Source organism: Pseudomonas sp. 2 (assembly GCF_056627435.1).
Map to the genome: position 1 here is coordinate 1 of NZ_JBWXNG010000015.1, position 57,671 is coordinate 57,671.

Below are 57,671 nucleotides of genomic sequence, written 5' to 3' on the forward strand. Positions count from 1 at the left end.
CCAGCTTGCCGGCGATCTGGCGCGAAGCGGCAGTAAACCCAGCACGTGCGGTATGACTGATTCGGCCAAGGCGAATGATTTCACTGCCGCTGCGCGCCAGATCGCTGGCAAGCCGAGCTCCCACGCCCTCCGGGCAGAATCGTGAGCCAAGAGCACGACCCATTTCGGTGCGCGAACCAATCGAGCGCACCAACAACGATCTTTCAGATATCGGTGCACCACTCCTCTACGCACTATTTGTAGGCAATTTCCGTCATCCCGCTCTGTTGGCAAGCCCCTTGCTCAAGGCTTTGCATCGCACATTGCTGGAAGTTTTCCGATGCTGGTGATTCACACACGAATCGAACCCCAGGCCGAATGGGCCGCCGAGCTGCATTTGAATTTCGAGGCGCGCAGCAAGAGCCGCCTGCGCTGTTTCAGTGCCGAAGGCGAAGACGTCGGCCTGTTTCTGGAACGCGGCCAGCCGCCGCTGCGTGACGGCGACTTTCTCAAGGCCGAAGACGGCCGCATCGTGCGGGTCTGCGCGCGCCCCGAACAACTGCTGCACGTCACCTGCGAAAGCGCCTTCGAACTGACCCGTGCCGCCTATCACCTCGGTAACCGCCACGTCGCGCTGCAAGTGGGCGACGGCTGGTTGCGCCTGCTCGACGACTACGTGCTCAAGGCCATGCTCGACCAGTTGGGCGCCACCTGCGAATCCATCGAAGCGCCGTTCCAGCCGGAACACGGCGCCTACGGCGGCGGCCATCATCATTCGCGCGCCGGAGAAGAAGACTTCAACTACGCACCGCGCATTCATCAGTTCGGCGTGCGCAAATGAGTACACGGCCATGAACAAGGCCTGGGCGCTGCTGCGTCTGGCCAGCCCGCAATTGCCGATCGGCGGGTACAGCTATTCCCAGGGGCTGGAGATGGCGGTGGAAAACGCTGTGGTTAATGATCCGCAAAGCGCGGCGCGCTGGATCAGCGATCAGTTGCTGCTCAACCTGGCGCGCTTCGAGGCGCCATTGCTGCTGGCCCATTGCACGGCTGCGGCGCATCAGGACTGGGCGCGCTTGCGCCAACTGAGCGAAGAACACCGCGCCAGCCGGGAAACCCGCGAACTGCATCTGGAAAGCCGGCAGATGGGCTATTCGCTGCAGCAATTGCTCAACGGTTTGCCAGAACTGGATCAGCCTGCGCGGGAGTTTCTTCAGCATACCGAGGAACCGCATCTTGCGCTGGGCTGGGCGCTGGCCGCTCGCGCCTGGCAGATCGAACCGCAGGACGCCCTGGCCGCCTGGCTCTGGAGCTGGCTGGAAAACCAGCTGGCGGTGCTGATGAAAACCCTGCCACTGGGCCAGCAGGCCGCGCAACGCCTGACCAGCGAACTCACGCCCTTGTTGCAACAGGCTCAGCAGCACGCATCCACACTCGATCCCGAACACATCGGCAGCGCCCCGTTCGGCCTGGCGCTGGCCAGCATGGCCCACGAGCGTCAGTACAGCCGCCTGTTCCGGTCGTGAAATCAACGAAACCAAGAAGATCAACGGAGAGCATTTGATGAACAGCCAACCCTTGCGAGTCGGCATCGGCGGCCCGGTCGGATCCGGCAAGACCGCCCTGACCCTGGCCCTCTGCCTGGCCCTGCGCGAGCGCTACAACCTCGCCGTGGTCACCAACGACATCTACACCCGCGAAGACGCCGACTTCCTGGTGCGCAACGAGGCCCTGGCGCCGGAGCGCATCATCGGCGTGGAAACCGGCGGCTGCCCGCACACGGCCATCCGCGAAGACGCCTCGATCAACCTGGAAGCAGTGGATCAGCTTAACCGTCGCTTCGAAGGCCTGGATTTGATCATCGTCGAGTCCGGCGGCGACAACCTCTCGGCGACCTTCAGCCCCGAGCTTTCTGACCTGACCATTTACGTGATCGACGTCTCGGCCGGCGACAAGCTGCCGCGCAAGGGCGGGCCCGGTATCTGCAAATCGGATCTGTTGGTGATCAACAAGATCGACCTGGCTCCGATGGTCGGCGCGTCGCTGGAGATGATGGACCGCGACACCAAGAAAATGCGCGGCGACAAGCCGTTCGTGTTCAGCAACCAGAAAACCGGCCATGGCCTGGACGACATCATCGCTTTCATCGAGCGCCAGGGCCTGCTGGCCGCTGCCTGATTTCTTTCACTCAAGGACACGATTCATATGAACTGCAGAAAAGTTTTCGGCGCCCTGGCGCTGCTGCTCGCCCCGGCCCTGGCCTTCGCCCACCCCGGCCACGATGAAAGCGGCCTGATGGCCGGCATCGGCCACCCGTTGGGCGGCCTGGATCACCTGCTGGCGATGGTCGCGGTGGGCCTGTGGGCCGCGCAACAGAAAGGCGCCGCGCGCTGGGCACTGCCGTGCACATTCGTCGGCACCATGCTGATCGGCGGCCTGCTGGGTTTCGAAGGGCTGGAGTTGCCTGCGCTGGAAAGCGGCATCGCGGCGTCGGTGTTCGCGCTGGGCCTGGCGGTGGCGCTGGCGGTACGTCCGCCGCTGTTCATGGCCGTGGGCGCGACGGCGCTGTTTGCACTGTTTCATGGCGTGGCGCATGGGCTGGAGCTGCCTGAGATGTCCAGCCCGTGGGGTTACGCGATTGGTTTCGTTGGTGCGACTGCGGCGCTGCATGCTGCAGGTTATGCCGTGGTGCGTTTCCTGCCAGCGGCGGCTGCGCCGGTTGTGCGCATCGCCGGAGCATTGTCAGCAGCAACCGGCATCTGGTTGTTCGCCGGCTGACGGCGATTGACGATCTGTAGTAGCAAATTCATTCGCGAAGCGGTGTGTCAGCCACCCACGGTGTCAGCTGTACCGCCTCATCGCGAATGAATTCGGGCCTACAGGTGGCGTGCACTGATCCCTCACTTGCTCAACCGTTTGCCCCGCCCCGCACGCCCCAGCAACCACGTCACGCAAACTGCCCAACGCCATCACGCCAGTAGTCCGAGAGCCTGTGTAATGACGGACATGGCATTGCATAAGACCGGGCGAACTAACGCCGTTATATTCCATAGTCCATGACACAAGTATCGAAGTAAATTCCACCATCGCTCCACAACTCAACCTTTACCATAGGCTCACCGGAACTAACAAGTCTAAACTGACCAGGTGCAGTCAGAGTATGTTCAGCGACCACTTGGTCATTTGAATCCAACCCTCGCGCCCGCACGGTCTCAACAATAAAAAACTGCGCATACATAAATGTAAAAGAACGAGCCGAATGCTTAAGCAGCAGGTCCACTTGCTTACGCATCATTCTCGTCCCCTCTTGCCACGTGAACATATAAAGATTCGTCATATTCTCCCTTGAGACACGTTGCACTAACATGTGGCTCACAGCCGAGACCAAGGTCAGCGCCGGATAATCTAAAGGCACACCGGGTGGAATTATAGTCCCAGTGTAAGGATACTTCTCGAAGGCTTCTATAGTGGGCGGCAAAGCCTGTTTAATCACCGTCCATGACGTGGAACGAATATCCGTTTCTACATCACGCGCGGTCAATACGTTTTGCCCGACAGAAAGACGTGGCATCGTATAACTCCAAGCGCCGCTCTCTGACGTTGTGACAGTCCCCAAATGCTCATTACCACTATAGATCGCCACCTGCCTAGGCGCGGCCATGGCGGCTTTTTCGGTGTTGGCTGACATGCTGAACTCCTTTTCTCGATTATTCTGCGTCGACGTTCCTATATTGCGAGACAGTTAAAGCACCACGCTTATTTAGCAAACCTATTCTCGCAAGCCTTTCAGAAACAGTTTTTAGCATACCCATATACTTAAAACTTGATTATCTGGCGATTCTACTCAAAGTCTTCAGTTCTGGGCAGCACAAGCACGAGCACTCACCACGCTGCTGAAATGATCGGCGTATCAACTACCCTGACATTGAACCATATTGACCATCATCCAGACTATTCACAACCCCACTCCATGTCCCATCCTCTGACACCCGAACAACTCCTAAAGAAATTCCATTATCAAACACCTCCACCAGCGTCATCGCTGCGGCGGGGTTAACTTGTTTTAAATCGGACATTTCAAGGCTCCCCTTGTTACACGGGCCGGATCAGCAGTGTTATTACTTATGACCTTGCAAAACGGACACCCCATCATGTTTACCAAGGTCTTTATCCAGCATAGCCTCGTTGAAAAGCGTCAGTTAGATCCATTCGCAATTGCAGTTATCGCGAAAATGCCTTTATAGGCGACTGACGCATATACCCATCGCTTGAACTGCGGTACTGAGCGCGTGGGCAAGACTTAAGTTGATGAGCTGAACAGTAGATCGCAGGTGACCGGCACACCGCTTCGCGAATGAATTCGCTCCTACAGCGTTCTGCGCACATTCAGCTCAGCGTTTCCCCCGCCCCGCCCGCCTCCTGCTACCATATCGCGCAATTTGCCCCCTGCCGTGACGCCATCCCATGCCTGACGCTTGCCACCCCGCCGCCAAGTCTGAACTGTCCGCCGTGTTTCAGGCCGCGCAGCAACACTTCATGCAGACCATCGTGCCGCTGTGGGTGGGCCCTGGGTGGAATGCCGAGATGGCGCTGCCTTTTGAGGCGCTGGATGCCGCGCATCAACCGTTACCGCCCCAGCGTTATCGCGCCATGGCCTGTGCGCGGCAATTGTTCCTGTTTTCCAGCCTGATCGGCCATCCTGACGTACCAGGCGCCGAGGCTCGCGCTGCGGCGCTGTTCCGCTCGTTACAGCGGCATTTCCACGACGCCGAGCATGGCGGCTGGTTCTACAGCATCGACCCGCAGGGCAAGCCGCTGGATCGGCGCAAGGATCTCTACACCCACGCCTTCGTGATCTTTGCCTGCGCGCACTATTGGGCCAAAGTGCGCGAGCCGCTGGTGGAGTCGGTGCTCAATGCCGCGCTGCAAGTGGTGGCCGAGCAGTTCGCCGATGGCGACGGCCTGTATGAAGCGGTGCTGGCTGAAGACTGGTCGTCGCTGGACGCAGGCCCACTGCAGAACCCGCTGATGCACCTGGCCGAGGCGTTTCTGGCCACGCTTCAGGCCCGGGAAGACGCCGATACCCTGGCGGCGCTGGAAGCGCTGGCAGACGGCATGCAACGGCGCTTCGTCGATGTGGAACACGGCGTGATGCTGGAGAAGCCGCTGGGGGCTGTGGATAACTGGTCCGAGCCCGGGCACCAGTTCGAGTGGTTCTATCTGCTGGAATCGTCCGAACACCTGCGCGGCACGCCGTTGCACGGCTCGCTGACCACGGCTTTCGCCCACGCCCAGGCGCAAGGCGTCGATCAACAGACCGGCGCAGTGGCGGCGATGCTGGATGTGGAGGGTGCGATCAAGGACGGCACCCAGCGCATCTGGGCACAGGCCGAGTACCTGCGTGCGCTGACCTTGCGGCCGGACAGCCAGGCACTGCTGCAGCGCCAGTTGCAGGCGTTACAGCAGAACTTCCTGAGCCCGGCGGGCTGGAACGAGTGCCTGGACAGCCAGGGCCAGCTCAGCCGCAGCGACATGCCGTCGACCACGCCGTATCACCTGGCGACCTGCTATATCGGCCTGGCTGAGTATTTCTCGCTCGGAAGGTGAATGCCTCACGTAGCAGCACGGCTTGCCGGCGGGACGATCTCAAGGACGCTCCCGCCGGCAAGCCGTGCTGCTACGGATGGTATGGCGCTTACTTCGTTTCGCCGCGCGTACGATCAATCGCAAACCCTGCCCAGGTCTGGCTCACCGGCATCAGCTCCAGGTTGTTCACGTTGACGTGGGCCGGGGTGTTCATGATCCAGAAGATGGTGTCGGCGATGTCTTGCGGCTGGATCGGCTCGGCGCCAGCATAGGTCGCGTCGTACTTGGCCTGGTCGCCGCCGAAGCGCACCAGCGAGAATTCGCTTTCACACAGGCCCGGTTCCAGATTGGTCACGCGCACGCCGGTGCCGATCAGGTCGTTGCGCAGGTTCAGCGAGAACTGGCCGACGAAAGCCTTCGAGCCGCCATACACGTTACCGCCCGGATACGGATAGTTGCCCGCCACCGAGCCCAGATTGACGATGCTGGCGCCACGGCCGTAGGCGATCAGGCGCGACAGCAGCAGGCGCGTGGTGTAGACCAGCCCTTTGACGTTGGTGTCGATCATGGTGTCCCAGTCGTCCAGGTCGCACTTGGGCGCCGGGTCGATGCCCAGGGCCAGACCGGCATTGTTGATAAGTCCACGAATCTTCGCGAACTCGGCGGGCAGGCCGTCGATGGCCTGCTCCATGGCCGCGCGGTCACGCACGTCCAGCGTCAGGGTGTGAACCTTGGTCTTTGTGGACAACTCGGCCTTGAGCGCCTGCAGGCGGTCTTCGCGGCGGCCGGTCAGCACCAGCGACCAGCCCGCGTCGGCAAAGCGTCGTGCGCAGGCTTCGCCGAATCCGGAAGTGGCGCCGGTGATGAAGACGGTAGAAGTCATGTGGTTCTCCTGACGGGGTTTGCGGCCTTGTGGGACAAGCCTTGTGAGTAAGCGCAACCCAAGGTTGCGCGCAGGTAAGCCTCGGAGCATGCCCGCCCGGACCGCTCTGGATCAAGCCCGCAGGCAACAATCGTCGTACAACTTCATGAAAGGCCAGCGCTGTACAAAAAACGCACAACTCGCGCAAAGCCTTGTGCCATATGGCCTGCACAGTGTTTTGCCCATCTTATCCACAGTCACACGCACAATCTCTGGGGGCAACTTCAGATGAGCAAAGCCCCGCCACGCGCGGGCTGTGGGCAAGTCGAAGGTGATTTTCAGTTGACTCGCTGAAACGTATCTGCAAGCAAACCGCAAGCAAAACTGCACATTCGGTCAGCCTTGTGCGCCAGAGCCTAGAGATTGCGCTACCTGCGGCGCTATTTCCAACGGTTTCGCACAGACTTATCCACAGGCTTATCAACCTCGTAAACTGTATAAAAAACCAGTCAAAGCAGCGTTGACAAATCCCTCTAAAATACCTGCCTAAACCGCTGATCAAATATTGATCACAACGCTACAAGCCACGTAAAACAAGGCCTTCAGCCAGCTACCACCAACTTATTCACAGCCGCCTCCACAGTAAAACTGGACAAGTCAAAAGCATGACAAAACAAGCGTTTACAGCGGCTATATGTCGCGGTTTGGCGGGTGACGAAAATTGTTTTCCACAATCGGGTTGCACAGCATTGACTGTCCCGTGGCAGCACGGCTTGCCGGCGGATCGTCCTTGAGATCGCCCCGCCGGCAAGCCGTGCTGCTACGGGCCTGGAAAAACAAAAACGCCCCGGGTGATTTCCACACGGGGCGTCTGACTTGCGGGAGGCTTACAGGATCAATGCCCGCCCAGATACGCGTTCCTGACTTCTTCGTTGGTCAGCAGCTCCTTGCCGGTACCTGTCAGACGAATCTCGCCGTTGACCATCACGTAGGCACGGTCTGACAGCTTCAGGGCGTGGTTGGCGTTCTGCTCGACCAGGAAGATGGTCATGCCGGTTTGCGCCAGCTCACGCAGGGTGGCGAAGATCTGCTTCACGATGATCGGCGCCAGGCCCAGGCTCGGCTCGTCCAGCAGCAACAGCTTGGGGCGGCTCATCAGCGCGCGGGCGATGGCGAGCATCTGCTGCTCGCCGCCGGACATGGTCATGGCCCGCTGATTGCGCCGCTCCTTGAGGCGCGGGAACAGGTCGAACATGCGCTGCATGTCTTCGCTGGCGTACTTGTCGCCAATCGGGATGGTGCCCATCATCAGGTTCTCTTCCACCGACATGTCGGGAAACACCCGGCGGCCTTCCGGCGACTGGGCAATGCCGTTGGACGCGATGTAGTGCGACGACTTGTGAGTGATGTCGGTGCCCTGATAGATGATCTGCCCGCTGGCCGCACGCGGCTGGCCGAAGATCGACATCAGCAGCGTGGACTTGCCCGCGCCATTGGAGCCGATCAGGCTGACGGTTTCGCCTTCATCAATGTGCATCGAGACTTTTTTCAGGGCCTGGATCGGCCCGTAGTACACGTCGATCTCTTTCAGTTCGAGGATCGGCTTGCTCATACCAATTCCTCTTCATCAGCACCCAGGTACGCGGCGATCACTTTCGGATCGTTGCGGATCTGTTCTGGCTTGCCCTTGGCGATCACGTTGCCGTGGTCGAGGACCACGATGTCGTCGGAAATCCCCATGACCATGCCCATGTCGTGCTCGATCAGCACGATGGTCATGTCGTGGTCGTCGCGCAGGTGGCGAATCATGCCGCTCAGCGCTTCGGTTTCCTGCGGGTTGAGGCCTGCGGCCGGTTCGTCCAGGCAGATGACCTGCGGACGGGTGCACATGGCCCGGGCGATCTCCAGACGGCGCTGCTGGCCGTAGGAAAGCTCACCGGCCAGGCGGTTGGCGCAGTCCACGAGGTCAACCACTTCCAGCCAATAGAACGCCGTGTTCATGGCGTCTTCTTCGGCCTTGCGATAGCCCTTGGTGTTGAGGATGCCCGCGATCATGTTGCGGTTGACCCACATGTGCTGGGCCACCAGCAGGTTCTCGACCACCGACATTTCCTTGAACAGGCGAATGTTCTGGAAGGTACGGGCCAGACCCGCGCGGTTCACCAGATGCGTGCCGCCGAACATCTTGTAGAACAGGCGGCTGCCGAAGCGCTTGGGCGAGGCAAAGTCGCTGGCGCGGAATTGCTCGCCGAGCAACTGGATGACGTTGGTCTTCTTGCCCCGCGCATTGAGTTCGATCTTGCCGCCAGTGGCCTTGTAGAAGCCGGTCAGGCAGTTGAACACGGTGGTCTTGCCGGCGCCGTTGGGGCCGATCAGGGCGAAGATCGAGTTGCGACGCACCTCAAGGCTCACGTCGCTCAGGGCCTTGATGCCGCCGAAGTGCATCATCAGGTTCTCGACGGACAGAACGATTTCGTCGCTCATCACGCGCCCTCCACTTTGGCCAGCACGCCTTTGCGTGGGCGTACGCCGGTACGGCTGATGCGGATCAGGCCGCGTGGGCGCCAGATCATCATCACCACCATCAGAATGCCGAACAGCAGCACGCGGTACTCGGCGAAGCTGCGCAGCATTTCAGGTGCCACGGTCAGCACGAACGCTGCGATCACCACGCCCACAGTCGAGCCCATGCCGCCGAGGACGACGATGGCGAGGATCAGCGCCGACTCGAAGAAGGTGAACGAGGTCGGGTTGACGAAGCCCTGATAGCTGGCGAAGAACACCCCGGCCAGACCTGCGGTCGACGCACCGATGGTGAACGCCGAGAGCTTGACCAGCACGTGGTTCAGGCCCATGGAGCGGCAGGCGATTTCATCCTCACGCAGCGCTTCCCAGGCGCGGCCGACCGGCATGCGGGTCAGGCGGTGCTTGATGTACAGCACGGCCAGCACGACGAGGAACAGCACCGCGTAGATGAAGATGAATTTCAGGTCCGGGTTGTATTCGAAGCCGAAATACTCGTGGATCGGAATGCCGCCGTCCTTCGCGCGCCGGCCGAATTCCAGGCCGAAGAAGGTCGGTGAGGGCACCGGCACGCCGTTCGGGCCGCCGGTGAACGACAGCCAGTTGTTGAGCACCAGACGAATGATCTCGCCGAAGCCCAGGGTTACGATGGCCAGGTAGTCGCCGTGCATGCGTAGCACCGGAAAACCCAGGATGCAGCCAGCGAAGGCCGCCGCGATGGCTGCCAGCGGCAGCGCCGACCAGAAGCCCAGGCCCAGGTACTGATAACCCAGCGCCAGGCCGTAGGCGCCGATGGCGTAGAACGCCACGTAACCCAGGTCGAGCAGGCCGGCCAGGCCGACCACGATGTTCAGGCCCAGGCCCAGCAATACGTAGATCAGGCCGAGGATGACCACGGTCAGCACGTATTTGTCGGCGAACACCGGGAAGATCACCGCGATGATGATCATGATCGGGATGATGAAGCGCAGGCGCGTCTTGTAGCCCGGCGGCAGCACATGCACGCCTGAGCCGGGGCTTTCGAAGCTCTGCTGAATCGCCATGCCCTTGGGGGTTTGCAGGAACAGGCTCATCAGGAAGCGGCCGATCACCACCACGCCGACCAGCATGGCGACCCGGTGCGGTTCCATGTTGAAGCCATAGCCGTCGAGCACCACGCCGACGATGGGGCCGAACACGATCAGCGCGAGCAACCCGGCGAGCACCGCGTCGATCAGGCTTTGTTTGATATCGATAGGTTTGACTGGAGCAGACATGGTTTACACCTTCGCCACGAGTGGGCGACCCAGCAGGCCTTGAGGACGGAAGATCAGGATCAATACCAGCAGGCCGAAACTGAACACGTCTTTGTAATCGGAGTTGATCAGCCCCGAGAATTGCGACTCGGCAACCCCCAGGATCAACCCGCCCAGCATGGCGCCCGGCAGCGAGCCGATGCCGCCCAGTACCGCGGCGGTGAACGCCTTGATACCGATGACGAACCCGGCGAAGAAGTCGAAGGTGCCGTAGTTCAGGGTGATCAGCACACCGGCCAGCGCCGCCATGGCTGCACCGATGACGAACACGTAAGAGATGATGCGGTCGGTGTTGATGCCCAGGATCGAGGCCATCTTGCGATCCTGCTGCGTGGCGCGGCACATCCGGCCCAGCTTGGTGTACTTGATGATGTAGGTCAGCACGCCCATGCCGATGAACGCGGCCACCAGAATGAAGATCTTGGTGTAGGTGATCTGCACGAAGCCTGTGCCTACGTCAAAACGCATGGCGCCTTCGAGCAGCGTCGGTACGCCTTGCTGGCGCGGGCCCTGGGCGATCTGCGCGTAGTTCTGCAGGATCAGGGAAATACCGATGGCGCTGATCAGCGGTGCCAGGCGGGTCGAGTTGCGCAGCGGTTTGTACGCCACACGCTCGATCACGAAGCCATACACACCGGTCACCACGATGGTGAAGATCAGCGTGCCGAGAATCAGGAAGGGAAACGACTGGATACCGAAGAAAGACAGCACGGCCAGGCCGATGGCTGCGAGGTAGGCGGAGATCATGTACACGTCGCCGTGGGCGAAGTTGATCATGCCGATGATGCCGTAAACCATCGTGTAACCGATGGCGATCAGGCCGTAGACCGAACCCAGAGTCAGGCCGTTGACCATTTGCTGCAGGAAAATACCATCCATCACGCACGCTCACGAACTTGAAAGGCCAGCCCGGCGCGCACCGGTCATCTCCTCGTGAGAGATTGCGGGACGTGCTCGGTGGCAACAGAAGAAATCCGGCGCCGCGCGGGGCGGCACCGATTACCGGAGCGGGCCGTCTGCAGGCGTTGTGCCCGGCAAACGGCCGCGTCCGACTAAGCGCTCAACTCACTTCTGCTTTTCGAGCTGGTGATATTTGCCGTCCTTGTCCCACTGATAGACCACGTAGTCGGAGATCTTCAGGTCGCCCTTGCTGTCCCAGGCCTTCTCGCCCATGACGGTTTTTACAGGGTGGGATTTGAGGAACTTGGCAGCGTCTTCGCCCTTGTTGGACTTGGCGCCGTTGAAGCCGGCGGCCAGTGCCTGCACCGACGCGTAGGCGTACAGGGTGTAGCCTTCAGGCTCGTAACCGGCCTTGCGGAACTGATCCACGACCGCCTTGCTGTCTGGCAGCAGGCGCGGGTCGGCGCCGAAGGTCATGTACACGCCGTCGACGTATTGTGCGCCGCCTGCGGTGGTGACCAGTTCGTCGGTCACGACGCCGTCGTCGGACATGAACTTGACGTCTTTGAGACCCTGCTCACGCAGTTGGCGAACCAGAGGACCGGCTTCCGGGTGCAGGCCGCCGAAGTAGACGACGTCGGCACCGGCGCCACGGATCTTGGTGACCAGGGCGCTGAAGTCTTTCTCGCCACGGGTCAGACCTTCTTCGAGCACCGGCTTCACGCCACGGGCAGTCAGCTGCTTGGCGGTGGCGTCGGCCAGGCCCTTGCCGTAGGTGTCCTTGTCGTTGATGACCGCGACTTTCTTGCCCTTGAGCACGTCGACGATGTAGTCGCCTGCCACGACGCCCTGCTGGTCGTCGCGACCGCACATGCGGAACATGGCGGAGAGGCCGCGTTCGGTCACTTGCGGGTTGGTGGAGCCTGGGGTGATCGCGATGATGCCGGCTTCGTCATAGACTTCCGAGGCCGGAATGGTGGAGGACGAGCAGAAGTGACCGACCACGCCAGCGACTTTCTCTTGCGACATCTTGTTGGCAACCGCCACGGCCTGTTTCGGCTCGCAGGCGTCGTCGCCCTGAACCAGCACGATTTTCTCCCCGTTGACGCCGCCAGCGGCGTTGATGGCGTCCGCCGCGGCCTGGGCGCCTTTCATGTACTGCAAACCGAAGGACGCGTTGGCGCCTGTCATCGGGCCTGCAACGCCGATCTTGACGTCAGCCTGCACAAAACCAGCCGCACCCATTGCAGTAGCCACTGCGAGTGCCAGAAAGCCTTTCCTGTAAAACGTCTGCGACATGAGTTGGTGCTCCTAGGTTTTTTTAATTAGCACTGCGACCACACAGATGCTCTGAGCAAGTGGCGTGCCATCGGTTTTTTATTCTGAAAAAAGTCGTCGTCTTGTTGTTATTCGACTGATTCGGGCCCATTTTTTATTGGGCGTGCAACCGTCTAAACCGCACAAGGTGCAACCCTGCGCCTGATAAAGAGCAACCCTCCTGAACAAATCGCGCAACCACGCCACCCTGACCTGTACAACCCTGTTGTTACAGGGTGCGTCACCGAACTGCACACCGCAGGTGCGGTGACGCTACGGGACGCACCATTTCAGGTTAGTGGATGCGCGAAAAAGCGTCGTTTGATGTAGGAAATTTCGTGTCAGATCACGATCCTGAGGCACTGACCTGCGTGGTATAGCGAAAAGCCAGCTTCATATAAAGAGCTGCGCAGGCCTATACCGGAAAGTGGCCGCATCGGCGTGAAGGGGATTGGCAACACATCGGCGTTGCCCCCGCACAAGTAATCGGCGAACGCCTTGCCCACCACCGTCCCCGTGGTGTTGCCGCGGCCGTTGTAACCGGTCACGGCGACCAGTCCTGGTGCAGGTTCGAACATGCGTAACAGGTGATCGGGCGTGAAGGCGATGCAACCGGTCCAGGTGCATTCCCACTCGACCTTTTTCAGGTACGGGAAATAGTGCTGCTGCACCCGGTCGGCCCAGGCCTTGAGGAACCACACAGGTTTCTGGTTGCCATTGCCCAGGCTGCCCAGCAACAGGCGACCATCGGCGTCACGGCGAATGCTGCTGAGCACCTGACGGGTGTCCCAGGAACCCTGCCCGCCCGGCAGGATCTGTTGCGCGGCCTCTTCAGTCAGCGGCGCGGACGCCACCTGATAGTAATAACCGGGAAAGAAACTGCGGCGCAGCTCGGTCCACTCGCCCTCGGTGTAGGCGTTGGAGGCGATGACCACCTGATTGGCCAGCACCGAGCCGTTTTCAGTGATCACGCACCACTTTTGCCCCTGACGTTCCAGGCGCTTGACCGGCGAGTGATCGAAACGCTGACCACCGAGTTGGCTGACCGCCGCCGCCAGGCCGCTGGTGTAGGCCATCGGGTTGATGGTGCCAGCACGATGATCGAGCAGGGCTGCGGTAATTTCTTTGGTGCCGGTGGCTTCCTGACAGGCCTTGCCCGTGAGCAATTCGATAGGCGCGCCACGACACTGCCATTGTTCTTCGCGGCTGCGCAGGTCCAGTTCGCCCTTGGCGTTGTGGGCCATGTGCAGCGTCCCCTTGCGCTGGGCCTGGCAATCGATGCCGTATTTTTCGATCAGGCTGAATACCAATGACGGCGCGTTGCCGAGCATGGAGTTGAGCTGGCTGCCGATCTTCTCACCGAAACCCTGCTCGATCTCGTCAGGCGGAATCCACAACCCGGCGTTGACCAGCCCCACGTTGCGCCCCGAACCGCCCTGGCCAGTGCGATGGGCTTCGACGATGGCCACCGTCTTGCCCTGTTCAAGCAGATGAATCGCCGCCGACAGGCCGGTAATCCCTGCGCCGATCACGCAGACATCGGCCTTGGCCTCCCCCTTCAACGCTGGCGCCTGGGGCCTTTGCGGCGTCAGCGTTTCCCACAGACATTCTTCGCGTAGCGGCATCGCAAAACCTCGGAAAGGACAAACGATGATTCATATTCAATAGTGTTCGGCCCACCCTCTTCGCGAGCAAGCTCGCTCCCACAGAACGAATGCGTTAGAAAGGCATACACCATCCTGTGGGAGCGAGCTTGCTCGCGAATGAGGGCAATGCGGTGTAACAGCTACACCGCATCACAAGCATCAATCGAAGGTAATCCCCTGCGCCAGCGGCAGCTCGCGGGAGTAGTTCACGGTCGCGGTCTGGCGACGCATGTAACCTTTCCAGGCATCGGAACCGGACTCACGACCGCCACCGGTCTCCTTCTCGCCGCCGAACGCGCCGCCAATCTCTGCACCACTCGGGCCAATGTTGACGTTGGCGATGCCGCAGTCGCTGCCCAGCGCCGAAACGAACTGCTCGGCTTCACGGACGTCGGTGGTGAAAATGCACGACGACAGGCCTTGCGGTACATCGTTGTTCAGGCGCACGGCGTCGGTGAACTCGTCGTAGCCGATCACGTAGAGAATCGGTGCGAAGGTTTCGTGACGCACCACGTCGCTCTGCTCCGGCATTTCGACGATCGCAGGCGAGACGTAGTAGGCGTTCGGGAAAGCGTCCTGCAACTGACGCTTGCCGCCAAAGACCTTGCCGCCCTCGCTCAGAGCCTGCTCCAGCGACTCCTGCATGTTCTCGAAGCTTTGCTTGTCGATCAGCGGGCCGATCAGGTTGCCTTCCAGCGGATGACCGATGCGCACCTTGGCGTAAGCGGCTTTCAGGCGCTCGACGAATTCGGCCTTGACCGAGTTGTGGGCGATCAGGCGGCGCAGGGTGGTGCAACGCTGGCCGGCGGTGCCCACGGCGCTGAACAGCACGGCGCGCACGGCCAGGTCCAGATCGGCGCTCGGGGTCAGGATCATCGCATTGTTGCCGCCCAGTTCCAGGATGCTGCGGGCGAAACGCGCAGCGACTTTCGGCGCCACTTCGCGGCCCATGCGGGTGCTGCCGGTGGCGCTGATCAGCGCAACGCGAGTGTCATCCACCAGCGCTTCGCCAGCGTCACGGCCGCCGATCACGCATTGGGTCAGGTACTGCGGCGCGTCGTGGAATTCAGCAGCGACGCGGTCGAACAGCGCCTGACAGGCCAGCGCGGTCAGCGGGGTCTTTTCCGACGGTTTCCAGATCACCGAGTTGCCGCAGACCAGTGCCAGCGCGGTGTTCCACGACCAGACCGCGACCGGGAAGTTGAAGGCACTGATCACGCCGACGACGCCCAGCGGATGCCAGGTTTCGCGCATGTGGTGGCCCGGGCGCTCGGAGGCGATGGTCAGGCCGTAGATCTGCCGGGACAGGCCGACAGCGAAATCGCAGATGTCGATCATTTCCTGCACTTCACCCAGGCCTTCCTGAGTGATCTTGCCGGCTTCCCAGGACACCAGCTCGCCCAGATCCGCCTTGTGTTTGCGCAGGGCTTCGCCGTACAGACGCACCAGCTCGCCACGACGCGGCGCAGGCACTTTGCGCCAGGCCTGGAAAGCGTGCTCGGCGCGGGTGATGCGCTGCTCGACTTCGGCCGCGCCTTCCCAGGCCACTGTCGCCACCTGGCTGCCATCGACCGGCGTGTGAACAGGTTTGTCGCCCTTCTGATAGAGAGCAGGGTCGACACCAAGACGGGTGAGCAGGTCGTTGAGCATGGTTTCTCCTGAATACGGCTGAGCCGTAAGACGCGAATGCGGAATGCAAGAACGCGGGTAAATTTTCAGCCTCTAGTAATAGCTGGCCTTTCGCACGCCAACAAACGACGATTAAGCGAGATATCATTCCGTTTTTTCATGCTGACCCGAGCACGCCTGAATATGCTGAACAAACGCCACTTGCCGTCCGTCACTGCGCTGCAATGTTTTGAAGCGGTGACCCGCCACCTGAGCTTCACCCGCGCCGCCGAGGAGTTGAACCTGACCCAGAGCGCGGTCAGCAAGCAGGTCGCGCAGCTCGAAGAACTGGTCCAGCACCTGTTGTTCCGACGCGTGCGCCGGCGCCTGCAACTGACGCCTGCTGGCGCGCTGTACCTGGGCGAAGTGCGCAAGGTGCTGACGCAGATGGAAATGTCGACGCACTTTCTGCGCTCCTACGGCGGCGAAACCGAAGTGCTGCGCGTGTCCACGCCCTCGACCTTCGGCGCCCGCTGGCTGGTGCCACGGCTCAAGGGCTGGCGCCTGCGCCATCCGCATATCCATCTGGACCTGGTCGACGAACAGGACAGCGACGATCTGGCGCAGAACCGCTGCGACGCCTCGTTCTACTTCGGCCAGGGCGCCCGCCCCGGCGCGGAGAGCGTGCGGCTGTTCGGCGAAGAACTGGTGCCGGTCTGCGCCCCGGCCAGCCTGCCGGACAAGCCCTTTACCGACCCCACGCAATTGGCCGACCTGGTGCTGCTGCAAAACGCCCACCGTCCCCAGGCCTGGCACGAGTGGTTCGAGGATCAGGGCTACCAGACCGAACACAGCTACCACGGCCCGCGCTTCGAGACTTTCTACATGTGCATCCGTGCCGCGCAGGTGGGTTGCGGCGTGGCCCTGCTGCCCAAGTTTCTGGTGGAGGAAGAACTGCAGGACGGCAAGCTGATCATCCCCTGGGACCACCCGATGCCCAGCCGCGACGCCTATTACCTGGCCTACCCCGAGCACACGGCGGACGTGCCGAAGATTCGGGTGTTTGTGGAGTGGATGTTGGAGCAGTTGGACAAACCTACCCCGCAGTAGGTGTAACGCCCCACCCGGCCTGATGAAGGCCCATCCATTGTGGGAGTGAGCTTGCTCACGAAGACTGAGTCTCAGACGCTATAGATGCATTGGATGGTCGAGCCGCTTCGTGAGCAAGCTCACTCCCACAGGGATCTCTGACGTGTTCGGGCTGAAACATTTCTGCCCCAACCCGCCCGTGACTGGCATTATGTCCGTCATCGTCAATAACAGGCTGGACGTAGTGCTCCAACGCCATCACCGGGCACCGCCGCAAGGCCGTACACGACTTGAATTCCATGGCCGCGCCTTTTGCGGCCACTGCTGGCTGGAGCGACACAATGAGTCAGAGCGCTTTCGCAGATCGCGTCGTGCAGAACCTGCTCGACACCGACCTCTACAAGCTGAGCATGATGCAGGCTGTGCTGCACAACTACCCCAACGTCGAAGTCGAGTGGGAGTTTCGCTGCCGCAACAAGGAAGACCTGCGCCCTTACCTGCCCGAAATTCGCAAGCAGATCGAACAACTTTGCGACCTGTCCCTGAGCCTTGAAGAAACCGGCTTTCTGGAACGCATCAACTTCATGAAGCCGGATTTCCTGCGCTTCCTCGGCCTGTTCCGCTTCAACCTGCGCTACGTGCAGACCAGCATCGAAAACGACGAACTGTGCATTCGCCTGGCCGGCCCGTGGCTGCATGTGATCCTGTTCGAAGTGCCGGTGCTGGCCATCGTCAGCGAAGTGCGCAACCGTCATCGCACCCCCGACACGCTGCTGATTCAGGCGCGCGATCAGCTGTATCGCAAGTTCGACTGGCTGACCGCCTCGGCCACGCCCGATGAACTGGCTGAGTTGAAAGTCGCCGATTTCGGCACCCGCCGGCGGTTTTCCTATGCCGTGCAGGAAGATGTCGTACGCGTTCTGAAGAACGATTTCCCCGGCCAGTTCGTCGGCACCAGCAACGTGCACCTGGCGCGCAAATTCGATCTCAAGCCGCTGGGGACCATGGCCCACGAATGGATCATGGCGCACCAGCAACTGGGCCCGCGCCTGATCGACAGCCAGATCGCCGCGCTGGACTGCTGGGTCCGCGAATACCGCGGCCTGCTGGGCATCGCGCTGACCGACTGCATCACCACCGATGCCTTCCTCAATGATTTCGACCTGTTCTTCGCCAAGCTCTTCGACGGCCTGCGCCACGACTCGGGCGACCCGGTGCAGTGGGCCGAAAAATGCATCTGCCATTATCAGAAGCTGGGCATCGACCCGATGACCAAGACCCTGGTGTTTTCCGATGGCCTGAACCTGCCCAAGGCGCTGGAAATATTCCGCGCGCTGCGGGGTCGGATCAACGTCAGCTTCGGCATCGGTACCAACCTGACCGCCGACGTGCCGGGCGTGCAGCCCATGAGCATCGTGTTGAAAATGACAGCCTGTGCCGGCCAGCCCGTCGCCAAGATTTCCGACGAGCCCGGCAAGACGCAGTGCAAGGACCCGGAATTCGTGTCCTACCTGCGCCACGTATTCAAGGTGCCAGCCTGACTCGAGCACCGATGACCCTTCTTTGAATGCCTAATTTTTCCCTTTCTGCATAAGGAGTGAATCATGCAAGCCGTACAGCTCGAGATCGCCCGCGAACTCAAGGTTCAGGCGCCCTTCGCGGGCCCCGCAGAGCTCGACGCCGAAGTCGCCCGCCGCGTCCAGTTCATCAAGGATTGCCTGCACAACGCCCGCCTGAAAGTGCTGGTGCTGGGCATCAGCGGCGGCGTCGACTCGCTGACCGCAGGCCTGCTGGCCCAGCGCGCCGTGCGTGAACTGCGCGAAAGCACTGGCGACAACGGCTACCAGTTCATCGCCGTGCGCCTGCCGTACCACATTCAGCACGACGAGCACGAAGCCACCGCCTCAGTCGACTTCATCAACCCTGACGAACGCCACACCGTCGACATCGCGCCCTCGGTCAAGGCGCTGGTCGAGCAGGTCAAGGCGTTCGAAGGTCAGTCCGATGCGGCGGTGGATTTTGTCAAAGGCAACGTGAAGGCACGCACTCGCATGGTGGCGCAGTACACCATCGCCGGCGCACGTGCAGGCTTGGTGATCGGTACTGACCACGCGGCGGAAGCGGTGATGGGGTTCTTCACCAAGTTCGGTGACGGCGCGTGCGATCTGGCACCGCTGAGCGGACTGGTGAAAAATCAGGTGCGCGCCATCGCCCGCAGCTTCGGTGCGCCGGAGTATCTGGTGGAGAAAGTGCCGACGGCCGACCTGGAAGATCTGGTACCGGGCAAGCCGGACGAAGCGTCACACGGCGTGACCTACGTCGAGATCGACGCCTTCCTGCATGGCCAGCCGGTGCGTCAGGAGGCGTTCGACATCATCGTCAACACCTACCGCAAGACCCAGCACAAGCGGGATTTGCCGTACGCGCCCTGACGCTCAGTCGCCACCTAATCCGTGGGAGCCGGCTTGCTGGCGAATGCGGCGTTTCATTCACCAAATTGGTGTCTGGCCTGACGCATTCGCCAGCAAGCCGGCTCCTACAGGATCGTGAAGGGTAGATGGCTCGGTGGTTACTTCAGGACAACGTCGCCCTTCATCATGCTGATGTGCCCCGGGAACGAGCAGAAGAAGCCGTACTTCTCATTCGGGTCGAGCTTGGAGACGTCGATCTTCAGCGAATCGGTTTCACCGGCGCCAATGACCTTGGTGTGGGCGATCACGCGGGCATCACCCTCTTTCAGATAATCCTTGTCGATGCCGACGCTCAAGCCGTCGGTGGCGATCGGCTGCATGTCGGCCGCTTTGCTGATCACCAGGTTATGGCCCATGACGTTCTTGGGCAGGCTGCCGGAGTGTTTCAGGTTGACGGTGAATTCCTTGCAGCTCTTGTCGATTTCGATGGTCTTGGTGGTGAAGGACATCTGGTCGGTGGAGTCGACATCCACCGAGCATTCAGCGGCGAGCAGATGGCCGCTGGCCAGGGTCAGCAGGGAGGCAGCAACGAGTTTGCGAATCATGATCGAGTCTCCTGAATGGGGTTGCTCTTGTCTTTTTGTATACAAAGAGTGCCTGAACTTTAAACAATTTATCAACCACAGATTATGAAACCTGTCTGGGTCGCGTCTATCACGGCCATCGAGACAATCAAACAACGCACGACACAGTGCCCTCCTAAGATGAGCTTGTCACTCATCCATCAGGACGATCTTCATGCAACTTAATAGTCTGTTTCGCAGCCTGCTCGCCGCTTACGCCTGCGGCGCCAGTGGTCACGACGCCAGCGGCATCACCGTTACCCGCACTTCCGGGTCGTGATTGCCACCGCCCAGAATCACCCCGCGCAGCGGCGAAACATCGGAAAAATCACGCCCCCAGGCCAGGCTGATGTGTTCCAGTGAGGGCTGGATGTTGTTGGTCGGGTCGAAATCCACCCAGCCAAGCTTCGGGCAGAAAACCGACACCCAGGCGTGGGAAGCGTCTGCGCCAATTAGCCGCGGCTGACCGGGCGGTGGTTGGGTCAGCAGATAGCCACTGACGTAACGCGCCGCCAGCCCCCGTGAGCGCAGGCAGGCGAGCATCAGGTGGGCGAAGTCCTGGCAGACGCCGCGCCGGGTCTCCAGCACTTGCACCAGCGGCGTCGCGACCTGTGTGGCCTCGCCGTCGAAGGTGAACTCGTCGAAAATCTTTTCCATCAGCGCCTGAGCGCAGAGCAGCAGCGGCTTGCCCGGCGCGAAGCAGCCGGCGGAAAACTCGACGAAGGACTGCTTCAAGTGCACATAGGGCGACTCGAAGCGATAGCGACAGGCTTCGAGGATGTCCGGCGACATCTTCACCGCGCTGTAAGTGAGCGTGTTGCGTGTCTCGTCCCAGGGCGCGGACTGCTGAAAATCCAGCGCCGGCCGCTCCAGCACTTCGATGCGCAGCCGTGCATTGACCTGCAACTCGTCATGGGGCCGCTCGAACGCCAGGCGGGTGACCGGATTGCCGAACACATCCAGCTCATCGCGCCGCGTAGTGGGCGCCGGATGAATCTCCAGCTGCTGTTCCAGGCAGCGCTGCCACGGGCTGCTGCGCGGCCACAGGTGCGCCAGCTGCTGGGCCAGCGACACCGGGCTGTCGTACTTGTAGTGGGTATCGTGAAGGATCTGGTAATGGGCGCTGTTCATCAGACGGACACCGTACGCTGGCTGACATCATCGACATGGGCGAAATGGCGCAAGGCCAGGCGATCGGAAATCTGCCCGCTGATATCGCCGATACCCTGCAGCAGATCGGCCAGGCCATCGAGGGCGGACCTGACGCTGCTCTCGCCGAACAGGCCGTTCTCCAGGCAACCCAGATCGAACCGCGCCAGGCGCTGAATCCAGATGTTCAGGCTGTTGTCCTGCGGCATGCCGAAATCCTCGTTCAGGCGCTTGAGCGAACTGGCCACCAGTTTGAGCTGAAAGCGCACCGCGTGAGGGTTCTGGCCATCGAGCAGCAACAGGTCGAGCACCGGGATCAGTTGCGGCAACGCCAGATAACGCGAGCGATAGGTGATGCTGCTGTTGCCCAGTTCCAGCAGCCAGTCCAGCGCGTCCTGATCGAACACTGCATCGCTGCGCAGAAAACCGGCGAGGCTGGAGCTGAGGAACTGCAAGCGCTCGATGCGCCGGCCGATCATCAAAAAGCGCCAGCCCTCGTCGCGGGTCATGTCGTCCAGCGCGAAGCCGGACAACGCCGCCAGCGACATCACCAACCTGTTGAGAAAATCCAGCAGCTCGCCGAAGTCAGGGTCGTCGGTCTCAAGGTTCGCCGCTTCGCGTTGCAGTTCGACCAGCGCCTGCCAGTTCTCCCGGCTCAGCTTGCCGCGCACCTGCGAGGCCGCCCACTGCAAGCGCTGCAGGTTGGAGCGCAGGCTGAACGGCCAGTCGTCACCGAGCAGGGCGGTGATCAGGCGTTCGTGCAGCGTGCTGCCGTCTTCCTCGTCTTCTCTGGGCAGCAGGTTCAAGCGCTCGCCCAACTCGACCGCTGCCTGCAAGGCCAGCGGGTCATCGCCATCGACGTAACGCCCCAGCACGATGCGCAGCAGGCGCGCGCTGTCGTCGCAACGTTCGCAGTAACGGCCGAACCAGAACAGGTTTTCCACCACCCGCGACGGCAGATACGGGTCGCGACGAATCAGGTCGTGCACGCCTAGCGTGCGCCGCGCTTTCCACGGCTCGCTGCCCAGGGTGCGCTCACCGAGAATCCAGGTGTCCTTGCTCGCACCGCCACGCTGCATCGACACCACGTCGGCATCGGCGTCAGCCGCCACACGGGTCAGCCCGCCCGGCAGGATGCGATAGCCATCCTCGGCAGCGACGGCGTAGACGCGCATGCCGATGGCGCGGGGTTGCAGTTGCTCGGCTTCGCCCTGCCAGACCGGCGCCTGGGACAATTGCGCGATTTCCTGCGCCACATAAGCGTAGGGCCGCGCCTGCATGCGCGCGGCCAGGGCCTGGCGCTGTTTGTCGTCCAGATCCCGACCGAACACCGGGGCAAAACTCTGGGACGGAAACGCCGGTTTGATCAGCAGTTCCGGCATCTTTTCCAGCGCCTGGGCCAGCACCGGCGGCTCGCCGCACCACCAGGTCGCCACCGACGGCAGAATCAGTTCTTCGCCGAACAGGTGCTCGTTGATCTTCGGCAGAAAACCCAGCAGGCCCGGCGACTCCAGCACGCCGCTGCCCAGCGCGTTGGCGACGATCACCCGGCCCTGACGTACCGCTTCCAGCAGCCCCGGCACGCCGAGGGCCGAATCAGTGCGCAGCTCCAGCGGGTCGCAGAAGTCGTCATCCAGCCTGCGCATGATCGCGTGCACGCGGCGCAGGCCGCTGAGGGTTTTCAGGTACACCGTGGCGTCGCGCACGGTCAGGTCGCTGCCCTCGACCAGTGGATAACCCAACTGCCCGGCCAGATAGAGGTGCTCGAAATAACTCTCGTTGAATCGCCCCGGCGTGAGCATCACCACCAGCGGCGCTTCGTTATCGCTCGGCGCCTGGCGCACCAGGGTTTCCTGCAGCGAGCGGAAGAAGCCCGACAAGTGCTGCACGTCCAGATCGCGATACAACTCGGGAAAGGCCCGGGAGACGATCACCCGGTTTTCCAGGGCATACCCCGCGCCGGAGGGCGCCTGGGTGCGATCAGCGGTGACCCACCAGCGGCCATCAGGCGTGCGCGCCAGGTCCACGGCATACACGTGCAGGAAGGTGCCTTCCGGCGGCTTCACGCCTTGGCATGGCCAGAGAAAATTGTTGTGCCCGAACACCAGTTCAGCTGGCAGCAAGCCATCGGCGATCAACTGCTGCGGGCCGTACAGATCGGCCAGCACCGCGTTGAGCAGCCGCGCGCGCTGGGCGATGCCGGCCGCCACCTGCTGCCATTCCTCGACCGGAATCAGGTGCGGCAGCAGGTCCAGTTCCCACGGCCGGTCCGCGCCCTTGGGGTCGGCGTAGACGTTGTAGGTGACGCCGTTTTCCTGAATCTGCCGCGCCAGCAACGCCTGGCGCTGAATCAACTGTGCGGGGGTGCTGCGTTGCAAATGCTCGTAGAAACGCAGCCAGTGCGGCCTGACTGCGCCGCTGGCGTCGAGCATCTCGTGGTAACTCCCCGCGTGCAGCGGATATCGGTCAAGCAGGTCAGGCATGGAAGACTCGGCAGACAGCAGAAAAGGGGCCAACGCAGCAGGGCTTAGAGTAGCGCAGCCCACGTGACAATGGCTCGCGGCCTGATGTCACGCGGGTAGTGCCTGATTTGTTATCGATGCAGACGCAAGTCCAGGGTCATCGGCATCTCGTCGTTGATAGTCAGGCTCGGCACCTTCTGTTTGCCGGGTGTGTGGCCGATGCGGAAAAACCGCGCCAGACGCCGGCTTTCCGCCTCGTTGGCGTTGACCGGAAGGGTTTCGTAATTGCGCCCGCCGGGGTGCGCCACGTGGTATTCGCAGCCGCCCAGCGAGCGCTGCATCCAGGTGTCGAGCACGTCGAACACCAGCGGCGCGTGCACCGGGATGGTCGGCTGCAAGGCGTTGAACGGCTGCCATGCGCGATAACGCACCCCGGCCACGAACTCGCCGACGCGCCCGGTCGGCTGCAGCGGCACCGGTACGCCGTTGCACGTCAGCACGTAGCGCTGTGGCGGCAAACCGCTGACCTTGACCTGCAAACGCTCCAGCGACGAGTCCACATAGCGCACCGCGCCGCCCGCAGAGCCTTCCTCGCCGAGCACATGCCAGGGCTCCAGCGCCTGACGCAGTTCCAGTTCGATGCCGTTGACCGCGTAGTCACCCACCTTGGGAAAGCGAAACTCCAGATGCGCCGCGAACCACTCGGCCCGCACCGCGTAACCTGCGGCATTGAGCTCGTTGATGACGTCGGCGAAATCCTGCTCGATGAAATGCGGCAGCATGAAGCGGTCGTGCAGCTCGTTGCCCCAACGCGCCAGCTTCGCCGGGGCATAGGGCTCACGCCAGAACCGCGCCACCAACGCGCGCAGCAACAGTTGCTGGGCCAGGCTCATCTGCGCATGGGGCGGCATTTCAAAGGCGCGCAATTCCAGCAGGCCGAGGCGCCCGGTGGCGCCATCCGGCGAGTAGAGCTTGTCGATGCAGAACTCGGCGCGATGAGTGTTGCCAGTGACGTCGATCAACAGGTTGCGCAGCAGCCGGTCGACCAGCCATGGCGGGCATTCCTCGCCCGGCTTGGGCATCTGTGAAAACGCGATTTCCAGCTCGTACAGCGAATCGTTGCGCGCCTCGTCGACCCGCGGCGCCTGGGAGGTCGGGCCGATGAACAGCCCGGAAAACAGGTACGACAGCGACGGATGGTTGTGCCAGTAACTGAGCAGGCTGCGCAGCAGGTCCGGCCGGCGCAGGAACGGCGAATCGCCCGGCGTCGCGCCACCCAGCACGAAGTGGTTGCCGCCGCCGGTGCCGGTATGGCGCCCGTCGATCATGAATTTCTCGGTGGTCAGCCGGGTCAGGCGCGCCTGTTCGTAGAGAAACTCGGTGCGCTCGACCAGTTCGTCCCAGCTCGACGACGGCTGCACGTTGACCTCGATCACGCCAGGGTCGGGGGTGATGCGGAAATTGGCCAGACGCGGGTCGCTCGGCGGCTCATAGCCTTCCAGCAGCACCGGGCAATGCAGCTCTTCGGCGGTGGCCTCGATGGCCGCGACCAGTTCCAGATAGGCTTCCAGCGTCTGCAAGGGCGGCATGAACAGATACAAACGCCCGCCACGCACTTCGGCGCTCAACGCGGTGCGGGTCAGCCAGTCTGCGGACTGGTCGATGACTGGCGCCCGGTCGGTTTCCTGCGGTTCGGTCTGGCGCTCGAGTGCGGCCTCGATCGCATCGCGGTCCGGCAGCTCGGCAAAGTCATGATTGTGATCGGTCGGGTGGATGTAAGGGTACTCGGCCGCCTTGACCCAGGGCTGGGACGCCAGCGGCAGGCGATAGCCCAGCGGCGAATCCCCCGGCACCAGCCGGCAGTGCTCGCCGCGCAGGTACCAGCGCCCGCTCTGCCAACGCTTATCGTCTGCGGTGCGTGCCAGGGGCAAGACGTGGCCGATGACCTGGTCCAGCCCCTGGGAAAACACCTTCGCCAGCCGCGCCCGCTCCATCTCGTCGCCCAGGCGCGGATCTTCGGCGCTGACGTTCGCAGGCAGCGCGTTCTCGCGCCAGAGGTAGTAGAAGTTGTCTTCGTAGGCCGGGAACACATAACGCGCAGGCAATTTCAAGCGCTCGGCAACGCTGCACAAGAAGCGCCCGGCCATCTCGCTGTCGGTGCCGTAATCCTCGGTTTCGTCGGCGATCAGCGCATTGTTGCGCCACACCGGCTCGCCGTCGCGCCGCCAGAAACAGTTGAGCGACCAGCGCGGCAACTGCTCGCCGGGGTACCACTTGCCCTGGCCGAAATGCACGATGCCCTGCGGCGCGTAATGCTTGCGCATGCGCTGAAACAGCTCGGCGGACAGACCGCGTTTTTTCGGGCCCAGCGCGGCGGTGTTCCACTCGTTGCCGTCGCGATCGTCGATGGAGACGAACGTCGGCTCGCCGCCCATGGTCAGGCGCACATCGTCGGCGATCAGGTCGGCATCGATCTGGCGGCCCAGCGCCTGGATGCTGCGCCACTGTTCGTCGGTGTAAGGCTTGGTGACCCTTGGCGCCTCCCAAATGCGCTCCACCGACATATCATGGCTGAACTCGGTTTCGCACGGCTCGACCAGCCCGCTGATGGGCGCGGCCGACGACGGATCGGGACTGCACGCCAGCGGAATATGCCCTTCCCCCGCGAACAGGCCGGAGGTCGCGTCCAGACCGACCCAGCCTGCGCCCGGCAGATACACCTCGCACCAGGCGTGCAGGTCGGTGAAATCCACATCGGTGCCGGACGGCCCGTCCAGCGCTTCGACGTCGGCCTTGAGTTGAATGAGGTAGCCCGACACAAAGCGCGCCGCCAGACCCAGATGACGCAGCAACTGCACCAGCAGCCAGGCCGAATCGCGGCACGAGCCCGACGCACTGTCGAGGGTGAACTCCGGCGTCTGGATGCCGGGCTCCATGCGAATCAGGTAATTGATGTCGCGGGCCAGCCGCTGATTGAGGCTGACCAGAAAATCGATGGCCGGCACCGGGGTGCGCTCGATGCTGTCCAGATACGCCTGGAACCTGGGCGTCAGTGGCAGTTTTTCCAGGTACGGCAGCAACTCGTGGTGCTCTTCCTTGGCGTACTGGAACGGGATCTTTTCCGCGTAGGGTTCGAGGAAAAAATCGAACGGGTTGAACACCGCCATCTCGGCGACCAGATCGACCTCGATGCGCAGCTCGTCAGTCTTTTCGGGGAACACCAGCCGCGCCAGGTAATTGCCCTGCGGGTCCTGCTGCCAGTTGATGAAATGATTGTCCGGCAGCACCTTCAACGAATATGACAACACCCGCGTGCGGCTGTGCGCCGCCGGGCGCAGACGCACGATCTGCGGCCCCAGCTCGACCGCCCGTTCATAGCGATAATGCGTGACGTGATGCAAGGCAATGTGAATCGACACGGCGTGCCTCCTGCGAGCCTGGAAGGTTAAGCAAACGCGCAAGACTTATGCCATCCGGGCAAGCCTTGCGCCATCGGCGTGGAAGGTACGTGCACAGCTAAGCACAGCACCAAGATCGTGCCAGCCTGAGTGGCGGGTGCAAGGGTTGCACGCAAATGTGGCGGACTGACATGAAAGACCGAGAATAGGCGCCTTTTGCCGCCGCACCTGTAGGATTTTTTTGATTCTTTTGTGTGATCGTTCCTGATCTGCTTCTGGTGCCTTGCGCCGCTGACGCCTCTGAGAAAAGGTGCACGCCGACAATTCGTCGATCATCGTTTTTCGCAAGGAGTGTTCATGGCTATCGACATGTTTTTGAAGCTGGGCGATATCAAGGGTGAGTCAAAGGACAGCGCGCACAAGGAAGAGATCGACATCTACAGCTTTCAATGGGGCATGCAGCAATCAGGCTCCATGCACCAAGGTGGAGGCGGCGGTGCAGGCAAGGTCAGCATCGGCAATCTAAGCCTGAGCAAGCCACTGGATAAAGCCTCGCCCAACCTGATGATGGCCTGCTCAAGCGGCAAGCATTATCCCGAAGCCACATTGACCATCCGCAAGGCCGGTGGCGCCTCGCCCATCGAATACACGGTCATCACGCTCAAGGAAGTGATGATCGCTTCCTATGACACCAATGCTGGCACCAGCGATGAAATCATCAAGGAACACATCGCCCTGAATTTCGGCCAGGTCGAGGTCAGCTATCAGCCGCAGAACGCGGACGGCAGCAAGGAAGGTGGCGTGATCAAGTACGGCTGGAACATCCGCGAAAACGTGAAGCTCTGACAAACAAAAACGCCAGCTCGAAAGCTGGCGTTTTCATTGGGCGTCTCCGATTAGCGCGGGAACACCGGCTGACGGGATGGCTTCTTCTTGCCGCCCTTCCCGCCCTTGCTCGCTTCGGCGCGATCCTTGGCGGCCTGTTTATTGCGCGCGGCAGCTGCGGCCTTGGCCTCTTCGCGCTTGTCCCACGGCTTGCTGCCATCACTGGCACGCGGCGGCAGGCCGGTGTGCTGGGTGAGGATTTTCGTGGTCTTGGCGACCTTGTGGCTGCCCGCCGGCGTCGAATTCTTGCGACGGGCGCTCTGGTAGCTGTCGGTGTCCGGCTGGTGCAGCGGAATCAGCTGGTGCTTGCCCGGGCCGATCAGGTCGGCACGGCCCATGCGTTCCAGTGCTTCACGCAGCATCGGCCAGCCTTTGGGGTCGTGATAACGCAGGAAGGCCTTGTGCAAACGGCGCTGTTCTTCGCTCTTGACGATGGTGACCGGGTCGCTCTTGTAGGTGACCTTGCGCAGCGGGTTCTTGCCCGAGTGATACATCGCGGTGGCGCTGGCCATCGGCGAGGGGTAGAACGCCTGCACCTGGTCGGCGCGGAAACCGTTGCCCTTGAGCCACAGCGCCAGGTTCATCATGTCTTCGTCGGTGGTGCCCGGGTGGGCCGCGATGAAGTACGGGATCAGGTACTGTTCCTTGCCCGCCTCTTTCGAGAACTTCTCGAACATGCGCTTGAACTTGTCGTAGCTGCCGATGCCCGGCTTCATCATCTGATTGAGCGGACCTTCCTCGGTGTGCTCCGGCGCGATCTTCAGGTAGCCGCCCACGTGGTGGGTGACCAGCTCCTTGACGTACTCCGGCGACTCGACGGCCAGGTCGTAACGCAGGCCCGAGGCGATCAGGATCTTCTTCACACCCGGCAGTTCGCGGGCGCTGCGGTACAGCTGAATCAGCGACGAATGGTCGGTGTTCAGGTTCGGGCAGATGCCTGGAAACACGCAGGAAGGCTTGCGGCAGGCGGACTCGATTTCCGGGCTCTTGCAGGCGATGCGATACATGTTCGCGGTCGGCCCGCCAAGGTCGGAAATCACCCCGGTGAAGCCTGGCACCTTGTCGCGAATCTCTTCGATCTCACGAATGATCGAATCGTGAGAGCGGTTCTGGATGATGCGGCCTTCGTGCTCGGTGATCGAGCAGAAGGTGCAGCCGCCGAAGCAGCCACGCATGATGTTCACCGAGAAACGGATCATGTCGTAGGCCGGAATCTTCTCCTTGCCGTACGCTGGATGCGGAATACGTGCGTAAGGCATGCCGAACACGTAGTCCATTTCTTCGGTGGTCATGGGAATCGGTGGCGGGTTGAACCAGACATCGACTTCGCCGTGCTTCTGCACCAGCGCGCGGGCGTTGCCCGGGTTAGTTTCAAGGTGCAGCACGCGGTTGGCGTGGGCATAGAGCACAGGGTCGTTGCGCACTTTTTCCATGGACGGCAGGCGGATGACCGTCTTGTCGCGGGTCATGCGCGGGCTCGCCAGAATCTGCACGACCTTGGCTTCGTTCGGGTCTTCGACCTCGCCCTTTTCCTGCTCGATGGCGCAGGCGGCGGTGTCCTGGGTGTTGACGTACGGGTTGATGATCTTGTCGACCTTGCCCGGGCGGTCAATGCGCGTGGAGTCGACTTCGTACCAGCCTTCCGGCGTGTCGCGACGAATGAACGCGGTGCCGCGCACGTCGGTGATGTTCTCGATCTTCTCGCCGTAGGACAGGCGGTTGGCCACCTCGACGATCGCGCGTTCGGCGTTGCCGTACAGCAGGATGTCGGCGCTGGCGTCGATCAGGATCGAGTTGCGCACCTTGTCCTGCCAGTAGTCATAGTGGGCGATGCGGCGCAGCGAAGCCTCGATGCCGCCGAGGATGATCGGCACATGCTTGTAGGCTTCCTTGCAGCGCTGGCTGTAGACCAGGCTGGCGCGGTCCGGCCGCTTGCCCGCCATGCCGCCGGGCGTGTAGGCGTCGTCGGAACGGATTTTCTTGTCGGCGGTGTAGCGGTTGATCATCGAGTCCATGTTGCCCGCAGCAACGCCGAAGAACAGGTTCGGCTCGCCCAGCTTCATGAAGTCGTCTTTGTTACGCCAGTCCGGCTGGGCAATGATCCCGACGCGGAAGCCCTGGGACTCCAGCAGCCGGCCGATGATCGCCATGCCGAACGACGGGTGGTCGACGTACGCATCACCGGTGACGATGATGATGTCGCAGGAATCCCAGCCGAGCTGATCCATCTCTTCCCGGCTCATGGGCAGGAAAGGCGCCGGCCCGAAACACTCGGCCCAGTACTTCGGATAGTCAAATAACGGCTTGGCTGCTTGCATGTCGATGACCAGTGTTCGTAATCAGGAAGGCGAATCCGCTACGGAAAATCGCGGGCGCGGAGAATAGCACAAATTTTGATCAAATCCGATCAGAACAGTCAGTCTTGCGGATAGATTTGCGACTGGATGCACTGTCATTTCTGACAGTATCCCCGGCGCGGCACAGGAGTTAGATTGCCGGTACAGCGATGATCACTGCTGGACGCAGGCATCATGACCGACTCGATGCATCGAAACACCCCTTCGCTCACGGTTTACGACAGCCGGGGCCTGGCGGTGCGGCAGACGGAATACTACCGGGCACAGGTCGATGCCGACGCCCAGGCCTGCGTCAATGCCCAGGTCTATGACAGCCAGGGGCGTGCCGTTGCGGTGTGGGACCCGCGCCTGTTCGAGTTACGCTCAGCACAGCCTAATCTGCCACCCACTTTCGCCAATGTGTACAGCCTGTCAGGGGCTGTCCTGTCGAGTCATAGCGTCGACGCCGGTGAAACCCTCTGCCTGTTTGCGCAATCGGGCGCCGCCGTTGAGAGGTGGGACGCACGCGGCACTCATTGGCAGACAGAACACGACGAATTCATGCGCCCCGTGGCGATTCATGAGCAGACCCTGGGCCTGACTCAACGGACCTGCGAACGGTTTATGTACGCGGGCAGCGACGCAGAATCAGCCTCGCGCAACCAGTGCGGGCAACGGGTCCGGATCGACGACAGTGCCGGCACCCAGGCAATCAGCGCTTATAGCCTCACGGGCGGGGTGCTGATGGAGGAGCGTCGAATGCTCCAGTCAATCCAGCTCCCCGACTGGCCGTCAGCGGTCGATGAGCGGGACCCGCTTCTGGAACCCGGCACGGGCGCCATCACGCATAGACGCTTCGACGCCAGCGGCACCCCATTCAGCACGACAGATGCGCGCGGCAACCTGCAAATCATGACGCTGAACGTCGCCGGTCAACTGGCCGGAATAACGCTCACCCTCATGGACGCGGAGCCACAAGTGTTATTGCGCGATGTGCATTACAACGCCTGCGAGCAAATCGAATCCCAGACTGCCGGTAACGGCGTGAGCAGCCACTACCGTTACCACGAAAGCAACGGGCGCCTGCTCACACTGCACACCACCCGCGCAGCCAACGATCCATTGCAGTTGCTGGCGTATGGTTATGACCCGGTCGGCAATGTGACGAGTATCACCGATGACGCCCAGGCTGTACGGCACTTCGCCAACCAGCGGATCGAGCCGATCAACCGCTACACCTATGACAGTTTCTATCAGTTGATCGAAGCCCAAGGGCGGGAGACCGCCGCGGTCTCCAACGGCCCGCAACTGCCAGACATGCAGCCACTGCCGATCGACAGCAGCCAGTGGCTCAATTTTACCGAGCGCTATCGCTACGACTTGGCTGGCAACCTGATTCAATTGCGGCATGAAGGCAGCCAGCCCTATACCCGAGACTTCGAGATAGATCAGACCAGCAATCGTTCTTTGATCAAGCCGCAAGGCAGTGCGCCGCCGGATTTTGCCAACGGATTCGACCCTTGCGGCAACCTGCAGCACCTCCAGCCTGGCCAGCTCATGTCATGGGACGGGAGCAATCGCCTGTCGAGGATCACTGCTGTTTCCCGCCAGGACGCTGAGGACGACGTGGAACAGTATGTCTACGACCACAGCGGGCAAAGGCTGCGCAAGATCACAACAGCCTCGACCCGAGCCACCCTGCACTCGCTGGAAGTCCGTTACCTGCCCGGCCTGGAACTGCGCAGCGACAGCGCCACCACTGAACAACTGGAAGTCATCGTGATTCAGGCGGGGCGTTGTGCGGTGCGTTGCCTGCACTGGTTGAGCGGACGCCCCTCCGGCATAGAAAACGATCAATTGCGTTATTCGATCGACGACCATCTGGGCTCCAGTGCCCTGGAACTGGACGACAGTGCGCGACTGATCAGTCAGGAAGGCTACTATCCGTTCGGCGGCACGGCCTGGTGGGCTGCCCGATCGGTGATCGAGGCCAAGTACAAGGTGGTGCGCTTTTCGGGGAAGGAGCGAGATGCCAGCGGGCTGTATTACTACGGATTGAGGTACTACGCACCGTGGTTGATGCGTTGGGTCAGTGCGGATCCTGGTGGTTCGGTGGATGGGCTCAATCTCTTCCGGATGACCTGCAACAATCCCACCTCACTCATTGATTCAAATGGCCGCAACAGTGTCGACCCCGTCACGACATTATTCATTGCTGTTGCCGTGCTCCTCGCGTTTGCGGGCGGCATTTTTTTCAATCAATGGCGAGAAAAGCAAGCCATGACACCGCCTGCCACCCAGACGGAAAAACATCTGCTTTCACCGCTGATCGACAACTTCGGATTGATTTCCAGAGAGGTTTCGATATTGAACGAATTCCGCATGACCGAAGGCGCTCAAATTCAGCACATAAAGCTGAAGGAGCTGAATTCCGGTGAGATCTACGCCTATCACCTGAAGACCGCCAGACAACGCGAGTACTTCAACACGAACTATGAAGTACGCGACTTCCACGACAGAGCTACGGCCATGAACATTCCATCCGTCCTTTTGAGGCGTGAGGATCAAAGCGAGATAAACGAACTGGACCAAAGAAGAGGCAGCAGGCTGAGCATCACAAGCAGCTACTCCGTCGGCGAAATGAGTGAAACAGTGGCAGCGTCTGGTAACCGGCGAGTTAAAGCGACTGGATCGCCAGCGCTTGAAAGCTCCGCCCTTCCCCTCGGAACAACCGTCGCGCGCCCCCCACAAACGGACGTTTTCAAAGTCGAATCATCAGAATTTCTAGAGGATCCGAATATCCGAGGGTGGCTCAAGAAAAACAAACATCTAGAGAAGGGGTTAGCGGCTGCGCTAGAGAAATTCGACCCCAATCGTAAAGGGCACACAGGCCTGCAGGGTATGAAAACTGTGGATATCTTCGACGAATCGGGAACAGGCAGGGGCGACTACCGGCTAGGTTTCATTCGGCGAGGAAGGATTTTCTATCCGGAGGCCATTCTGTCGCACCAAGGTGGCGGAAAAATCATGGCAAGGCGCAAACCCTGAGCGCATCAGCAGGTCCTGCTACGTTCAACGCTCAGGGTCTGTTACTCATCATCATCAAAGTTATAACTCCCCGGCGCCAGGTTCTCGAACCGGGTGTATTTACCGATGAACGCCAGCCGGATGAAGCCGATCGGGCCGTTACGCTGTTTACCGATGATGATTTCCGCCACGCCCTTGTGCTCGGTTTCGGGGTGATAGACCTCGTCGCGGTAGACGAACATGATGACGTCGGCGTCCTGCTCGATCGCTCCGGATTCACGCAAGTCGGAGTTGACCGGGCGCTTGTTCGGGCGTTGCTCCAGGGAGCGGTTGAGCTGGGACAGGGCCACCACCGGGCAGTTGAATTCCTTGGCCAGGGCTTTCAGGGAGCGGGAGATCTCGGAAATCTCGTTGGTGCGGTTGTCGCCGCTGGAGCCTGGGATCTGCATCAGCTGCAGGTAGTCGATCATGATCAGGGCGATGTCGCCGTGCTCGCGCACCAGACGCCGGGTGCGCGCGCGCATTTCCGACGGGCTGATGCCTGCGGTGTCATCGATGAACAGCTTGCGGTCGTTGAGCAGGTTGACCGCCGAGGTCAGGCGCGGCCAGTCATCGTCGTCCAGCTGGCCGGAACGGACCTTGGTCTGGTCGATCCGCCCAAGCGACGAGAGCATACGCATGATCAGCGATTCACCTGGCATCTCCAGCGAGAACACCAATACAGCCTTGTCACTGCGCAATACGGCGTTTTCCACCAGGTTCATGGCGAAGGTGGTTTTGCCCATCGACGGACGGCCCGCGACGATGATCAGGTCAGCGGGCTGCAGGCCGCTGGTCTTGTCGTCCAGGTCGGTGTAGCCGGTGGACAGGCCGGTGATGCCTTCCCCCATATTGAACAGGGTGTCGATGCGGTCGATGGCCTTGGTCAGCAGGTCGTTCACGCCCACCGGGCCGCCGGTCTTTGGCCGCGCCTCGGCGATCTGGAAGATCTGCCGCTCGGCCTCGTCGAGGATCTCTTCGGCGGTACGCCCCTGGGGGTCGAAGGCGCTGTCGGCGATGTCGTTGCTGATGCCGATCAGCTGGCGCAGGGTCGCACGCTGGCGAACGATCTGCGCATAAGCCTTGATGTTAGCGACCGACGGGATGTTCTTCGCCAGCTCCGACAGGTAGCCCAGCCCTCCTACTTGCGAGGTCTGCCCTTCCTTGTCCAGCTGCTCGGCCAGGGTCACGACGTCGATGGGCAGGTTCTGGTCGGCCAGCTTGGCGATGGCACGGAAAATCAGGCGGTGGTCATGCCGATAGAAATCGCCGTCCGAGACCTGATCCAGCACGCGCTCCCAGGCGTTGTTGTCCAGCATCAGACCACCGAGCACAGCCTGTTCGGCCTCGATGGAATGCGGCGGCACCTTCAGGGCAGCGGTTTGCAGATCGTATTGCTCGGGAGCGGAGATATCGTTCATGGCCACACGGAATCAGAAATTTGAATCAGGATACGTCAGAAATGACAAAGGGCACGACCTGAAAAACAGGATCGCGCCCCTTGTTGACCGGCTGGCGAACACGTCGCCAGCCGATCGGACTCCGCGCCAGAGCGCAGGAATCGGACTGCTTAAGCAGCTACCACAACTACGCGAACGGTAGCTTCAACATCGCTGTGCAGGTGCACGGCAACGTCGTATTCGCCAACGTTACGGATGGTGCCGTTCGGCAGACGAACTTCGGACTTGGCCACTTCAACGCCCGAGGCGGTCAGTGCGTCAGCGATGTCGTGAGTACCGATCGAACCAAACAGCTTGCCTTCGTCACCGGCGGTGGCAGTGATGGTCACTTCCAGTTCGCCCAGTTGAGCAGCGCGAGCTTCAGCCGAAGCTTTCTTCTCGGCAGCGGCTTTTTCCAGCTCGGCACGACGCTCTTCGAAAGCGGCCAGGTTGGCAGCGGTCGCAGCGGTGGCTTTGCCGAAAGGCAGCAGGTAGTTACGGCCGTAACCAGCCTTAACGTTTACTTTGTCGCCCAGGTTGCCCAGGTTGGCGATTTTTTCCAGCAGGATGAGTTCCATTTGGTAATAACCTCTTAACTTTAACCTTCACCGTTCGCAGAACCGTTATCGGCATCCTTCGACGCCAGGCGGCCGCGAAAATCAATCAGGCTGTCGACAATGGCAAACACCACCAGCAACGGATAAATCAACTGCATGAACAGCACCAGGGTGACGTACAACCCCACCAGCCAGAACCGACCCAGGTGCTTTGCAGCCACCAGGCCGTGAATCAGGGCCAGCCCCGCGAACACCAGCGGTACGCTGCACAGCGGTGTCAGCATTGCCAGTTGCGGCCCGAAATTCGGCGCGACCAACATGCACACCAGCAGCACCAGCATCGGTGCCCTCGGGAGTTTCAGGCTGCGAAATTCGCGTCCGAAACCGCCCGGGTTATACAACAACGCCTGCCAGTACCGCCCGAGAATCAGGCAGACCACGCTGACGATCTGCAACACCGCGGCTATCAGGCCGTTAAGGACCGGCGTAATCAGTGCCCCCAGACGCGCTCGCTCATCTACCGACATCTGCTGGTAGACATCACCGAAGACGTGAGGCAGAAGCTTTTGCATCGCTTGTGCCAGTTCTTCGATGGGCTCGCGGAAAACCGCCCCCAGGATCACCCCATACAACAGTCCAAGTCCCACGCTGACCAGCAGCACACGAACCCAGGACTCACTGGCGCGCAATGAAGCGGCCAACCCCCAGGATCCCAGCATCACCATCAAGGTGCGTGGATCACCGAGGTACCACCAGACCAGGCCAGGCAGCAGAGCCCAGACGAGCACGCCCGAAGCGTCGCTCAATCCGCGTCGCAGGAGCACAAGGCACCCTGCGGCAGCACTCAACCAGAACAACAGCGGCAACGCCGCACATCCAGCCACTACGAGAGTGGCCTGCATGCGCCCGCGCATGATGAAGTCAGCCATGGCGCGCATGCGATCTATCCCTTACTGCGTCTTGTCGACTAGAACCTGGTCTCAGCGGCCGTGGCTGTCGGTGTAGGCCAGCAAGGCCAGGAAGCGGGCGCGCTTGATAGCGGTAGCCAGCTGACGCTGATAACGAGCTTTGGTACCGGTAATGCGGCTAGGAACGATCTTGCCGGTTTCGGATACGTAGGCTTTCAGGGTGTTGAGATCCTTGTAGTCGATCTCTTTAACGTTTTCTGCGGTGAAACGGCAGAACTTACGACGACGGAAGAAACGTGCCATGTAATTGGCTCCTCAAAAGGTCCGTGGATTACTCGTCAGCGTTATCGCTGTTGTCGCTGTCATCACTGTCAACGCCTTCGGCGTCGGAGTGCTCAGGACGGTCGCGACGCTCACGGCGCTCACTGCGGTTCTCTTCAGCCTTGAGCATCTCGGACTGGCCGGTAACGGCTTCGTCGCGACGGATGACCAGGTTACGGATCACGGCATCGTTGTAACGGAAGTTGTCTTCCAGCTCGGCCAGGGCCTTGCCGGTGCACTCAACGTTCAGCATCACGTAGTGAGCCTTGTGAACATTGTTGATTGCGTAGGCCAGTTGACGACGGCCCCAGTCTTCCAGACGGTGGATCTTGCCGCCGTCTTCTTCGATCAGCTTGGTGTAACGCTCAACCATGCCGCCGACTTGCTCGCTCTGGTCCGGGTGAACCAGAAAGATGATTTCGTAATGACGCATGAATGCTCCTTACGGGTTGTAGCCTGCCGCCAGAGCGGTCAGACAAGGAGTGAAAAACACTGGTTTATCTTGCACAGGGACAGGCACATGCGCACCTGCCATGACAGCAAGGGGCGCAATTGTAGAGAAGGGCCGGAGGCGGCGCAAGGAAATTGGTGAATATTTGAGCAGCGAAGTTGTAACGACCGCGGCCCGAACCTGTGGGAGCGAATTCATTCGCGAATGGCCCGAACAGCCCGACACATTTCTGTCGTCTGGACCACCTTCGCGAATAAATTCGCTCCTACAGAGATTGCGTTGAATTCACTTCTTCGCGGCAGCCTTGGCCGAGCGCTGACGCATGGCTTCGAACAGGCAGACGCCGGTCGCCACCGACACGTTGAGGCTGCTGACGCTGCCGGCCATCGGCAGACGCACCAGGTAATCGCAGTGCTCGCGGGTCAGGCGGCGCATGCCCTTGCCTTCGGCGCCCATGATCATGATGGTCGGGCCGGTCAGGTCCTGTTGATACAGTTCCTGCTCGGCTTCGCCCGCCGTGCCGACGATCCACAGGCCGCGCTGCTGAAGTTTTTCCAGGGTGCGCGCCAGGTTGGTCACGGCCACCAGCGGAATCACTTCGGCCGCACCGCACGCCACTTTACGAACAGTCGGCGTCAGGGTCGCGGATTTGTCCTTGGGCACGATCACCGCCAGCGCACCGGCCGCATCGGCGGTACGCAGGCAGGCGCCGAGGTTGTGCGGGTCGGTCACGCCGTCCAGCACCAGAATCAGCGGCGGGCCGTCGGTGCGATCCAGCAGCTCGTCGAGCATCGCCTCGCCCCAGACCTGGCTCGGGCTGACTTCCGCCACCACGCCCTGATGCACGCCTTCGACCCAGGCGTCCATTTCACGGCGCTCGGCCTGGCCGACCGGCACGCGGTTCTGCCCGGCCAGATCGACCAGCACCTGAACGCGAGGATCACTGCGCCCTTCCGCCAGCCAGATCTGCTTGACCCGCTTGGGGTGATGACGCAACAACGCTTCCACGGCATGCACGCCGTAGATTTTTTCCAGCTGACTCATGACTTGGCCTTGGGTTTACGCGCCCCGCCGCTCTTGGGCGCAGACGCCGAGCCCGACTTGGACGGACCCTTGCGGTGTTTGCTGGGTTTGCCGGACGACGCAGACTCGCTGCGGCTCGACTTGCCGCCGCTCTTGGCCTCAGCCAGCAGCGCTTTCTTCATTTCCCGGCTCTTGCGCACTTCAGCGTTCTTCGCGGCAGCATCACTGGCGCGATACGCCTCGACGACCGGCTCCTTGGCGGCGCGGCGGCTCGGGCGAGAGGCAGGCGCCTTCTCCTTCGCCTTTTCAACAGGTGCCGGCGCAGGCTCTGCAGCCTTGCGCTTGCGGGCCGTTGGCGAAACCGCGGCCTTTTCCGACATTTCGAAGTCGATCTTGCGCTCGTCCAGGTCGACGCGCATCACCCGCACTTCCACGGTGTCACCCAGGCGGAAGCTGCGGCCAGTACGCTCGCCCGCCAGACGGTGATGAACCGGGTCGAAGTGGTAGTAATCGCCCGGCAGCGCAGTGACGTGCACCAGGCCTTCGACGTAGATATCGGTCAGCTCGACGAACAGGCCAAAGCCGGTTACTGCCGTGATCACGCCCGGGAACGACTCGCCCACGCGATCCTTCATGAACTCGCACTTGAGCCAGTTGGTTACGTCACGCGTGGCCTCGTCAGCACGGCGCTCGCTCATCGAGCATTGTTCGCCCAGTTGCTCCAGCGCGGCCTCATCGTACGGATAGATGCGCGCCTTCGGAATGGTCGAACCACCGGCACGGCGGACGTGTGGGGTGTTCTGCTTGGAATGGATGACGCTGCGAATCGCCCGGTGAGTGAGCAGGTCAGGGTAGCGACGGATCGGCGAGGTGAAATGGGTGTACGCCTCGTAATTCAGGCCGAAGTGGCCGTTGTTGTCCGAGGTGTAAACCGCCTGGCTCAGCGAACGCAGCATGACGGTCTGGATCAGGTGGTAATCCGGACGGTCCTTGATGTTTTCCAGCAGCGCCTGATAGTCCTTCGGCGTCGGACCGTCCTTCCCCTTGTGCAGGGACAGGCCGAGCTCGCCGAGGAAGGCGCGCAGTTTTTCCAGACGCTCCGGCGGCGGGCCGTCGTGAACGCGGTACAGCGCAGGAATCTCGTGTTTTTTGAGGAATTCAGCGGTGGCCACGTTGGCCGCCAGCATGCATTCCTCGATCAGCTTGTGCGCATCGTTGCGCTGGGTCGGACGAATTTCGGCGATCTTGCGCTCGGAACCGAAGATGATCCGGGTTTCCTGGGTCTCGAAATCGATCGCGCCACGGGTGTGACGCGCGCCGAGCAGCACCTTGTACAGCGCATACAGCTGCTTGAGGTCCGGCACCACTTCGCCGTACTGCGCGCGCAGCTTCTTGGCTTCGGCGGTTTTCGGGTGTTCCAGGATGGTGCTGACCTTGTTGTAGGTCAGACGCGCATGGGAATGGATCACTGCCTCGTAGAACACGTAATCGGTCATTTCGCCGGACTTGGAGATGGTCATCTCGCAGACCATCGCCAGACGGTCGACCAGCGGATTGAGCGAGCACAGGCCGTTGGACAGCTGCTCAGGCAGCATCGGCACCACGCGCTCAGGGAAATACACCGAGTTGCCGCGCACCTGGGCTTCGGCATCCAGCGCCGAGCCGAGCTTCACGTAGCTGGAAACGTCGGCGATCGCCACGTACAGCTTCCAGCCGCCGGAGAACAGACGCAATTTGCCCGGTTTGGCTTCGCAGTACACCGCGTCGTCGAAGTCGCGGGCGTCTTCGCCGTCGATGGTGACGAACGGCAGATGGCGCAGGTCGACGCGGTGTTCCTTATCCTTTTCCTGCACTTCCGGCTTGAGCTTGGCGGCTTCCTTGAGCACCGCTTCTGGCCAGACGTGGGGAATATCGTAGGTACGCAGGGCGACGTCGATTTCCATGCCCGGCGCCATGTAGTTGCCCACGACTTCGATCACATCGCCTTGCGGCTGGAAGCGCGGCGTCGGCCAGTGGGTGATTTTCACCTCGACGAACTGACCGATCTTGGCGTTGGCGTTACGGCCCGGGGTGACCAGCACTTCCTGCTGGATCTTGGGGTTGTCGGCAACGACGAAACCGATGCCCTGCTCTTCGAAGTAGCGACCGACGATGGTTTCGTGGGCGCGGGAGATGACCTCGACGATCACGCCTTCGCGACGACCACGCCGATCCAGGCCCGATACGCGAGCCAGGGCGCGGTCGCCATCGAACACCAGGCGCATCTGCGCCGGGCTCATGAACAGGTCGTCCGAGCCGTCGTCCGGCACCAGGAAGCCGAAGCCATCGCGATGACCGCTGATGCGACCCAGGATCAGGTCGAGCTTGTCCACCGGCGCGTAGGTGCCGCGGCGGGTGTAGATCAGCTGACCGTCGCGCTCCATGGCGCGCAGACGGCGGCGCAGGGCTTCGATCTGATCTTCGGTGGTCAGGCCGAACTCGGCGACCAGCTCTTCACGGGCAGCGGGCGACCCGCGCTCGGACAACTGCGCCAGGATCAGCTCGCGGCTAGGGATGGGGTTTTCGTATTTTTCCGCTTCACGAGCGGCCTCGGGATCGAGGGACTGCCAATCGGCCATTAGAATGAGTTCACCTTATCTGTATGCAATTAGTTTGGCATATACCCGATTGAAACGCGAAGGCAGCGTTTGCTGGGACTTTTCGCTATTTAAAAAAAAATTTCGCTTTGGGGGTTTACAGCCCCCAATCTCATCCGTAAGATGCGCCCCACAACGACGGCAGACGCCAAGTTGTAGTTGAAATCATACAGAAAACTGAATGAAATCAACGCTTTGCCCAGATGGTGAAATTGGTAGACACGCCAGCTTCAGGTGCTGGTGACCTTACGGTCGTGGAAGTTCGAGTCTTCTTCTGGGCACCAATTCAACGAAACCGAGCCAAGTGCTCGGTTTTGTGCTTTTCAGGGTTTGAAAATCCCGCCCTGCCGAAACACTCCAAGCGTAGATCACGCACCTGATAACGATGAAATTCCTGCGGGACTTCGCTTGCTCTCGTACTCCATTCATCTTCTGGAGACGGATCGCATTCGTGAGCAAGCTCACGCCTGCAGTCAAAAATCAGCGCCTGAGTAAAATTTCTCAAATTTATGTTGCACAAAAACGAAAAATCTAATTAAATCAGCGCCATGCCCAGGTGGTGAAATTGGTAGACACGCCAGCTTCAGGTGCTGGTGACCTTACGGTCGTGGAAGTTCGAGTCTTCTCCTGGGCACCATACATAAACAAAACCGAGCCAAGTGCTCGGTTTTGTGCTTTCTGGGGTTTGTAAAACCTTTGCAGCAACACCGATATCTCCGTAGCAGTCCGGCTTGCCGGCGGCAGCGATATCAAGATCAGCGCCGCCGGCACGCCGGACTGCTACGAAAATCCCATCAAGCCCTGAACTGCCCCAGGCTCGCCTTCAACTGCGCCGCCAGCTTGTCCAGCGCCTTTCCGCTGGCGGTGGCCGCCACCACGTTTTGCGCCGCCTTCTCGGCCTGGGCGTGAATCACTTCCACCCGCCCACGCACCGCCTGCGCACCCTGAGCCTGGTGCTCGGCCGCACGAGTCGCCAAACCGATGGCCGCGTGAACCTGCTCGACCGAGGTCTGCACGCTCTGCTGCAGGCGCGCGCTGTCGCGCAATACGGCCAGACCTTCCTTGGCCTGACGCCCGGCCAGGCCAATGGTCGCGACAGCTTCCTTGGCGCCTGACTGCAACTTGGCGATGTGCTCCTGAATGTCGCCGGTGGAGCTTTGCGTCTTGCTGGCCAGCGCGCGCACTTCATCGGCCACCACGGCAAACCCGCGGCCGGTCTCCCCCGCCCGCGCCGCCTCGATGGCCGCGTTGAGCGCCAGGAGGTTGGTCTGTTCGGCGATGCCGTGGATCACTTCCAGCACCACTTCGATCTGTTCACTCTGCTGAGCCAGTCGCTCGATGACCTGCGCACCGTTTTCGACCTGTCCGGCCAGCGCCTCGATCAGGCTACCCACCTGATTAGAGGTGCGGGTGTTCTCGTCGGTAGCCTGACGAATGTCGACCACCTGCTGCAACGCCGCCTGCATGGCCTTGCTTTCGGCCTGGGCTTCGTCAGCCATCTGCGCCAGCGCCTGCAGACTGGCGGCCACTTCATCACGCTGCAGCTCGGCGGCCGCATCAGCACCAGCGTTGCGTTTACTCATGGCACCGATCTCTACGCCGGTCTGCTGCGCCACATCCCCCGCTTCGCGCACGATGGGCTGCAGTTTGTCGACAAAACGGTTCACCGCGGCGGCCATGTCGCCGATTTCATCATTGCTGTTGAGCTTGACCCGCTTGGTCAGGTCGCCCTCGCCCGCCGCCAGATCATCCAGCGCGCGGTTGAGCAACTGGATGCGCAACACCACGCGACGGCCCAGTACCACGGCCAGCACGATCAACACGCCCAGCCCGACCAACGCCAGGCCCACACCGATTTTCACCCGCAGCGTTTCTGCCGCTTCCTGCACCGCAGAGCGGGTGTTGGTGGCCATGGCAGCCGCAGAGCCCTGGGCGGTTTGCAGCCGTGCGCGAAGGGCACCAGAGCTTTCTGCCGCCGCGCCACCCAGGCTTTCGGAAACCAGTTGCTCACCGCTACCGATCAGCGCGGTGAAGCGCTTGTCCAGCGCCGCCAGATCGGTTTCGACGGTGGCCGTGGAGACCCCCATGCGCACCTTGCCGATCTCGACGCCGTTCGGGCTGATAGAGGCTTCGACGTAGTACACCGACGGATCCTTCTGCGCGGCGTTGAGCACCTTGTCCATGGCCCGCTCGCCCTCGCCCTTGGCCAGCAATGCCTTGATCGCATCGCTGTCACGGTTCAGGTAACGGGTCAGGTGCTCGCCCTGGGCGTCGTCGTAGACCACGAACAGCACGTTGGGATTGCGCTGGGCGCGGCGGGCGAATTCGGAAAGCGTCGGGGTGTCGTTATCCCACATGGCGCGAGGGGCAACGGCTGCCAGCAGTTCGGCCATGTCGGTGGCTGAATCCTTCAGGTCCTTCTCCAGCGTCGCACGTAGTTGTTTCTGCTCGTCCTTCAGGCGCGTCGACAGCCCGCTGCTCAAACGTTGCCGGGTGTTTTGCGAAAGGCTGTCCAGACTCGACGTTACGTCGCGGCTGGCCTGTTCCAGCTCGCCCGACAAGTGTTGCGAATCTACACCCAGGCGCGCGGCCAGATCGGATTCCAGCGCAGTGACCGTGCTCCGGGTAAGAGCGACCGCCACCAGCACCTGCACCAAAAGGGCAATGCCAAGAGCAATGAATACGGGCCGCAGCAAGCGGCTGCGAAAAAGCGACAGAACGGCCGACACAGGAGATCCCCCAGCGCAAGCGCCACTAAAATGATGGCGTCTTTTCTGGCGGTTTTTACAGCAAGTGTTGTGCCGGAATGCACAGAGGGAAATCGCAGGCAAAACAAAGGGCCGCCTGAGCGACCCTTTGTTTGCATTTCAACGAGTTATCAACCGAACGGATGGCGCAGGATGATGGTTTCGTTGCGGTCCGGACCTGTCGAAATAATGTCGATCGGCGCACCGACCAGCTCTTCCAGACGCTTGATGTAAGCGACGGCGTTGGCTGGCAGCTCTTCCAGGGTCTTGGCACCCAGGGTCGATTCTTTCCAGCCCGGCACGGTTTCGTACACAGGCTCCAGGCCGATGTAGCTGTCGGCGTCGGTTGGCGCTTCGATCACGGCACCGTTTTCGTTCTTGTAACCCACGCAGATGTTGATGGTTTCAAGACCGTCCAGTACGTCCAGCTTGGTCAGGCAGATGCCCGAGATGCTGTTGACGTCGATGGCGCGACGCAGGATCACGGCATCGAACCAGCCGCAACGGCGGGCACGGCCGGTGGTCGCACCGAACTCGTGGCCACGCTTGGCCAGGAAGGCACCGACGTCATCGAACAGCTCGGTCGGGAACGGACCGGAACCGACGCGCGTGGTATAGGCCTTGGTGATGCCCAGGATGTAGTCGATGAACATCGGGCCAACGCCGGAACCTGTGGCGATGCCGCCTGCGGTGGTGTTGGAGCTGGTGACGTACGGGTAGGTGCCGTGGTCGATGTCCAGCAGCGAGCCCTGGGCGCCTTCGAACATGATGTCCTTGCCGGCGCGACGCAGCTCGTGCAGCTCAGCGGTGACGTCGAGCATCATCGGCTTGAGCTGCTCGGCGTAGGCCATGCACTCGTCCAGGGTCTTCTGGAAGTCGATGGCTGGCTCTTTGTAGTAATTGACCAGTACGAAGTTGTGGTAGTCCAGCAACTCGCCCAGCTTGGCGGCGAAACGCTCGCGGTGGAACAGGTCGCCGATGCGCAGGCCACGGCGTGCAACCTTGTCCTCATAAGCCGGGCCGATGCCGCGACCGGTGGTACCGATCTTCTGCTCGCCACGGGCCTTTTCACGGGCCTGGTCCAGCGCCACGTGGTAGGACAGGATCAGCGGGCAGGACGGGCTGATGCGCAGACGCTCGCGCACCGGAATGCCCTTCTCTTCCAGCTTGGTGATTTCACGCATGAGTGCGTCTGGCGCCACGACCACGCCGTTGCCGATCAGGCACTGCACGCCGGCGCGCAGTACACCGGACGGAATCAGGTGCAGAACGGTTTTCTCGCCATCGATCACCAGAGTGTGACCGGCGTTGTGGCCGCCTTGATAGCGAACTACCGCGGTAGCATGTTCGGTCAGCAGATCGACGATCTTGCCTTTGCCCTCATCACCCCACTGGGTGCCCAGGACTACGACATTCTTACCCATAACACTTGTCCTCATTCACGCAAACTGGGTGCCGGCCACGGCCGACTGGAAAACTCAAGAGGCCAGCGGCAGTACCTGCCAAAGCTCGCCATGCTGAATCAATTGCCGATCGCAGTCGGCTTCTTTCGCTGCGCTGACCTGCTGGCCCGGCAACGCTTGAACCACGCGTTCACCTTCGCTGCGCAGCTGGCAGACTTTCTGCCAGAGTGCCGCATCGGTACTGTCAGGCATCCAGATACCGCCAGACGGTAGCTCGATCCGGGCCTGCCCCAGCGTGACCAGGGTCTTGAGATCGGTGGAGAAACCCGTTGCCGGGCGCGCACGACCGAAGTCGGCACCGATGTCATCGTAACGACCGCCCTGGGCGATGGACTGGCCCACGCCCGGAACGAACACGGCGAACACCACGCCGGTGTGATAGTGGTAGCCACGCAGCTCGCCGAGGTCGAAATACAGCGGCAGATCCGGGAAGCGCGCCGACAAACGCTCGGCGATTTCCAGCAGATCGTCCAGCGCTTCGATCACCGGCGCCGGCGCCTTGGCCAGACGCTCACGGGCCGCAGCCAGCACTTCGCGGCCACCGCACAGATCGACCAACGCGCGCAGCATGCCGGCCAGATCCGCTGGCAGGTTTTCGGTCAGCGTAATGACTTCATCGATGGCCTTGCGCTGCAGGGCGTCGAACAGCTGCTGCTCGACTTCGCCCGACAGGCCGGCCGCACGGGCCAGACCGCGATAGATACCGACATGCCCCAAGTCCATGTGCACATCCGGCACATCCGACAGTTGAAGCATAGCCAGCATCAGGCTGATGACTTCGACATCGCTGCTCGGGCTGGCATCGCCGTACAACTCGGCGCCCAGCTGGATCGGGCTGCGCGAGGACGACAGGGCGCGCGGCTGCGCATGCAGGACGCTGCCGGCGTAGCACAGGCGGCTTGGACCTTCACGGCGCAGGGTATGCGCGTCGATGCGGGCGACCTGCGGGGTGATGTCCGCACGGAAACCCATCTGCCGGCCCGATTGCGGGTCGACCACCTTGAAGGTGCGCAGATCCAGATCCTGGCCAGCACCTGTGAGCAGTGATTCGAGGTATTCGATGTGCGGGGTGACGACGAACTCGTAACCCCAGCTCTGAAACAGATCCAACACCTGACGACGCGCAACTTCTATGCGCGCAGCTTCCGGCGGCAGTACTTCTTCGATGCCATCCGGCAGCAGCCAGCGGTCAACCGTTGCCATTACGCCTTTCCCCTATGATCCGGGCGGCCAACCCTCGGGCGGGCCTTGAGTGAAGCAGACAGTGCGTGGCGAAGCCTCGAATGCCGGGGCATTTACCCCCGCGCCAGAGAGGCCGCGACTTTGCGGGCACTGTCCTCGAAAAAACTGCCGCGCAGGAACAACGCCACGGCCAATCAATCGTGTAGACGCAAAAAAGCCGGGAATTTCCCGGCTGCCGCATCATACACACGTTTTGGCGCAGGATCACCCCGCCGGACGGTTTTGCCGCCCGGCGGGGTCATCGATTGCCGTGTGCGATTACGGTTTGGCTTTTTCCAGGTAGCGGAAGAACTCACTGCCAGGATCGAGCACCATCACGTCGCTCTTGTTCGCGAAGCTTTCGCGGTAGGCGCGCAGGCTGCGGTAGAACGCGTAGAACTCCTGGTCCTGACCGTAGGCCTTGGAATAGATGGCAGCGGCTTGTGCATCGCCATCACCACGGGCTTCCTCGGACTCGCGATAGGCTTCGGCCAGCAGCACGCGGCGCTGACGATCGGCGTCGGCACGGATGCCTTCGGCCAGCTCGTTACCCTTGGCGCGGTGCTCGCGAGCCTCACGCTCACGCTCGGTGCTCATGCGCTCGAACACGCTGCGGTTCACTTCCTTGGGCAGGTCGATGGCCTTGACCCGGACGTCGATCACTTCGATGCCCAGCTCTTTCTCCGCCATGCGGTTCAGGGAGGCGGTGATGTCAGCCATCAGTGCGTCACGCTCACCCGACACGGCTTCGTGCAGGGTGCGCTTGCCGAACTGGTCACGCAGACCGGATTCCAGGCGGCGGGACAGACGCTCGTCGGCGATCTGCTTGAGGCCCGAGGTCGCGGTGTAGAAGCGCTCGGCGTCCTTCACCCGCCATTTGGCGTAGGCATCGACCATGACTGCTTTCTTCTCCAGCGTCAGGAAACGCTGGGTCGGGGCGTCCAGGGTCAGCAGGCGACCGTCGAACTTGCGCACCTGGTTCACGTAAGGAACCTTCACATGCAGGCCGGGCGGAACGTCCGCCTGAACCACACGACCGAATTGCAGCAGTACCGCGCGTTCGGTCTGGGACACGATGTAGAAGCTGTTCCACGCGACCACGGCCAGCACGGCGCAGACAATCAGGGCTACCAGAGATTTATTGCTCATCAGCGCGTCTCCCTGGTGCGTGTCTGTTGCTGTTGTGCGTCGGAAGCCCGCGCACCCGGATCAGCGATCACGGTCGAGCCTGTGCTGCCCGACGCGGCCGAACCACTGCGGCTGTTTTCGATCATTTTGTCCAATGGCAGATAAAGCAGGTTGTTCTGACCCTTGTCGCCGGTCACGAGCACCTTGCTGGTATTGCTGAAGACTTCCTGCATGGTGTCCAGGTACAGACGCTCGCGAGTGACCTCCGGCGCCTTGCGATACTCGGCCACCAGCTTGGTGAAGCGGTCGGCCTCACCCTTGGCGCGGGAGACGACTTCATCGCGATAACCGTTGGCGTCTTCGACGATGCGCTGGGCCTGACCACGGGCTTCCGGAATCACACCGTTGGCGTAGGTTTCGGCCTGGTTGCGCGAACGCTGCTCGTCTTCACGGGCACGGATCACGTCATCGAAGGCTTCCTGAACTTCACGGGGCGCCGCAGCGCTCTGCACGTTCACCTGGGTCACGGTGATACCGGTGCGATAGGTATCGAGGAAACGCTGCAGGCGCTCCTTGATTTCGCTGGCCATCAACTCACGACCTTCGGTGAGCACCTGATCCATCGCGGTCGAACCGACCACATGGCGCAGGGCACTTTCGGTTGCATGCTGCAGGCTGACTTCAGGCTGATCGACGTTCAGCACGAAATCCTGCAGGTTGGTGATCCGGTACTGCACGGTCAAAGGCACCTCGACGATGTTCTCGTCTTCGGTGAGCATCTGGCCCTGCTTGCTGTACGCACGCTCGCGCGTGACGTTTTCGAGGTACTTGCGATCGAAGGGCGGGAAGTAGATGTTCAGACCCGAGCCCACTGTTTCGTAGTACTTGCCAAAGCGCAGGATGACCGCCTGCTCCTGCTCGTCGACCACATAAATGGCGTTGTAGAGCCAGATTGCGAGCAGCACGACCAGGCCGATGCCGAGCAGGCCGAAGCCGCCGCCCTTGCCCGAACCGCCGCCACTGCCGCCGCCATCACCACTGCGTTTCTTGCCACCACCGAACAACCCATTCAGGCTTTCCTGCAGCTTGCGGAAGGCCTCGTCGAGATCCGGTGGCCCCTTGCGGTCGCCGCCCTTGCGCTTGCCGCCCCAGGGATCCTGATTGTTCGAGTTGCCACCCGGCTCATTCCAAGCCATAGCGCTCTCCATCTGATAAAGCAAAGACGCGCCCGCGGCGCGCCGACCAATGCTACAGAATGCCTGCATGTGCCGCACAACGGCGTGTACAGGCTTTTATTGCAAAGTGTGTTGCTCGATGAATTCCAGCGGCTGCAGTCCTTCGCGACTCACCAGGCGATTGAATTCAACTCGGGGCAGACGAACCGCCAACAGGCTCTGGCCCTCTTCGTCATGCTCCTCGCTCTGCACCGCACCCAGCTGGAAGAACTGGGCACGAAGCCGGGCGAAACGTTGCGACAGGCACAAGGTGCCAATGAACAGATCATCCCCCAACAGCTCGGCAATGGCTTGCTTGAGCAAGTCCAGGCCACGCCCGTCACGGGCCGAGACCCAGACCCGCTGCGGCTTGCCGTCGGCATTGCGCTGGATCTGCGGCTCGACCCCTTCGAGCAAATCGAGTTTGTTATAGACCTCCAGCATCGGCAAGTCCTGGGCACCGATCTCGCCCAGCACCGCCATCACCTGCTCGATCTGCTCCATGCGGTCGGGCTCGTGAGCGTCGATCACATGCAGCAGCAGGTCCGAGTTGCTCGACTCTTCGAGCGTAGCCCGAAAGGCCTCGACCAGCTTGTGCGGCAGATGGCGGATGAAACCCACCGTGTCGGCCAGCACGATCGGCCCCAGGTCGTCCAGTTCAAGACGGCGCAGGGTCGGGTCCAGGGTCGCGAACAACTGGTCAGCAGCGTAGACGTCCGAATCGGTCACCGCATTGAACAGCGTCGATTTGCCGGCGTTGGTGTAGCCAACGATGGAAACGGTCGGGATGTCCGCACGCGAGCGGCCACGACGGGCCTGATCCCGCTGGCTGCGAACCTTTTCCAGGCGGCTCTTGATCTGCCGCAGGCGCACCCGCAACAGGCGGCGGTCGGTTTCCAGCTGGGTTTCACCCGGGCCGCGCAGGCCGATACCACCGCCCTGACGCTCAAGGTGAGTCCAGCCGCGAACCAGACGCGTGCTCATGTGTTCGAGCTGCGCCAGTTCAACCTGCAACTTGCCTTCGTGGGTACGTGCGCGCTGGGCGAAGATGTCGAGAATCAAACCCGTACGGTCAAGCACGCGACACTCGAAAACACGTTCGAGGTTACGTTCCTGACTGGGCGTAAGGATGTGATTGAAGATGACGATATCTGTTTTTTCGGCCTGGACCAGATCGCGCAATTCCTCAACCTTGCCACTGCCTACCAGATATTTGGCCGTTGGCCGATGTCGTGGCACGTTGATGAACGCGACGATATCGGCACCTGCCGAAACAGCCAGTTCCCGGAACTCCTGCGGATCTTCGCGCGCCTCAGGGTCCTGGCCATCCAAATGAACGAGGATTGCCCGCTCACCACCACCGTGGCGCTCAAAGAACAAGGCAGACTCCTATCAGGCGTTACCTGGCTCAGCGTCACCCGACTCGGATTCGGATGCGCTAGGCAGACGAATCGCGCGAACCGGGACAACGGTAGAGATGGCGTGCTTGTAAACCATCTGGCTGACAGTGTTTTTCAGCAGAATGACGAACTGGTCGAAAGACTCGATCGTGCCTTGCAGCTTGATACCGTTAACCAGATAGATCGATACCCCGACCTTCTCTTTACGCAAAGTATTCAGGTAAGGGTCTTGTAGCGAATGCCCTTTTGACATGTGCCGCACTCCTTTAAGGATCAATAGAATAAATTTGAAAACATTGGCTTGGGCCGTTACCCCCCCAAGGATAGACGGCTATTGCAAGGACTCAGCTCAATATGGAGACCGATCCCAGGTATTTCAAGGTGCGTGGCAGATTGTCGCAAGCCAGGCTGTCCAGCCAGTGTAAATCTTCCCAGCTTCGCAACCAGGTGAACTGTCTCTTGGCCAACTGGCGCGTGGCGATGATGCCGCGTTCGAGCATCTCGTCCCGGGTCAGGTTGCCGTCCAGATAATCCCAGACCTGGCGGTACCCTACAGCTCTTATAGACGGTAAATTCGAGTGCAAGTCACCCCTCGAACGTAACGCTACGACTTCTTCTACGAATCCTTCATCGAGCATTTGCCGAAAACGCAGGGCGATCCGGTCATGCAATATCTTGCGATCTGCCGGGGCAATCGCAAGATTTGCGACAGTATAGGGCAATTGATGCCGCCCCGAACCGCCAGCTTGAGCAGTTTGCGCACTTTGTTGCTCGCGATGTGCGGTCATGCTCATCCCGCTGACCCGATAAACTTCCAGCGCGCGCACCAGCCGCTGCGGATCGTTGGGGTGAATTCTGGCCGCCGACACCGGGTCGATGCTCGCCAATTCGTCATGCAATGCCTGCCAGCCCTGGCTGGCCGCCTGGGCCTCCAGCTGCGCACGAACCTGCGGATCGGCAGGCGGCATGTCGGCAAGCCCCTCCAATAGAGCCTTGAAATACAACATGGTGCCACCGACCAGCAGGGGAATTTTGCCCCGGGCGGTGATTTCGGCCATGGCCTCGAGCGCATCGGTGCGAAAATCCGCGGCCGAATAGCTCTCAGACGGGTCGAGAATATCGATCAAACGGTGCGGATACTTGTCCAGAAGCGCTTTTGATGGCTTGGCGGTGCCGATGTCCATGCCGCGATAGACCAGCGCCGAATCGACGCTGATCAGCTCGCACGGCAGCACCTTGGTCAGTTCGATGGCAAGGTCGGTCTTGCCTGCGGCGGTCGGCCCCATCAGGAAGATGGCCGGTGGATAAGCACTCATCAGCGACCGCGCAGAAACAGTTTGTCGAGATCGTCCATGCCCAGCTGGGTCCAGGTCGGCCGTCCGTGGTTGCACTGGCCGCTGCGCTCGGTGTTTTCCATGTCGCGCAGCAGGCCGTTCATTTCCGGGATCGCCAGGCGCCGATTGGCCCGCACGGCGCCGTGGCAAGCCATGGTGCCCAAGAGTTCATTCATGTGCGCCTGCACCCGGTCGCTGGTGCCATATTCCATCAGGTCCGCCAGCACGTCGTGCACCAGGCGGTTGGCTTCGGCCTGCTTGAGCAGGGCCGGAATCTGCCGGATCGCCAGGCTTTCCGGCCCCAGGCGCTGCAATTCGAAGCCCAGCTGCTGGAAGGTGTTCATGTGTTCTTCGGCGCAATCGGCCTCACGCTGGCTGACCGCGATCGACTCGGGCACCAGCAGCGGCTGGCCGCTCAGGCCTTCGCTGGCCATGGCGATCTTCAGGCGCTCGTACATGATCCGTTCGTGGGCGGCGTGCATGTCCACCAGCACCATGCCGTGGGCGTTTTCGGCGAGGATGTAAATTCCCTTGAGCTGCGCCAGCGCGTAGCCCAGCGGTGGAATATCGCCTTGGGATTCGGGCAGGGAAGCGCCCGCAGCCGCCGAGCTGGCAGGCGTGCCCGGCAACGGCGCAAAGAATTCGCGATACGCAGCCTGCGCTTCGGCCACCGGCAACACGGAGGCCGGGCGTGGCGTGTACTGATATTGATAGCCCGAACCGCTGCCACTGCCAGGCGCAGCCCCGGCCGGAGGATTCCAGGCTTGCCCTTGAGGCGTTTCCAGCACGTTATTGGCCAGGCGCATCTCGCCTTGCGGCCCGAATTCACCGGCCTCAGGACCGGTCGGGCGCACCAGCGCGGTAACCGACGCAGTGCCCGCCACCTGATCTTCAGGGCGTACATCGCCCAGCGCGCGGTGCAGCGTGCCATACAGGAAGTCATGGACCATGCGCCCGTCACGGAAGCGCACTTCGTGCTTGGTCGGATGAACGTTGACGTCCACCGCCGCAGGATCGACCTCGAAAAACAGCGCGAAGGTCGGGTGACGGCCATTGAACAGCACGTCGCGATAGGCCTGACGCACCGCGTGGGCCACCAGTTTGTCGCGTACCGCACGGCCGTTGACGAAGAAATACTGCAAGTCGGCCTGGCTGCGCGAGAAGGTCGGCAGACCGACCCAGCCCCAGAGTTTCAGGCCGTTGCGCTCGACCTCGATGGGCAGCGCCTGCTCCAGAAAGCCCGGCCCGCAGACCGCCGACACCCGCCGCGCACGCGCCACGTCATCGCGGGCTTCGTGCAGGCTGAGGATGGTCTTGCCGTTGTGGCGCAAGTGGAAGGCCACGTCGAAACGCGCCAGCGCCATGCGCTTGATCACTTCCTGCAGATGATCGAATTCGGTTTTCTCGGCCTTGAGGAACTTGCGTCGGGCCGGGGTATTGAAGAACAGGTCGCGCACTTCCACCGATGTACCGACCGGGTGCGCAGCAGGCTGCACGCGAGCCGCCATGTCGCGGCCTTCGGTTTCCACCTGCCAGGCCTGATCGGCGTCACGGGTGCGCGAGGTCAGGGTCAGACGCGCGACGGAGCTGATCGACGCCAGCGCCTCGCCACGAAAGCCCAGGCTCATCACCCGCTCGAGGTCTTCCAGATCGCGAATCTTGCTGGTGGCGTGACGCGCCAGCGCAAGCGGCAGATCGTCCGCAGAAATACCGCCGCCGTCGTCGCGCACGCGCAACAGCTTGATGCCCGCCTGTTCCACGTCGACGTCGATGCGCCGGGCGCCGGAGTCCAGGCTGTTTTCCAGCAGTTCCTTGATGACCGACGCAGGACGCTCGACCACTTCGCCCGCCGCAATCTGGTTGGCCAGCCGTGGGCTGAGCAACTGGATGCGCGCAGCCACCGCACTTGGCGAGTCATCGCTCAGGCGCGCGTCAAAGCCCTGCTCATCGAGCAACAGATCGGTCATGGCTCACCCGCCAGTTCCGCGCTCGGGATCTTCAATTGCTGGCCGACTTTCAGCTCGTCGGAGCTCAGCTTGTTGGCACTGCGCAGGGTTTCCATGCTCATGTCATAACGGGCCGACAGCATGCTCAGCGACTCGCCAGGACGCACCGTGTGTTCACGCGGCCCCATGGCCAGCTTGCCGTTGTCGCGCAGCCAGGCGATGTACGTGCCCTGCGGCGGGTTCTGCTGGAAGAACTGCTTCACGCCCGCTGTGATCGAACGCGCCAGCGCCTGTTGATGGCTAGTGCCTTCGAGCTTGTTGGCTTCGGCGGCGTTGGAGATGAAGCCGGTTTCGACCAGGATCGACGGAATGTCCGGCGACTTGAGCACCATAAAGCCGGCCTGCTCGACCCGCGACTTGTGCAGCGGGGTCACGCGGCCAATATTGGTCAGGACTTTCTGGCCGACGTTGAGGCTCGAGGTCAGCGACGCAGTCATGGACAGGTCCAGCAGCACGCCAGCGAGCATGCGGTCCTTGTCGTCCAGGCTCACGGCACCGGCACCACCGATCAAGTCGGAGCGGTTTTCGCTGTCTGCCAGCCAGCGCGCGGTCTCGGAGGTCGCGCCGCGGTCGGAGAGGGCAAACACCGATGCACCGAAGGCCGCGGAAGACGGTGCGGCGTCGGCATGAATCGAGACGAACAGGTCGGCGCCCTTGGCGCGGGCGATTTCGGTGCGTTTACGCAACGGAATGAAGTAGTCGCCGGTGCGGGTCAGCTCGGCGCGGTAGCCCTTCTCGGCGTTGATCTGGCGCTGCAGCTCCTTGGCGATCGACAGCACCACGTTCTTTTCTTTCTGGCCGCGACCGCCCGAGGCGCCCGGGTCTTCACCGCCGTGACCGGCATCGACGACCACGACGATGTCGCGCTTGCCATTGGGCACCGGCGGCAACTTGATTTCAGGCTTGGACGGGCTGACCGGCACGGCAGGCGTGGCCGGCGCCACGGTGGCCGGGGTGTCGGCGACGGTCGGCGTCGGATTGGCATCGGCAGGGTTGTCGTACAGATCGACCACCAGGCGGTTGCCGTACTGCTGGTTCGGCGCCAGGGTGAAGCTCTTCGGCGTCACGGCCTTTTTCAGGTCGATGACCACGCGCAGGTCGTCCGGTGTGCGCTGGGCCGAGCGCATGGCGGTGATCGGCGTGTTGGCGGTGGCAACGTTCAGCGAGCCGCCCAGGGTCGCGCCATTGATGTCGATCACCAGGCGATCCGGGGCCTGCAGGGTGAAGACACTGTGCTGGACGGGGCCGGACAGGTCGAACACCAGTCGCGTGTTATCCGGCGCGCGCCACAAGCGGACACTTCGTACCTGTGTAGCGGCCAACGCATCTAGAGCGAATGTCGTCAGCAACAGTCCTACTACAGTAACCAGCGCGCGCATGCGCATACCTAACCCCATATCTATTTGAATTCCAAAGCCAAAGCGGCACACCACGCTTGCCCACGCGAGCTTTGCGGGCTCAGTGTCAGCGCTCGACCATCAGCGTGCGGCCTAATGGTAATGATCAGGTCAGGCTTTGGCAAAAAGCCTGTACCGAGATTCGGCCACTCGATCAGGCAAAGCGCTTCTCCCTCGAAGTAATCGCGTATGCCGAGGAATTCTAGCTCTTCTGGATCAACAAGTCGGTAAAGATCAAAGTGATACGCGCGATTCCTGCCAATTTCGTAAGGTTCTACCAGGGTAAAGGTCGGGCTTTTGACCGCGCCCGTGTGCCCCAAACCCCGGATAATCCCGCGCGACAGCGTCGTCTTGCCCGCCCCCAGATCCCCTTCCAGAAAAATAATCCCATTGCTTTCAGTGACTTGGGCAATCCGTGCACCAAAGTTCGTCATGGCCTCTTCACCCACCAGGTGCAGGGTTAACTCAGACACGGTTGTTGCTCCTCCAGAAGCTTGCGAATCACGGGAATCAGATCAGCGGCAGCCAGACCGCGCCCATCAGCGCCGCATTGCTCGCCCGCCAGGGCGTGCAGCCAGACCGCAAGGCACGCGGCATCGAATGCGGGCATCTTTTGCGCCATCAGTGCGCCGATCACTCCGGCCAGTACGTCGCCCAGCCCGGCGGTGGCCATGGCCGGGTGCCCGTGATCGGCCAGCGCCACATGGCCGTCAGGGCTGGCAATCAAACTGCCACTACCTTTCAAGACGCATACGGCAGCAAATTTTTTAGCAAGGGCCCGCACCGCCGCCGGGCGGTCAGCCTGAATCTCTTTTGTAGTCACGCCCAACAGGCGCGCCGCTTCACCGGGATGCGGCGTGATCACGCAGCCTGCGGGCAGGCTCACCCATCCCGCCGCCAACTGGTTCAGCGCATCGGCATCCCAGACTTGCGCACGCTCGGCGCTGGCCGCCGCCGACAACAGGCTCCGCCCCCAACTGCCTTGCCCCAGACCGGGACCAACCACCAACACAGTCGCAGGCTCGATCAGCGCCATCAGTTGATTCGCCGAACGGATGCCCGTACTCATCACCTCGGGAAACCGCGTCAAAGCTGCCGTCACATGCTCGGGCCGGGTCGCCAGCGTGACCATCCCGGCCCCGCAGCGCAGCGCGCTTTCGCTGGACAGCAACGCCGCACCGCCGAAGCCCAGATCGCCGCCGATCACCAGCGCCCGGCCGAATTCGCCCTTGTGCGAGGTCCGTGACCGGGGTGCCAGGCGCGGCAGGTTGAACCTGTCCAAGCGTTTGATGCTGGCAGGTGTCTGCGCCACGATGGCTGGGTCGGCCTGCAGATCGTCGAATACCAGCTCGCCCACCTTATCCTGCGCATCGCCGGTGAACAGGCCGATCTTGAGCCCGATAAATGTCACGGTAAGGTCAGCGCGCACGGCTTCGCCCAACACGCGCCCGGTATCGGCACACAGCCCGGAAGGAATATCCACCGCCAGCACCGGCAATCCGCTGGCGTTTATCATTTCGATAGCGTGACCGTATGGCGGACGGACGTCGCCGGCGAGCCCCGTGCCCAATAATGCGTCTACCACGATGCCGGTCAGGTTTTGCGAATGCCAGGTCAGGATGTTGACACCCTCGGCCAGCGCTTCTTTATAGGCAGCCTCGGCGTTGCCCTTCAGCACCGCACAAGCCCCCACCGCGAGGACTCGCACCTGCCAGCCGGCGCGTTTGGCCAGAGCGGCGATCAGGTAGCCATCGCCGGCGTTGTTGCCATGTCCGGCCAGCACCGTTACCTCGCCCGCATCGGGCCAACGACGACGCAAGGCGCGCCATGCCGCGTGGGCGGCGCGCTGCATCAGCTCGAAGCCCGGCGTGCCGGCGGCGATCAGGCGCGCGTCGAGGTCGCGCACCTGCGCTGCGCCATACAGCGCGTCGGGTAATGAGGGTTTGCTGTGCAACATGCGTATTCGGGCTCCGATGTCTGGCAGAATTATACGCACCTGTGCCCCGGTGTCCTCTTTGCATGTCCGCGATTACTGTAGATCCATCCACAAACTCTGCGTCCTTGAACGCTGCAGAGCTGAACGAGCTTGCCCAATCGATCAAGGACTGGGGGCGCGAGCTGGGTTTTCAGCAGGTCGGCATCTCGGGGCTGGATCTGGCGGAACACGAGCAGCATCTGCAGCGCTGGCTCGAAGCCGGGTATCACGGCGAGATGGACTATATGGCAGCGCACGGCAGCAAACGTTCGCATCCCGACGAACTGGTGCCGGGAACGTTGCGAATTGTGTCCCTGCGCATGGACTACCTGCCCGGCGATACGCAAATGGCCCAGCGCCTGGCTCAGCCGGAAAAAGCCTACGTATCGCGCTACGCCCTGGGCCGGGACTACCACAAGCTGATTCGCAAACGCGTGCAGCAACTGGCTGAGCGCATCCAGCAGGCCATCGGCCCGTTTGGCTTTCGCGCCTTCGTCGACAGCGCCCCGGTGCTGGAAAAAGCCATCGCCGAACAGGCCGGACTGGGCTGGATCGGCAAGAACACTCTGGTGCTCAATCGCAAGGCCGGGAGTTATTTCTTCCTCAGCGAGCTGTTTGTCGACCTGCCGTTGCCCGCCGACGAACCCCACGCCACCGAGCACTGTGGCCGCTGCAGCGCCTGCCTGGACATCTGCCCGACCAACGCCTTCGTCGGCCCCTACGTGCTCGACGCGCGCAAATGCATTTCGTACCTGACCATCGAGCTGAAAACCTCGATCCCCGAAGAGCTGCGCGCAATGATCGGCAACCGGGTGTTCGGCTGCGACGACTGCCAGATCGTCTGCCCGTGGAACCGCTTTGCCCGGCCCACCGATCAGAACGACTTCAAGCCGCGTCACGGCCTGGACAACGCCGAGCTGACCACGCTTTTTTTGTGGGATGAGACGACCTTTCTCAGCAATACCGAAGGCTCACCGCTGCGCCGCGCGGGTTACGAGCGCTGGTTGAGAAATCTGGCGGTGGGGCTGGGCAATGCGCCGTCGAGCATCCCGGTGATCGAGGCCCTGAAGACGCGGCTGGGGTACCCGTCGGAGATGGTGCGCGAGCATGTGCAGTGGGCGTTGCGCCAGCATGAGGCCCGCCAGAAAGAATGGATCACCGACCTGTAGGAGCGAATTCATTCGCGAATGATCTCGCAGGCGACAGAAATGCATCGATCATGCGACCGATTCGCGAATGAATTCGCTCCTACAGAGGCCGATATCGCGTCAGGCTTTGATGAAATGCTCGCGATAGAACCGCAGCTCGGCAATGGA

At 61.6% G+C, this 57,671-nt stretch carries 46 protein-coding genes, 2 tRNA genes and 1 pseudogene (1 of these 49 running past the window's edge); 13 read left to right on the top strand and 36 right to left on the bottom strand.

Annotated features, from left to right (window positions below):
- The first annotated feature begins 319 nt into the window (after positions 1-319).
- Genes ureE through AC1MEK_RS22140 form a run of 4 tightly spaced genes read left to right on the top strand, consistent with a single transcriptional unit; the run spans position 320 to position 2,757 of the window.
- Positions 320-820 carry an urease accessory protein UreE gene (gene ureE, locus AC1MEK_RS22125; RefSeq protein ID WP_480398418.1) on the top strand — a complete coding sequence of 167 codons (501 nt, stop codon included), beginning with the start codon at positions 320-322 and terminating at the stop codon, positions 818-820.
- Positions 821-830: 10 nt separating this feature from the next.
- Positions 831-1,505, top strand: a complete 675-nt coding sequence (locus AC1MEK_RS22130) for an urease accessory protein UreF (protein WP_480398419.1) — start codon at positions 831-833, stop codon at positions 1,503-1,505.
- Between the two features lie 37 nt (positions 1,506-1,542).
- Positions 1,543-2,157, top strand: coding sequence for an urease accessory protein UreG (ureG, locus tag AC1MEK_RS22135; RefSeq protein WP_480398420.1), 615 nt, complete (start codon positions 1,543-1,545; stop codon positions 2,155-2,157).
- A gap of 27 nt (positions 2,158-2,184) precedes the next feature.
- Complete coding sequence (locus AC1MEK_RS22140) at positions 2,185-2,757, top strand: HupE/UreJ family protein (protein WP_480398421.1); 573 nt, start codon at positions 2,185-2,187, stop codon at positions 2,755-2,757.
- A gap of 262 nt (positions 2,758-3,019) precedes the next feature.
- Here AC1MEK_RS22140 and AC1MEK_RS22145 read toward each other — a convergent pair whose 3' ends face one another.
- Both AC1MEK_RS22145 and AC1MEK_RS22150 read right to left on the bottom strand, forming a co-directional pair.
- Positions 3,020-3,667: a hypothetical protein gene (locus tag AC1MEK_RS22145; protein ID WP_480398422.1), complete on the bottom strand. Its 648-nt coding sequence runs from the start codon at positions 3,665-3,667 to the stop codon at positions 3,020-3,022.
- Between the two features lie 226 nt (positions 3,668-3,893).
- Positions 3,894-4,055, bottom strand: a complete 162-nt coding sequence (locus AC1MEK_RS22150) for a hypothetical protein (RefSeq protein ID WP_480398423.1) — start codon at positions 4,053-4,055, stop codon at positions 3,894-3,896.
- Between the two features lie 388 nt (positions 4,056-4,443).
- On the opposite strand from AC1MEK_RS22150, the gene AC1MEK_RS22155 reads away from it, so the two are divergent.
- Positions 4,444-5,586 carry an AGE family epimerase/isomerase gene (locus tag AC1MEK_RS22155; protein ID WP_480398424.1) on the top strand — a complete coding sequence of 381 codons (1,143 nt, stop codon included), beginning with the start codon at positions 4,444-4,446 and terminating at the stop codon, positions 5,584-5,586.
- An 88-nt stretch (positions 5,587-5,674) separates the two neighbouring features.
- On the opposite strand, the gene AC1MEK_RS22160 is transcribed toward AC1MEK_RS22155, so the two are convergent.
- The 8 genes from AC1MEK_RS22160 to amaB all read right to left on the bottom strand — a co-directional run bounded on the left by AC1MEK_RS22160 (position 5,675) and on the right by amaB (position 15,758).
- Positions 5,675-6,448, bottom strand: coding sequence for an SDR family oxidoreductase (locus AC1MEK_RS22160; protein WP_480398425.1), 774 nt, complete (start codon positions 6,446-6,448; stop codon positions 5,675-5,677).
- Positions 6,449-7,322: 874 nt separating this feature from the next.
- Positions 7,323-8,039 (bottom strand): ABC transporter ATP-binding protein, encoded by a 717-nt coding sequence (locus AC1MEK_RS22165; RefSeq protein ID WP_274136123.1) that lies wholly within the window; start codon positions 8,037-8,039, stop codon positions 7,323-7,325.
- Positions 8,036-8,911, bottom strand: coding sequence for an ABC transporter ATP-binding protein (locus tag AC1MEK_RS22170; RefSeq protein WP_480398426.1), 876 nt, complete (start codon positions 8,909-8,911; stop codon positions 8,036-8,038). The genes AC1MEK_RS22165 and AC1MEK_RS22170 overlap by 4 nt, the downstream gene beginning before the upstream one ends.
- Positions 8,911-10,206, bottom strand: a complete 1,296-nt coding sequence (livM, locus tag AC1MEK_RS22175) for a high-affinity branched-chain amino acid ABC transporter permease LivM (protein ID WP_480398427.1) — start codon at positions 10,204-10,206, stop codon at positions 8,911-8,913. Before livM ends, AC1MEK_RS22170 begins: the two co-directional genes overlap by 1 nt.
- A gap of 3 nt (positions 10,207-10,209) precedes the next feature.
- Complete coding sequence (locus tag AC1MEK_RS22180; protein ID WP_480398428.1) at positions 10,210-11,124, bottom strand: ABC transporter permease subunit; 915 nt, start codon at positions 11,122-11,124, stop codon at positions 10,210-10,212.
- Positions 11,125-11,310: 186 nt separating this feature from the next.
- Positions 11,311-12,444, bottom strand: a complete 1,134-nt coding sequence (locus tag AC1MEK_RS22185) for an ABC transporter substrate-binding protein (protein WP_480398429.1) — start codon at positions 12,442-12,444, stop codon at positions 11,311-11,313.
- 359 nt (positions 12,445-12,803) lie between these two features.
- A complete protein-coding gene (amaA, locus tag AC1MEK_RS22190) occupies positions 12,804-14,087 on the bottom strand; it encodes an L-pipecolate oxidase (RefSeq protein ID WP_480398430.1) in 1,284 nt (427 codons plus the stop codon).
- Between the two features lie 180 nt (positions 14,088-14,267).
- Positions 14,268-15,758 carry an L-piperidine-6-carboxylate dehydrogenase gene (gene amaB, locus AC1MEK_RS22195; protein WP_480398431.1) on the bottom strand — a complete coding sequence of 497 codons (1,491 nt, stop codon included), beginning with the start codon at positions 15,756-15,758 and terminating at the stop codon, positions 14,268-14,270.
- A 162-nt stretch (positions 15,759-15,920) separates the two neighbouring features.
- On the opposite strand from amaB, the gene AC1MEK_RS22200 reads away from it, so the two are divergent.
- From AC1MEK_RS22200 to nadE, 3 genes are all read left to right on the top strand, one after another.
- Complete coding sequence (locus AC1MEK_RS22200; protein ID WP_480398432.1) at positions 15,921-16,826, top strand: LysR family transcriptional regulator; 906 nt, start codon at positions 15,921-15,923, stop codon at positions 16,824-16,826.
- A gap of 320 nt (positions 16,827-17,146) precedes the next feature.
- On the top strand, positions 17,147-18,346 hold the full coding sequence (gene pncB, locus AC1MEK_RS22205; protein ID WP_480398433.1) for a nicotinate phosphoribosyltransferase: 1,200 nt from the start codon (positions 17,147-17,149) through the stop codon (positions 18,344-18,346).
- Positions 18,347-18,409: 63 nt separating this feature from the next.
- Positions 18,410-19,237 carry an ammonia-dependent NAD(+) synthetase gene (nadE, locus tag AC1MEK_RS22210; protein WP_480398434.1) on the top strand — a complete coding sequence of 276 codons (828 nt, stop codon included), beginning with the start codon at positions 18,410-18,412 and terminating at the stop codon, positions 19,235-19,237.
- 137 nt (positions 19,238-19,374) lie between these two features.
- On the opposite strand, the gene azu is transcribed toward nadE, so the two are convergent.
- From azu to AC1MEK_RS22230, 4 genes are all read right to left on the bottom strand, one after another.
- Positions 19,375-19,821: an azurin gene (gene azu / locus AC1MEK_RS22215; RefSeq protein WP_480398435.1), complete on the bottom strand. Its 447-nt coding sequence runs from the start codon at positions 19,819-19,821 to the stop codon at positions 19,375-19,377.
- 252 nt (positions 19,822-20,073) lie between these two features.
- Entirely contained in the window at positions 20,074-20,970 is an 897-nt protein-coding gene (locus AC1MEK_RS22220; protein WP_480398436.1) for a transglutaminase family protein, read from the bottom strand.
- On the bottom strand, positions 20,970-23,471 hold the full coding sequence (locus tag AC1MEK_RS22225) for a circularly permuted type 2 ATP-grasp protein (RefSeq protein WP_480398437.1): 2,502 nt from the start codon (positions 23,469-23,471) through the stop codon (positions 20,970-20,972). Before AC1MEK_RS22225 ends, AC1MEK_RS22220 begins: the two co-directional genes overlap by 1 nt.
- 110 nt (positions 23,472-23,581) lie before the next feature.
- Positions 23,582-26,869, bottom strand: coding sequence for a transglutaminase family protein (locus AC1MEK_RS22230; RefSeq protein ID WP_480398438.1), 3,288 nt, complete (start codon positions 26,867-26,869; stop codon positions 23,582-23,584).
- Between the two features lie 336 nt (positions 26,870-27,205).
- Between AC1MEK_RS22230 and AC1MEK_RS22235 the strand changes: the two genes are divergently transcribed.
- The gene (locus AC1MEK_RS22235; protein ID WP_480398439.1) at positions 27,206-27,694 is read left to right on the top strand and encodes an Hcp family type VI secretion system effector; all 489 of its coding nucleotides are present in this window, start codon (positions 27,206-27,208) and stop codon (positions 27,692-27,694) included.
- A 50-nt stretch (positions 27,695-27,744) separates the two neighbouring features.
- Here the strand turns inward: AC1MEK_RS22235 and AC1MEK_RS22240 are convergent, their stop codons facing one another.
- Entirely contained in the window at positions 27,745-30,051 is a 2,307-nt protein-coding gene (locus AC1MEK_RS22240) for a YgiQ family radical SAM protein (protein WP_480398440.1), read from the bottom strand.
- 213 nt (positions 30,052-30,264) lie between these two features.
- On the opposite strand from AC1MEK_RS22240, the gene AC1MEK_RS22245 reads away from it, so the two are divergent.
- Positions 30,265-33,117 (top strand): RHS repeat domain-containing protein, encoded by a 2,853-nt coding sequence (locus AC1MEK_RS22245; RefSeq protein ID WP_480398441.1) that lies wholly within the window; start codon positions 30,265-30,267, stop codon positions 33,115-33,117.
- Between the two features lie 41 nt (positions 33,118-33,158).
- Here AC1MEK_RS22245 and dnaB read toward each other — a convergent pair whose 3' ends face one another.
- The 7 genes from dnaB to rnr form a co-directional block, all read right to left on the bottom strand.
- A complete protein-coding gene (dnaB, locus tag AC1MEK_RS22250) occupies positions 33,159-34,556 on the bottom strand; it encodes a replicative DNA helicase (protein ID WP_480398442.1) in 1,398 nt (465 codons plus the stop codon).
- 149 nt (positions 34,557-34,705) lie between these two features.
- On the bottom strand, positions 34,706-35,152 hold the full coding sequence (gene rplI, locus AC1MEK_RS22255) for a 50S ribosomal protein L9 (protein ID WP_108239442.1): 447 nt from the start codon (positions 35,150-35,152) through the stop codon (positions 34,706-34,708).
- 20 nt (positions 35,153-35,172) lie between these two features.
- Positions 35,173-36,069: a hypothetical protein gene (locus AC1MEK_RS22260; protein ID WP_480398443.1), complete on the bottom strand. Its 897-nt coding sequence runs from the start codon at positions 36,067-36,069 to the stop codon at positions 35,173-35,175.
- Between the two features lie 42 nt (positions 36,070-36,111).
- Positions 36,112-36,342, bottom strand: coding sequence for a 30S ribosomal protein S18 (rpsR, locus tag AC1MEK_RS22265; RefSeq protein ID WP_037015707.1), 231 nt, complete (start codon positions 36,340-36,342; stop codon positions 36,112-36,114).
- 28 nt (positions 36,343-36,370) lie between these two features.
- Entirely contained in the window at positions 36,371-36,793 is a 423-nt protein-coding gene (rpsF, locus tag AC1MEK_RS22270) for a 30S ribosomal protein S6 (protein WP_062379020.1), read from the bottom strand.
- A gap of 303 nt (positions 36,794-37,096) precedes the next feature.
- Positions 37,097-37,855 carry a 23S rRNA (guanosine(2251)-2'-O)-methyltransferase RlmB gene (gene rlmB / locus AC1MEK_RS22275; RefSeq protein ID WP_480398444.1) on the bottom strand — a complete coding sequence of 253 codons (759 nt, stop codon included), beginning with the start codon at positions 37,853-37,855 and terminating at the stop codon, positions 37,097-37,099.
- Positions 37,852-40,452 (bottom strand): ribonuclease R, encoded by a 2,601-nt coding sequence (rnr, locus tag AC1MEK_RS22280; RefSeq protein ID WP_480398445.1) that lies wholly within the window; start codon positions 40,450-40,452, stop codon positions 37,852-37,854. The genes rlmB and rnr overlap by 4 nt, the downstream gene beginning before the upstream one ends.
- Positions 40,453-40,667: 215 nt before the next feature.
- On the opposite strand from rnr, the gene AC1MEK_RS22285 reads away from it, so the two are divergent.
- A tRNA-Leu gene (locus AC1MEK_RS22285) sits at positions 40,668-40,754 on the top strand.
- Positions 40,755-41,020: 266 nt separating this feature from the next.
- Positions 41,021-41,107 (top strand) — tRNA-Leu (locus AC1MEK_RS22290).
- 157 nt (positions 41,108-41,264) lie between these two features.
- Here the strand turns inward: AC1MEK_RS22290 and AC1MEK_RS22295 are convergent.
- From AC1MEK_RS22295 to AC1MEK_RS22355, 13 genes and pseudogenes are all read right to left on the bottom strand, one after another.
- Positions 41,265-42,149 carry a methyl-accepting chemotaxis protein gene (locus tag AC1MEK_RS22295; RefSeq protein WP_480398538.1) on the bottom strand — a complete coding sequence of 295 codons (885 nt, stop codon included), beginning with the start codon at positions 42,147-42,149 and terminating at the stop codon, positions 41,265-41,267.
- Between the two features lie 21 nt (positions 42,150-42,170).
- Positions 42,171-42,863, bottom strand: a pseudogene (locus AC1MEK_RS22300) (methyl-accepting chemotaxis protein); the annotation flags it as partial.
- Positions 42,864-43,348: 485 nt separating this feature from the next.
- Positions 43,349-44,641: an adenylosuccinate synthase gene (locus AC1MEK_RS22305; protein WP_480398446.1), complete on the bottom strand. Its 1,293-nt coding sequence runs from the start codon at positions 44,639-44,641 to the stop codon at positions 43,349-43,351.
- A gap of 54 nt (positions 44,642-44,695) precedes the next feature.
- Positions 44,696-45,883 (bottom strand): ATP phosphoribosyltransferase regulatory subunit, encoded by a 1,188-nt coding sequence (locus AC1MEK_RS22310; RefSeq protein ID WP_480398447.1) that lies wholly within the window; start codon positions 45,881-45,883, stop codon positions 44,696-44,698.
- A gap of 297 nt (positions 45,884-46,180) precedes the next feature.
- Positions 46,181-47,050: a protease modulator HflC gene (gene hflC, locus AC1MEK_RS22315; protein ID WP_480398448.1), complete on the bottom strand. Its 870-nt coding sequence runs from the start codon at positions 47,048-47,050 to the stop codon at positions 46,181-46,183.
- The gene (gene hflK / locus AC1MEK_RS22320; RefSeq protein ID WP_480398449.1) at positions 47,050-48,225 is read right to left on the bottom strand and encodes an FtsH protease activity modulator HflK; all 1,176 of its coding nucleotides are present in this window, start codon (positions 48,223-48,225) and stop codon (positions 47,050-47,052) included. The genes hflC and hflK overlap by 1 nt, the downstream gene beginning before the upstream one ends.
- A gap of 96 nt (positions 48,226-48,321) precedes the next feature.
- Positions 48,322-49,623, bottom strand: a complete 1,302-nt coding sequence (gene hflX, locus AC1MEK_RS22325) for a ribosome rescue GTPase HflX (RefSeq protein WP_480398450.1) — start codon at positions 49,621-49,623, stop codon at positions 48,322-48,324.
- 12 nt (positions 49,624-49,635) lie between these two features.
- Positions 49,636-49,896, bottom strand: coding sequence for an RNA chaperone Hfq (gene hfq, locus AC1MEK_RS22330; RefSeq protein ID WP_480398451.1), 261 nt, complete (start codon positions 49,894-49,896; stop codon positions 49,636-49,638).
- A 91-nt stretch (positions 49,897-49,987) separates the two neighbouring features.
- The gene (gene miaA / locus AC1MEK_RS22335; RefSeq protein WP_480398452.1) at positions 49,988-50,959 is read right to left on the bottom strand and encodes a tRNA (adenosine(37)-N6)-dimethylallyltransferase MiaA; all 972 of its coding nucleotides are present in this window, start codon (positions 50,957-50,959) and stop codon (positions 49,988-49,990) included.
- A complete protein-coding gene (gene mutL / locus AC1MEK_RS22340) occupies positions 50,959-52,944 on the bottom strand; it encodes a DNA mismatch repair endonuclease MutL (protein ID WP_480398453.1) in 1,986 nt (661 codons plus the stop codon). The genes miaA and mutL overlap by 1 nt, the downstream gene beginning before the upstream one ends.
- Positions 52,941-54,380, bottom strand: coding sequence for an N-acetylmuramoyl-L-alanine amidase (locus tag AC1MEK_RS22345; protein ID WP_480398454.1), 1,440 nt, complete (start codon positions 54,378-54,380; stop codon positions 52,941-52,943). The genes mutL and AC1MEK_RS22345 overlap by 4 nt, the downstream gene beginning before the upstream one ends.
- A 2-nt stretch (positions 54,381-54,382) precedes the next feature.
- The gene (tsaE, locus tag AC1MEK_RS22350) at positions 54,383-54,853 is read right to left on the bottom strand and encodes a tRNA (adenosine(37)-N6)-threonylcarbamoyltransferase complex ATPase subunit type 1 TsaE (protein WP_480398455.1); all 471 of its coding nucleotides are present in this window, start codon (positions 54,851-54,853) and stop codon (positions 54,383-54,385) included.
- Complete coding sequence (locus AC1MEK_RS22355) at positions 54,841-56,337, bottom strand: NAD(P)H-hydrate dehydratase (protein ID WP_480398456.1); 1,497 nt, start codon at positions 56,335-56,337, stop codon at positions 54,841-54,843. Before AC1MEK_RS22355 ends, tsaE begins: the two co-directional genes overlap by 13 nt.
- A 62-nt stretch (positions 56,338-56,399) precedes the next feature.
- On the opposite strand from AC1MEK_RS22355, the gene queG reads away from it, so the two are divergent.
- Positions 56,400-57,524: a tRNA epoxyqueuosine(34) reductase QueG gene (queG, locus tag AC1MEK_RS22360; protein WP_480398457.1), complete on the top strand. Its 1,125-nt coding sequence runs from the start codon at positions 56,400-56,402 to the stop codon at positions 57,522-57,524.
- Between the two features lie 99 nt (positions 57,525-57,623).
- Here queG and orn read toward each other — a convergent pair whose 3' ends face one another.
- On the bottom strand, positions 57,624-57,671 hold the end of the coding sequence (gene orn, locus AC1MEK_RS22365; protein ID WP_480398458.1) for an oligoribonuclease. 489 nt of this gene lie beyond the right edge of the window; 48 of the gene's 537 nt are visible here — the last part of the coding sequence; the start codon falls outside the window, past its right edge; it ends in the stop codon at positions 57,624-57,626.

Coding starts and splice junctions, on each gene's coding strand:
- ureE (WP_480398418.1), top strand. CDS start 320: ATGCTGGTGATTCACACACGAATCGAACCCCAGGCCGAATGGGCCGCC.
- AC1MEK_RS22130 (WP_480398419.1), top strand. CDS start 831: ATGAACAAGGCCTGGGCGCTGCTGCGTCTGGCCAGCCCGCAATTGCCG.
- ureG (WP_480398420.1), top strand. CDS start 1,543: ATGAACAGCCAACCCTTGCGAGTCGGCATCGGCGGCCCGGTCGGATCC.
- AC1MEK_RS22140 (WP_480398421.1), top strand. CDS start 2,185: ATGAACTGCAGAAAAGTTTTCGGCGCCCTGGCGCTGCTGCTCGCCCCG.
- AC1MEK_RS22145 (WP_480398422.1), bottom strand. CDS start 3,667: ATGTCAGCCAACACCGAAAAAGCCGCCATGGCCGCGCCTAGGCAGGTG.
- AC1MEK_RS22150 (WP_480398423.1), bottom strand. CDS start 4,055: ATGTCCGATTTAAAACAAGTTAACCCCGCCGCAGCGATGACGCTGGTG.
- AC1MEK_RS22155 (WP_480398424.1), top strand. CDS start 4,444: ATGCCTGACGCTTGCCACCCCGCCGCCAAGTCTGAACTGTCCGCCGTG.
- AC1MEK_RS22160 (WP_480398425.1), bottom strand. CDS start 6,448: ATGACTTCTACCGTCTTCATCACCGGCGCCACTTCCGGATTCGGCGAA.
- AC1MEK_RS22165 (WP_274136123.1), bottom strand. CDS start 8,039: ATGAGCAAGCCGATCCTCGAACTGAAAGAGATCGACGTGTACTACGGG.
- AC1MEK_RS22170 (WP_480398426.1), bottom strand. CDS start 8,911: ATGAGCGACGAAATCGTTCTGTCCGTCGAGAACCTGATGATGCACTTC.
- livM (WP_480398427.1), bottom strand. CDS start 10,206: ATGTCTGCTCCAGTCAAACCTATCGATATCAAACAAAGCCTGATCGAC.
- AC1MEK_RS22180 (WP_480398428.1), bottom strand. CDS start 11,124: ATGGATGGTATTTTCCTGCAGCAAATGGTCAACGGCCTGACTCTGGGT.
- AC1MEK_RS22185 (WP_480398429.1), bottom strand. CDS start 12,444: ATGTCGCAGACGTTTTACAGGAAAGGCTTTCTGGCACTCGCAGTGGCT.
- amaA (WP_480398430.1), bottom strand. CDS start 14,087: ATGCCGCTACGCGAAGAATGTCTGTGGGAAACGCTGACGCCGCAAAGG.
- amaB (WP_480398431.1), bottom strand. CDS start 15,758: ATGCTCAACGACCTGCTCACCCGTCTTGGTGTCGACCCTGCTCTCTAT.
- AC1MEK_RS22200 (WP_480398432.1), top strand. CDS start 15,921: ATGCTGAACAAACGCCACTTGCCGTCCGTCACTGCGCTGCAATGTTTT.
- pncB (WP_480398433.1), top strand. CDS start 17,147: ATGAGTCAGAGCGCTTTCGCAGATCGCGTCGTGCAGAACCTGCTCGAC.
- nadE (WP_480398434.1), top strand. CDS start 18,410: ATGCAAGCCGTACAGCTCGAGATCGCCCGCGAACTCAAGGTTCAGGCG.
- azu (WP_480398435.1), bottom strand. CDS start 19,821: ATGATTCGCAAACTCGTTGCTGCCTCCCTGCTGACCCTGGCCAGCGGC.
- AC1MEK_RS22220 (WP_480398436.1), bottom strand. CDS start 20,970: ATGAACAGCGCCCATTACCAGATCCTTCACGATACCCACTACAAGTAC.
- AC1MEK_RS22225 (WP_480398437.1), bottom strand. CDS start 23,471: ATGCCTGACCTGCTTGACCGATATCCGCTGCACGCGGGGAGTTACCAC.
- AC1MEK_RS22235 (WP_480398439.1), top strand. CDS start 27,206: ATGGCTATCGACATGTTTTTGAAGCTGGGCGATATCAAGGGTGAGTCA.
- AC1MEK_RS22240 (WP_480398440.1), bottom strand. CDS start 30,051: ATGCAAGCAGCCAAGCCGTTATTTGACTATCCGAAGTACTGGGCCGAG.
- AC1MEK_RS22245 (WP_480398441.1), top strand. CDS start 30,265: ATGACCGACTCGATGCATCGAAACACCCCTTCGCTCACGGTTTACGAC.
- dnaB (WP_480398442.1), bottom strand. CDS start 34,556: ATGAACGATATCTCCGCTCCCGAGCAATACGATCTGCAAACCGCTGCC.
- rplI (WP_108239442.1), bottom strand. CDS start 35,152: ATGGAACTCATCCTGCTGGAAAAAATCGCCAACCTGGGCAACCTGGGC.
- AC1MEK_RS22260 (WP_480398443.1), bottom strand. CDS start 36,069: ATGCGCGCCATGGCTGACTTCATCATGCGCGGGCGCATGCAGGCCACT.
- rpsR (WP_037015707.1), bottom strand. CDS start 36,342: ATGGCACGTTTCTTCCGTCGTCGTAAGTTCTGCCGTTTCACCGCAGAA.
- rpsF (WP_062379020.1), bottom strand. CDS start 36,793: ATGCGTCATTACGAAATCATCTTTCTGGTTCACCCGGACCAGAGCGAG.
- rlmB (WP_480398444.1), bottom strand. CDS start 37,855: ATGAGTCAGCTGGAAAAAATCTACGGCGTGCATGCCGTGGAAGCGTTG.
- rnr (WP_480398445.1), bottom strand. CDS start 40,452: ATGGCCGATTGGCAGTCCCTCGATCCCGAGGCCGCTCGTGAAGCGGAA.
- AC1MEK_RS22295 (WP_480398538.1), bottom strand. CDS start 42,149: ATGGCCGCCGCGGTGAACCGTTTTGTCGACAAACTGCAGCCCATCGTG.
- AC1MEK_RS22305 (WP_480398446.1), bottom strand. CDS start 44,641: ATGGGTAAGAATGTCGTAGTCCTGGGCACCCAGTGGGGTGATGAGGGC.
- AC1MEK_RS22310 (WP_480398447.1), bottom strand. CDS start 45,883: ATGGCAACGGTTGACCGCTGGCTGCTGCCGGATGGCATCGAAGAAGTA.
- hflC (WP_480398448.1), bottom strand. CDS start 47,050: ATGAGCAATAAATCTCTGGTAGCCCTGATTGTCTGCGCCGTGCTGGCC.
- hflK (WP_480398449.1), bottom strand. CDS start 48,225: ATGGCTTGGAATGAGCCGGGTGGCAACTCGAACAATCAGGATCCCTGG.
- hfq (WP_480398451.1), bottom strand. CDS start 49,896: ATGTCAAAAGGGCATTCGCTACAAGACCCTTACCTGAATACTTTGCGT.
- miaA (WP_480398452.1), bottom strand. CDS start 50,959: ATGAGTGCTTATCCACCGGCCATCTTCCTGATGGGGCCGACCGCCGCA.
- mutL (WP_480398453.1), bottom strand. CDS start 52,944: ATGACCGATCTGTTGCTCGATGAGCAGGGCTTTGACGCGCGCCTGAGC.
- AC1MEK_RS22345 (WP_480398454.1), bottom strand. CDS start 54,380: ATGGGGTTAGGTATGCGCATGCGCGCGCTGGTTACTGTAGTAGGACTG.
- AC1MEK_RS22355 (WP_480398456.1), bottom strand. CDS start 56,337: ATGTTGCACAGCAAACCCTCATTACCCGACGCGCTGTATGGCGCAGCG.
- queG (WP_480398457.1), top strand. CDS start 56,400: ATGTCCGCGATTACTGTAGATCCATCCACAAACTCTGCGTCCTTGAAC.